A 57,671-nucleotide genomic window follows, 5' to 3' on the forward strand; every position below is an offset into this window, starting at 1 on the left:
TAGTTCAAGTTGTAGGTAGCCCCTAAAAAAGAGAGCCTCTTTTTCCTACTTGATACAAATAATACTCAAAACAATTTGTGTTGCAGCTAGGCGGCCAGAGAGGATATCTCGGGGAGCATACATAAGTATGTGACCCGAGTAGCCGAACGCAGCCAACAACGCTGCGGCGCAAAGTGTGAAGAGTATTTAGTCTTCTTTCTCTTTAAGGGGAAGCAAAGCCCTAATCGCAAACCCACCGCGCTCACTCTTATGGATTTCAATGCTCCCTTCATGGGCATCGACAATCCGGCGAATAATCGCCAAGCCTAAACCAGTCCCTTTATTGCTACGTGCTTTTTCGCCTTGTACAAAGGGTTGGAATAACCGGTGAATATCTTCTTCTTTGATACCTACACCATCATCTTCCACTTGGAACCAAACAGAATCTTCCGTTTTACCACTACTTACTTTAATCCAGCCATTACCATAACGATATGCGTTGACAATCATATTCGTGATAGCGCGTTTGATAGCTAACGGGTTACCATTTACTATCATTGAGCCCGGCTCCAGCGCTGTTTCGATTTCACCGATCACATTGCTTTCTGAATTGACCGCTTCCATAAGGATTGAATTAAGGTCGCAGAATTCCATATCCATTTCTTGCCCTGTTTTCAGGTAGGACATAAATTGACCGATGATCGCATCACACTCTTCAATATCTTTATTGATAGACTCCGCAAGGTAGCTATCTTCTGGGCTCATCATTTCTGTTGCTAAACGAATACGAGTTAATGGCGTTCTTAAATCGTGGCTAACCCCTGCCATTAAAACAGTTCGGTCGTTTTCTAGCGTTTTGATTCCAGCGGCCATATGGTTAAAGGAACGAATTGCCGCCCTTACCTCAGTCGCGCCTTTTTCTTGCATGGGCGGTAAAATAACCCCTTTTCCAACCTCACCAGCATGGTATTCCAACTCAAGCAACGGCTTGTTCTGATAACGAATATACAGCCACACTCCGGCAAAAATTGTCAGGAAAATAGTCAGTGTATAACGGAAAACGAGGGAAAATTGATTTTGACCTATCTCAGTCAAGGGGACTCGCACCCAAATATCAGGCGCGAGGTAAGATGTCAGCCACAAAATCGGATATTCACGGCCTAATTCGAGGTGAACATTTGCCTTACCGCCTAAATAATCCGACATGTGTTCGCTTAAAAAATCATACTCTTTCGCCCAATTCAACCCTTCTTCCATTGCAGCTGAATGAGCGTAAAAGGTAATACCTAATTCATTATAGATTTTTTTACGTAACGCGGGTGATACCCGCACCGAGGTCCCATCCTGTAGAACCATTTTCTCTGTCATCAACGTCCTAACTTCATAAGCCAGTACTTTGTTAAACTGTTGTAAGCTAGGCATCACAACAAAATTCAACACGACCATATAGCTGGTCACTAGGCTTGCGAATAACAACGCAACGAACAAAAATAACGAGCGAGAAAATGTACTACGTCGTGAGAACCTCAGTCGCTTCATGCTTTACTTCCATCTGGAACAAACACATAACCCAAGCCCCAAACTGTTTGAATATAGCGTGGATGGGCAGGGTCTTCTTCAACCATACGGCGTAAACGTGAAATTTGAACATCGATAGAACGTTCCATCGCACTGTATTCACGGCCTCGCGCTAAGCTCATTAACTTGTCACGAGATAATGGTTCCCTTGGATAAGAAACCAACACTTTTAATACCGCAAATTCACCACTAGTTAATGGCATATTTTCATCACCTTGGAACATTTCACGAGTTCCAAGATTTAACTTAAATTTACCAAATGTAATGACAGCATCATCTTGAGATGGCGCTCCCGGTAGTTCATTTGCTTGGCGACGAAGTACCGCACGGATACGAGCCAGTAATTCGCGTGGATTGAAAGGTTTTGGAATATAGTCATCAGCACCAATTTCTAAACCAACAATGCGGTCAACCTCTTCACCTTTCGCGGTAACCATAATAATAGGGATTGGGTTATTTTGACTGCGTAAACGACGACAAATTGATAACCCATCTTCACCCGGTAGCATTAAATCTAATACTATCAGATGAATTGATTCCCTCGTCAGGATTCTGTCCATTTGTTCAGCGTTTGCGGCACTTCTTACCTGAAAGCCTTGCTCTGTGAGGTAACGCTCTAGCAGTGCACGTAAACGCATATCATCATCGACGACAAGAACCTTATAACTTTCCTGCATTTTGTAGCCCTCAAGATGTGCATCTTTCAAATTATTTTTTTAATCAAAGTAAGCAAAAAAATATTAATGCCTACTAATTTACCACTAACATAGGATTTAATGAATCATTTTACACTTCAGATGCTTAGTGGACGATAACTTATTTCTAATATGAAATAGGTTACTTGCCCTCCTGGAGTATTTACTATTATCTCATCATCAACTCGTTTACCAATCAGGGCTCGCGCCACGGGAGAGTCGATTGAAATCCATTGTTTTGTAGGGTTAAACTCATCAGCCCCGACTATCCGGAATATTCTGATATTTTCATTTTCATCTTCAAGTTTAACCCAAGCACCAAAAAAGACACGGCCTTCTTGCCGAGGGTCAGGTTCGATTATCCTTAGTTGATCCAATCTTTTAGATAAAAACCGGATACGCCGATCAATTTCACGTAACCTTTTTTTACCGTATATGTACTCTGCGTTTTCTGAACGATCCCCTTGGGCTGCTGCTTCAGAAACAGATTGGGTTACTCTAGGCCGTTCTTCTTTCCACAGATACTTTAGCTCTTTGTCTAACGCATCCCAACCTTCGCGCGTAATTAAAAGACTTTTTGTCATAACCTTAAAATATTCGTCAATAGAGACAGTGATTATAATAATTTATAGAACATAATCTGAGACTTTCCTACCAATAGGCTTAAATTCAGTCTGGAAATTATGGCTATCACCAAGTATAACAGTGCAGTAAATTTTTTTAATTGTTCTTTCAGTAGGTATTTAAACACGACATGAATGAAACTCTAAGCCAAATCATCGCAGCAGAACTGCATGCCCAACCGAAACAGGTTTTTTCTGCCTTCACCTTATTAGATGAAGGTAATACTGTCCCGTTTATCGCTCGTTACCGTAAAGAGGTTACCGGAGGGTTGGACGATACTCAGCTTCGCCAGCTAGAAAGCCGCTTAGGGTACTTACGCGAACTGAATGACCGTAAGCAAACCATTCTGAAATCGATTGAAGAGCAAGGGAAATTAACCCCAGAGCTTGCCTCTGCGATTGATACTACCCTCAATAAAACTGAACTTGAAGACCTGTATTTACCGTATAAACCGAAACGTCGTACCCGTGGGCAAATCGCCATTGAGGCAGGGCTTGAGCCATTAGCGGATACCTTGTGGACAGACCCAAGCCAGTCCCCTGAAGAACTAGCCCAAGCTTACATCGATGCAGATAAAGGCGTAGCGGATATAAAAGCAGCCTTAGATGGCGCACGTTATATTCTTATGGAGCGTTTTGCCGAAGATGCCGCCTTATTGGCCAAAGTTCGTGACTATATTTGGAAGAATGCCCACCTTGTTTCTGTTGTTGCAGAAGGTAAGCAAGAAGAAGGCGTTAAATTTAGTGACTACTTTGAGCACCAAGAGCCTGTAGCTCAAGTCCCCTCGCACCGTGCACTTGCTATGTTCCGTGGTCGTAATGAAGGTATTTTACAGCTGTCATTAAATTGTGACCCACAATTTGATGAGCCACCAAAAGAAAGTTACTGTGAAGAGATCATCACTCGCCACTTAGATGTACATTTGAATAACGCCCCAGCTGACCAATGGCGTAAAGCGGTGATCAGCTGGACATGGCGAGTCAAAGTGCTTCTGCACTTGGAAACGGAAGTAATGAGTTCTCTGCGCGAAAAAGCAGAAGAAGAGGCTATTAACGTTTTCGCCCGTAATCTCAGTGATTTGCTGATGGCCGCCCCCGCAGGCATGCGTGCAACTATGGGGCTCGATCCTGGCCTGCGTACAGGGGTAAAAGTCGCAGTAGTTGATGCAACAGGTAAACTGATTGCAACCGATACTATTTATCCACACACTGGCCAAGCGGCTAAAGCAGCAACGATTGTTGCCGCGCTGTGTCAAAAACATCATGTGGAACTCGTGGCAATCGGTAATGGGACTGCATCGCGAGAAACTGAACGCTTCTTTGCAGAAGTCCAAAAACAATACCCTGAAGTAACAGCCCAAAAAGTCATCGTCAGTGAAGCGGGGGCTTCGGTCTATTCCGCCTCTGAGCTTGCTGCGCTTGAATTCCCAACATTGGATGTATCTTTGCGTGGTGCCGTATCTATTGCACGCCGTCTACAAGATCCTCTCGCTGAACTGGTAAAAATTGACCCTAAATCTATCGGAGTTGGTCAATATCAACACGATGTTAGCCAAACTCAGTTGGCACGTAAACTCGATGCTGTGGTTGAAGATTGCGTAAACTCCGTTGGTGTCGACCTAAATACAGCTTCAGTTGCCTTACTGACTCGCGTTGCCGGTTTAAGCAAGATGATCGCCCAAAATGTGGTGGATTGGCGTGATGAAAATGGCCAATTTAATGATAGAAAGCAGTTACTGAAAGTCACGCGCCTTGGGCCAAAAGCATTTGAACAATGTGCAGGTTTCCTACGTATCACTAATGGTAAGAACCCATTGGATGCTTCGACCGTTCACCCTGAGTCTTACCCAATTGTTGAAAAAATCCTTGAGTCTGTCCGTCAACCACTAAAAGAAATTATGGGTAACTCACAAGTGCTTAATGCCTTAAGCCCACGTGATTTCACCACAGAACAATTTGGTGTCCCAACCGTCACGGATATCATTAAAGAATTAGAAAAACCGGGTCGTGACCCTCGCCCTGAGTTTAAAACGGCCACCTTTGCCGAAGGGGTTGAGACCATGAATGACCTTGTCTCTGGGATGGTCTTAGAGGGCGCAGTTACCAATGTAACCAACTTTGGCGCGTTTGTAGATATTGGTGTTCACCAAGATGGGCTCGTTCATATTTCTTCTCTATCAAATAGTTACGTTGAAGACCCTCACAAAGTGGTAAAAGCGGGTGATATCGTAAAAGTCAAAGTGCTAGATGTCGATATCGCGCGTAAACGTATTGCGCTAACGATGCGTCTGGATGAGCAAGCTGGTGATACGAATAGCGCACCTCGTCGAGCAGCTCCAACGCAAGACAAAAACCCACGCAAAGCAGCACAACCAAGGGGTAATGCACGCCAAAACTCATCATCTTCTGGTAACAGTGCGATGAGCGATGCACTGGCTGCCGCATTTGGCAAAAAACGTTAATTACGTTAAATAGGCATCGCTATAAAATAATTGCGATGCCTATTATTTTTAATTAATTCACTTCACACTCGTTAATACACTTCAAAATACTCTTATACCCCAGCGTTTCAACAGCCCCACCGATTAAGAAAACAGGGCTAACTCAATGCTTCGTTGATCCACATCAAGTCAAATTGACGAAAAAAGAGGCTAAATAGAACAAAAGTAGATGATTATAATTCTCATTGTTAATTAGATTAATTTTTGTTGGGTTACGCTATCAAGTTATTGATACCCATATTTCTAGCAATAAGTATTGATATCATTATAAATTGAATTAATAGGAAGACACTATGGCTCTACTTCCTCAATGCAGCTATAAAATAATTGGTTTTTCACCAGAGATAAGCCCCGCTTACCGACAAAAACTTCTTTCCCTTGGTTTGCTACCGGGTTCTGTATTTAAAGTCGTGCGCTTAGCGCCATTTGGTGACCCTGTGCAGATAGAAACGCATCGCGTGAGCTTAGTATTACGTAAAAAGGATCTCGCCCTGCTTAACCTTGATGAAGCGCCTACCGCTTAAGTATTCTTTTTATATTATTGGCAAACACTATGAAACGATTGACTATCGGCTTAATTGGCAACCCCAATGCAGGCAAAACGACCCTATTTAACCAGCTAACGGGCTCGAGACAACGCGTCGGTAACTGGGCAGGTGTCACGGTTGAACGCAAAGTTGGCCGCTTCCACACAGACGACCATAAGATTGAGCTTGTTGACCTTCCAGGGACTTATTCCCTCACCACAATTTCCGAGCAAACCTCACTAGATGAACAAATTGCCTGTTACTTTATCCTAAGTGGCGAAGCTGACATGCTAATCAATGTGGTGGATGCATCAAACCTAGAGCGCAACCTTTATCTTACATTACAGTTAGTTGAACTCGGTGTTCCTTGTATTGTTGCTCTTAATATGTTGGATATCGCACAAAGCCAACATATTGATATTGATATTGCTCAATTGGAGAAACAACTGGGTTGCCCTGTCATTCCAATGGTTTCAACACGTGCGACTGGTATTAATGAATTAAAGAAAACCATTGATACTCATCCACAAAATAGCCAAAAAGCCCTTGTCGAATATCCACCTCAATTATTACAAGCGGTAGACTCACTGTCAGATCAAATATCATCACAGCAATTTAGCCACCAACAACGCCGCTGGTTAGCATTACAAATCCTCGAAGGGGATATTTACAGCCGCCAACGTGCAGAAATAACAGAAGAGCAATTACTTTCGACACGCCAACAACTTAAAGAGAGTTTGAATGAAGAACCCGAGTTACTCATTGCAGACTCTCGCTATCAGTCTATTGCGACTATTTGCCATGCCGCTATTAATAATAGTGCTGCTGAACCCAACAAATTAACGCAATCACTGGATAGATTTATTCTCAGTCGCTGGCTTGGTGTCCCGATTTTCTTATTTGTCATGTACCTGATGTTTGTATTAGCAATTAATATCGGAGGAGCACTACAACCTTTCTTCGAGGGGGCATCAGAAGCCATATTTATTCATGGTCTCCAGTGGCTGGGAGATTATTTGAGTTTCCCTGATTGGCTAACCATCTTCCTTGCCCAAGGTGTTGGTGGTGGTATTAATACCGTTTTACCACTCGTACCACAAATCGGGATGATGTACCTATTTCTTTCAATACTCGAAGACTCCGGCTATATGGCTCGTGCGGCATTTGTAATGGACAGGCTCATGCAAGCACTGGGCTTACCCGGCAAATCATTTGTGCCCTTAATTGTTGGCTTTGGCTGTAACGTTCCTTCCATTATGGGCGCACGTACTCTTGATGCACCGCGTGAAAGGCTGATTACTGTTCTAATGGCACCATTTATGTCTTGCGGCGCAAGGCTGGCAATTTTTGCAGTATTTGCCGCGGCCTTTTTCGGTAAAAACGGCGCTAGTGTTGTCTTTTCCCTGTATATTTTAGGGATTGTGGTCGCTATCCTGACAGGATTGCTACTCAAACACACTTTAATGCGCGGTGAAGCCTCCCCTTTCGTTATGGAATTACCGGTTTACCACGTTCCTCACGTCAAAACGTTACTGATCCAAACTTGGCAACGCTTGAAAGGCTTTGTGGTACGTGCTGGTAAGGTTATCGTCGTTGCCAGTATCTTTATCGGTGCATTAAACAGCTTCTCCTTCTCAGGTAAACCCGTTGATAATATTAATGATTCGGCACTGGCTTCGGTCAGTAAAGTTATCACGCCTGCATTACAGCCAATCGGCGTTCACGCGGACAACTGGCAAGCCACCGTCGGATTAATCACGGGAGCAATGGCCAAAGAAGTGGTCGTGGGTACATTAAATACCCTGTATACCGCCGAAGCGATCACCGCCGAACCATTTGATGCTGAATCTTTCAATTTGTGGGAAGAGTTAGAGGATGCGGTATCCGATACTTGGGATAGCTTAAAAGAAACCTTTACATTAAGTGCGCTATCGAACCCTATCGAAGCCAGTAAAGGGGACGGTGAGATGGAGTCAGGCTCTATGGGTACCATGGCGGCGAAATTTGGTTCTGGCATCGCGGCTTATAGTTATCTAATTTTTGTCTTGCTATATGTGCCTTGCGTATCTGTGATGGGGGCTATCGCTCGCGAAACCAATAAAAGCTGGATGAGTTTTTCCATTCTTTGGGGGCTCAATGTGGCCTATAGCCTTTCTGCGCTGTTTTACCAAATAGCGACATTTAGTGAGCACCCACAAAGTAGCTTAATAACTATTATTGCGGTAGTTGCTTTCAATCTTGTTTTATTTATGTTCTTACGCCGTGTCCGTAGTCGGGTCACATTGAATATAAAAAGTAAAACTGCGGCGCAATGCTCTGGATGTTCAGGCAATGCCTGCCACTAAGGAATAACGTGATGGTCAGCTTGTTACAAGTTCGAGATTTAATCGCCTTATATGGGCAAGCTGACATCACTTTACTGAGTGAGCGCCTCAATACCCCAATTCCGTTGGTCCAAGCCATGGCTGAAAAGCTAGTGAGTCTAGGCAAAATTGAAAAAGTCGATGTGAGTGCTTGTTTGACAGGTAGCAGTTGCAAGGGTTGCCCCGAAAGCACCGACTGTGCGCACTTTGTGTATAAGATAAAGTGAGGCACCTTGAAGGAATGTCATAAACCTGCAATTCTTTTTATCGCATAGTTGAATTCTTAAAAAACCAGACCTCTGCCGGAATATTGGGGTTTAGTTTGTGTCAATAAATCATTAACCATCATCGATTCCTTTTGAAGTAAGGGGATAACATAAAGTGCTGTAATAAAAAGCCTGCTATGGAACTATAGTTAGCAGAATATACGCTTTAAAAACCCCCCTTAATGACTGATGGTTCTATTTACTCTTCCAATCGGCTTTGAAAGTCACATAAATACTCACAAAACTCATCAGGATGTGAAATAAACGGGGCATGAGCGCTATTGCGCATAATCACAGACGGAGAGTGTGGATAAAGCTCGTCCAATACGGGCACCACTTTACGTGGGACAAGCCCGTCAAGATAACCATAAATGCGTAAGAATGGCACTGGCAGTTTTTTCAATTCCTCACGCAAATCTTCGGTACGTAATGACTCAAGCCCCGCATTTAGCGTTTCTACCGTCGGAATAGGCTGCTCGAGAACAACTGATTTTAGCAACTTTGCATCATTTCTTGCGCTTTCTGTCCCAAGCGTTTGCAGTGCTAGAAAACGTTCAACGGTGCGGTGGAAATCAGCGGCGAGCTGATGCTCAAAACCTAATAAAACCTCAGGTCTGATCCCCGCCCAGTCACTACCATCGGCTTTAAAACAAGGGGATGATGCTACTGTTATTAGCCCTGTCACTTCATAGGGATGGTCAAGAGCGATACGACTTGCCACCAGCCCCCCCAATGACCACCCTAACCAAATGGCATTTTTCGGAGCCTGTGCCCATAAAATATCCGCCATAGATTGAATACTCATTGGCGGAAAGCCTTGGCTACGACCGTAACCAGGTAAATCAACCAAGTGAATACGAAAATGCGAAGCGACCCGCGGAATAATGGTTTGCCAAACTTGCGCATTCAGCCCCCATCCGTGTAGTAACACAATATCTTGCTTTCCATCGCCAACGGTCTGCCAATATAACTTTGTCATGGTTACACTCTCTTCGTTCATTTCTTAGTCGAATATTTTTAACAGGACATTACCATGCTAACAATGGAAGGGGTCTGTTGGCTATGCCACCAATCACTAAAATTAAGTCATCAGGGCATTTGTTCATTTTGCCTCAAAGGGTTACCGAAAATGCCGGTGAGTTGCTCTCGTTGTGCTTTGCCCTGTGAGCTGCCTATTAATGAATGCGGTCGTTGCCTAAAGAGCCCCCCAGCTTGGCACCAGTTGATCACTGTAACACCGTATCAAGCCCCATTACGTAAACTCATTCATTGTTTTAAATTTAATAAACAGCCACAACTTGCCTTTTCCTTAGCCCGAATTTTTGTTTTATTTTGGCTCACTGGTTACCGCCATCATCAATGGCAAAAACCCGATTTAATCATGACTATTCCCTTACATCGCCGTCGGTTATGGTTTCGCGGCTTTGATCACATGGCCTTAATTGGTGAAATATTGTCCAGATGGTTAAATATTCCCTATTCACAAAATTCATTATTACGCAGTCATGATACACTGGCACAGATTACACTAAAAAGAGAGCATCGCCGAGCTAACCTTAAAGGTGCATTTACCTTAGAAACGTCAGTTTCAGGCCTACATGTCGCTATTATTGATGATGTTATTACCACAGGTTCTACAATGAACTCCGCAGCAAAATTGTTGATTTGTGCGGGTGCGCATACTGTTGATGCGTGGTCACTCTGTCGCACCTTGTAGGAAAGGGGTAAATGGGCGTATTATAACCAACTAAAGCAGTCAACTATTATTGAGCAAATGATTATGATTAATATTACTGAAGCAGCACAGGCTCATTTTGCCAAGTTGTTGGAAAATCAAGAGCCAGGAACCCAAATCCGTGTATTTGTCATCAACCCAGGTACACCAACAGCAGAATGCGGTGTGTCTTACTGCCCACCGGGTGCCGTTGAAGCAACAGATAAAGAACTGAAGTTCGAAAAATTATCTGCTTATGTTGATGAAATTAGTGCCCCATTCTTGGACGATGCTGAAATTGATTTCGTCACTGACCAACTGGGTTCACAACTAACGTTAAAAGCACCAAACGCAAAAATGCGTAAAGTCTCTGATGATGCGCCATTAATTGAGCGTGTTGAGTATGTTTTACAATCACAAATAAACCCTCAATTAGCCAGCCATGGCGGCCGTGTTTCTCTGATGGAAATCACCGATGATGGTTTTGCTATCCTACAATTTGGTGGTGGTTGTAATGGTTGTTCTATGGTCGATGTCACCCTCAAAGAGGGTATCGAAAAAGAATTACTAAAAATGTTTGATGGTGAGTTAAAAGGCGTTAAAGACCTAACTGAGCACCAACGTGGCGAGCACTCTTTCTACTAATTGCCATTGATGTCTGGCACCTGTTTTTCTGCTTACAGGTGCCTAATTTTATCTTTTATGGGGGTTTCCCCACTATATTCGGTATTTTATGGACCATTTCGAGACACTAACACCCGAGCAAGCCTATCAACATTGGTTAGAAGGCACTGCTATACTTGTTGATGTACGTGATCCACAAAGCTTCCGTGCAGGCCATGCAAGTGGGGCTTATCACCTTACCAACGAGTCACTCAGTCAGTTTTTGGAACAAACGGATTATGAACAACCCGTCATGGTCATGTGTTACCACGGGCATAGCAGTCAAGGTGCTGCACAATATCTGATCAACATCGGCTATGAATCTGTTTACAGCATTAATGGCGGGTTTGAAGCTTGGTTAAGGGAATATCCACAAGCCGTCACGGCGCTCTAGATGAGAAAACGTATTCATGATCCACATCACTTCTTTTGCTAACCCGAGAATGGCGCAAGCATTTGTTGATTACATGGCAAGCCAAAATATTCATTTAAAAATGCAGCCATCGCAGGAGCAACCGCTATTTGAACTTTGGTTAGAAGATGACCAACATCTTTCTCAAGTACGCAAAGAACTCGATATCTTTTTACAAGACCCTAACCACCCCCGCTATCTAGAAGCTAGTTGGCATACCGGTAGTGCAGATACCCAATTTCAGTACCGAAATTATCTCACATGGAATTACCTAAAAGAGCAATCAGGCCCTTTAACTATCGCTGTTATTGTGTTGTCGATTATTGTATATCTTTGGGTAGAAATAACAGATGCGCGTGAAGTTTTACGTTACCTAGCTTGGCCAATTGGCGACCAACAATCTGAACTTTGGCGCTGGTTTAGCCCTGCATTGGTGCATTTTTCGTTATCGCACATTGGCTTCAACCTTGCATTATGGTGGTTCCTTGCTGGGCAAGTTGAACGAAAACTGGGAACAGGGAAACTCTTCACCATTCTATTGGTCTCAGCCTTATTCAGTAATTGGGGTCAATCACTATTTAGTGAAAATAATTTTGGCGGCTTATCTGGTGTGGTATATGCCTTGGTTAGCTACGTTTGGTTAACCGGCGAACGCCGGCCAGAAAGTGGTATCAGCATCCCACGGGGGCTAATGATATTTTCAATTATCTGGCTCTTTTTCGGTTACTTCGATATTTTAGGGATGCATATTGCCAATGCCGCACATACTTCAGGGTTAATTATCGGCTTATTGATGGGAGTATGGGATAATAGGCAAAGTTTCAAACACCAGAGCTCCAGATAAAACATTTTAATAATTAGAGGCCAACGCTGTGAAACAAACCCAGAGACATGATGCAATCGTTGAACTTGTGCGTCTTCAGGGATATGTCAGTACTGAAGAACTTGTCGAACATTTTGAGGTTAGCCCTCAAACCATCCGACGAGACCTCAATGACCTCGCTGAACAAAATAAAATTCAGCGGCACCATGGCGGCGCGGCACTACCTTCAAGTTCCGTAAATGCCGCTTATAACGACCGTAAAATTATGTGGTCAGATGAAAAAGCGCGTATTGCACAACATGTCGCTAGTCAAATCCCTGATGGCGCCACATTATTTATTGATATTGGTACGACGCCTGAAGCGGTCGCCCATGCGTTAGTGAATCATAAAAATTTGCGAGTAGTAACCAATAACTTGAACGTTGCTACTCTATTGATGCCAAAAGAAGACTTTCGCTTAATTTTAGCGGGAGGTGAAGTCCGTTCCCGTGATGGCGGAATTGTTGGTGAAGCCACGTTGGATTTTATCTCTCAATTTAGGTTGGATTATGGCATTCTTGGTATTAGTGGTATTGATATGGACGGCTCCTTGCTTGAGTTTGACTACCACGAAGTTCGTACCAAACGCGCAATTATTGAGAATTCACGCTGTGTCATGTTAGTCACCGACCACTCTAAGTTTGGCCGTAATGCGATGGTTAATCTCGGTAACATGAACTTAATCGATTACCTATTCACCGACAAACAACCACCTGATAGCATTCTCAAAGTGATTGAACAACATAACGTCCAGCTCGAACTTTGCTAATCAAATCATTATGTTCATGATGGCAGCGCACCAGCCTGCCATCATGCTTCTGAATATCTGCCCCTCGCTTTAATTTTTTATATCCTCCGTTCCTTGTTCTTTTTCGCTCGAAACTCAAATTTCCCTTTGTAAATAACATTATTTTAAATGTGGGTATTGAAAAAAGTTTGTTACCAATATCACGCACTTGTTATTTTTTCTTCATTATTAGTTGGCATACTAATGGAATTTGATTACAATCAAATGAGCGAAAACGAACATTATTGAAAGTGTTTCGAACATCTCAGGGGGATGCATGGAAACTAAAGACTTGATTGTCATCGGCGGCGGGATCAACGGCGCTGGTATTGCAGCAGACGCTGCGGGTCGTGGATTATCGGTATTACTGCTCGAAGCTCAAGACTTAGCGAGTGCAACTTCATCTGCGAGTTCAAAACTGATCCACGGTGGCTTACGCTACCTTGAACATTACGAATTTAGGTTGGTAAGTGAAGCATTAGCAGAGCGTGAAGTGCTGCTACGCTTGGCTCCGCATATTGCTTTTCCAATGCGTTTCCGTTTACCTCACCAACCCCATTTACGCCCAGCTTGGATGATCCGTATTGGTTTATTTCTATATGACCATTTGGGAAAACGCGTCAGTTTACCAAGCAGTAAAAGTTTAAAATTCAACCAAAACTCCGTATTAAAATCTGAATTAACCAAAGGTTTTGAATATTCGGACTGTTGGGTTGATGATGCGCGTTTAGTTGTATTAAACGCTCAAGAAGTAGTACGTAAGAATGGTGAAGTTCGTACTCGCACAAAAGTAACTCGGGCTTATCGCGAAAATGGCCTATGGGTGGTTGAAGCTCAAGACTTACGTACTGGTGAGACCCACACATGGAAAGCTAAAGGGTTAGTAAACGCGACAGGACCTTGGGTAAAAGAGTTCTTCGATGATGGCTTGAAACTGAAATCACCCTACGGTATTCGTTTAATCAAGGGTAGCCACATTGTGGTTCCTCGTGCACACGACGAACCACAGGCATATATTTTACAAAACGAAGATAACCGTATTGTATTTGTGATCCCTTGGATGGATGAATTCTCAATCATTGGTACCACTGATGTGGAATACAAAGGTGATCCGAAAGATGTCAAAATCGATGAAAACGAAGTTAACTATTTACTGAAAGTATATAATGACCACTTCAAAAAACAGCTAACGGTTAGCGATATCGTTTGGGATTACTCAGGTGTTCGTCCACTATGTGATGACGAATCTGATTCACCACAAGCCATCACTCGTGACTACACATTAGATATTCACGATGAACAAGGTAAAGCCCCATTACTGTCTGTATTTGGTGGTAAATTAACGACTTATCGAAAATTAGCCGAAGCCGCTGTCAATAAGCTCGCCACCTACTACCCGAATGCAGGTAGCCCTTGGACTAAAAATGGTCAATTACCTGGCGGGGATATTGAAGGTTGCGACCGTGACGGCTATGCACGTGTACTGCGCCAACATTATCAATGGCTACCTGAAGGCTTAGCCCTGCGTTTTGCCAGAACTTACGGTAGCAACAGTAAATTAATCCTTGAAGGTGCGAATTCACTCAGTGATCTCGGTGAAGCCTTTGGTGCCAATGTTTACGAGGCTGAATTACGTTATTTAGTTAAACATGAATGGGTAACTGAATTAGATGATGCTATCTGGCGCCGTACTAAGCTCGGTATGTGGCTAAATGATGAAGAAAAACAACGTATTGCACAGTGGTTATCAGAGCATTCGCTATCTGAGCGTGCTTCTGTATAACGGCAAAATATCATGACTCGCTAAACAATGTTTCCCTAGATTAGGGGCTTTTAGTTAAGTGACTTGTAAGGCCTGATTTTACTGTTCAACAGGGGTCAGGCCTTTTAATTTGGCGCTATATCACTGACAAGGTAACTTTGATGATACCTTACTACCTTAGTTCCCTCTCATTTATGCCATGTCATCCGTTTTTTTGAAACCTAATCCTAATAAAGTACATATCCCTATTGAATCAAAATACCCCTTAAATTTTACTCGTCACATCTAGGCCTAACGTCATCTTACGGGACGCGCACGCATGCTGTTAGTTTAGTGCGTAAGCAACCGTGAGTTCACTTTGACCTCAACCCCATATCTGATAATCTGTGCTTATAAATATCTATTGATAGTTAAATATAATGATAAATAAGTTTAAAAACCTAAAGTTCTTTGAAAACGAACCACTAGTTCATCATTTAAACTACACACTGACAGAAACCGAGGTGAAGAACATACTGAATGGTTGGCTACCCTTATGTATGGAAGATAAATGGCTCTCTTATAGTGAAGAGGGTTATGTTTATGTTCATCGAAGCTGGACTGGGCATTTGATGTATAAGTTTGCCATCCGCAATAATGTTATCAATAGTGTGGAAATTGCGATGGATGATTTTGTCGATATGACCAACGAAAGAAAAATAGAGGTTTTCTTATCGCTCTTACCCCATTTATCAAAAGAGCATTCAAATGACTGGTCGTAGTATGAGGTTTCTGTAAAGGCGCTGCGGCTCTATCTTAGCCCCTAGAAAGAGGGAGTGGTGAGAAATCAACGCGCCTAAAGTCGCCAACAAAATTGGACACTTTATCGCTAAACAGCTTATAATACCCATTCACCTTACCAAATTACTCAACTTAGTAGGTACGCCCCACGATGAATTAAGCACTGCCAGAAAATATTTTCCAATACCAATTTGGTATTCATTTTTCTGTTCCTGGCAGGCAACCACTTTCATCGACGCTTATTGATAAGTCAACAACGTTGTCTGTCCTCGCAATTTTGGAGGTGCATATGACTGTTGCTTGTCACTTTTCACAACTTAATATTGAATTTAACCAAACCGCCCTATTTCCCCCACTGAGCGGGACTTTATCTTGCCAAAAAAACGCCTTAATCGGGAATAATGGCACTGGTAAGTCGGTTTTAATGCGACTTCTTGCACAAACTCTCCCCCCTACACAAGGTAACGTACACTGGAATATTCCCTTTCTCCACGTCGATCAGTTAACTCGATTAGCGGGTGATACATTGGTTGATGCTTTAGGCATCTCTGAGATTTATTATGCATTTGCCCGCATTGAATCAGGAAATGGCACCTTTGATGATTTCGAACAGGTTGAAGATAAATGGCATTTGCCATCTCAATGGGAAAATCTATTGGACTCAGCCAGACTACCCGTTTCCATGGAAACCCCTATTGCATCTTTAAGTGGTGGCGAACGCACACGTCTCGCCCTTTGCCGTGCTTTTTTGCAGAAAAATAGTTTTCTATTACTTGATGAACCCGATAATCACTTAGATGCGCAGAGTCGACAATGGCTAAGTGAAAAGTTATCTGAACATACCGCTGGGTGCTTAGTTATATCGCATAATCGGGCATTGCTCGGGGAGATGGACGCCACCTTTGAGCTAACCGCTAAAGGGTTGTATGAATATGGAGGGAATTATGACTTATACGACACTCAGAAAAACTTCGAAATAGCGGCAATTGATGCACAAGCCGAACGTTTAGAAAAACAAATTAATCAAGAGAAAAAACAACAACAGATCACATTGAAAAAAGCGGCTCAACGTAAAAAACAAGGAGAGAAGATTCGTTATGGTGGTTCTCAATCCTTGTTACTACTTGATATGCAGAAAAATCGTGCCGAAAAAAGGCAGTCAAAAGTTGCCGACCGCCATCAGCGCGTAATGGATAACTTACAAAATCAGCAACAAGAAAACCATGAAAAAATTCGCCATATCAAACCGCAAAAAATGGCGATTAACTACCAAAGTGAGGGAAGAAAAGTAACCGTTTTCGCTTCTGAATTAATGTTACCTTATGGCCATTCATCACCACTTTCATTCACTATATACAGTGGAGAACACTGGCATATTCAGGGCAACAATGGTTGCGGGAAATCCACGTTACTCAAAGTATTAATGGGGTATCTTCCGGCGGTCTCAGGAGAATATCGTTTAAGTGGCACAGTGTGTTATTTAGATCAGCATTTGAGTTTACTGGATAAATCCTTGCCGGTTGGGGAAGCACTTCATCAATACCAACCATTATTCTCCGTTGAACAATGGCGCACACAGCTTGGTATGCTACGCATTCGAGGGGAGAAATCATTACAGCCACTAACACAACTTAGTGGCGGTGAACAATTGAAAGCCACCTTGTTAGCGCTCACTCATAGCCCTAACCCGCCGGCTATTTTGTTACTTGATGAACCCGATAACCATCTGGACTTGGACTCAAAACAGTTACTTGAGGACTTACTCAACGATTATCAAGGTAGTTTATTACTGGTTTCTCATGATGAAGCATTCATTGAACGGTGCAATATCACCAACACGTTAACTCTCTCTGATGATTAACACTATTGGCCACCATAACCCACGGTGGCCAATTTTTAACGAATAAAGGTGTTTTTTACTCGGCTAGACACCAAAAAATAGGGGACCCATAAGGCGCAGTAGAAACTCCCATTAATCGCTGTAATCACATTCGAATAATTAACTTCAATACCGAATGTATAGGGGAAAACAAAGCGAGCCACAATAATCATCACGGTATACAGTAACATGGTAATGATAAATAACCATTTCGCGCTTTTTTTCCATTTTGCTGCAGCAATAAATGTCCACAGAAACAAGGCTATCAAAACCCCATAGCCTGTTTGTAACAGGTAAAACCCTGTCGAAAAACCAGCAACATAAAAGTCAGAATCAGCTTGTGTCGCTAATGGCCAAACGGTTTTTACTTGTGCAATATCTAGCAATAACATCATGACCGTTTTGTATAACATGTAAAATAACCCTATAACGGGTAAAATCAACCATCCACTGACCCCTTGTAGTGGTTTTTTCGCAACCGTCTGAGAAACACCTTGTACTATTGGCTGCCCTATTTGAGTGGTTGATTGGTGCGTATCCATTCCGATAACCTTTATGAGTTTTGCATTTTTTGTTCAATAAATGCTTTGAGTATAATAGCCTGATTATGTTGCGTGTCTTTTGCACTGTATAATAACGTTAAACTCCCCTGCTTTGCTTGTGAAACTAACGGCTGCCATGCCGTTGTATGGTTTAATTCTTGCAGGTAGTGCTCGGTAAATTGTACAAATTGATCAGTGTGTTGATGAAACCATTTTCGCAATTCATTTGTTGGTGCGACATCTTTATTCCATTCATCATGCTGTAAGTCGGTTTTTTTGATCCCCCTTGGCCATAGCCGGTCAACGAGTACCCGGTAACCATCGTCATCTGCAACAGGGTCATAGACTCTTTTACACTTAATCATCATGCCTCCTGCTTAATAAATTATCGTTGAAACAACACAAACTAGTTCACAAACGTATTTTTAACGCGTCTTGATACTAAGAAATAGGGTATCCAAATAGCGCAACCAATTAAACCTCTGAATATATCCTTAATATCTGAGGCATCCACCGCTATACCTAACAAACTACTCGCTAATAGAATATCCGTGATGGTCAAAGCTAAGGAAAAAAGCTGGAAAAAAATATACACTTTAATCGTCAACATTTTCTTAGTAAAAAAGACGTAGCAAAGAAAAAGTAAGACAGCATATAAAATAACGTTACCTAGCACTTCGAAGTAAATCAGCTCTTTAAATAACGGAATAAATGAATCGGATTGTGGGTTAGTTAGTTCATGCCAATATTCGATCACTTGGGCATTTTGGCTATAAATTACAAAAGGGAGCACAATAAGAGACAGCACGATCCCTAACATAGGCAAAATTAGCCACCCACCAATCCCTTTTAGTTCAGGGGTAGGTTTTGGCGGTGGTGTCGAAGTACTATCTGGTAAACTCCCATTTTCAATTTTCATCTACACGTCCTTATTAGAGATAACCATCATGTCATTACAAAAATAATAGACTTAAGTAAGATAGCATATTTAATTAATAAAAAATGAGTAACTAAATGCGCTTAATCACAATATATAGTGAACAAAGAAAAATCCTATAAGGTCTTAATAATGAAAACATTTTTAGTTAAACTCCCCCTACCCTCACATTATCTTTCTAGTGATTTCTTCGCCTTTCATCTTAGAGACCAACAAAATGTCGCAGAAATTGTTGAAGGAAATACCTTGCACAAAGGATTAATCTGGCAACAACAAGCTGCAAAATTAAATTTAATGATTAAAAATCAGCAAGCAACGCTATCACTGGAAATTGACTCTCCAACCGTTATACCTCAAGAGTCTGAGCTTCATTCTCTCGCAAAACATTTATTAGGATTAAACCAACCAGTTGAACAGTTTGAAGCGCAATACATGACAGACCCAATAATTGGAAAACTGATTAAAAAACAACAGGGATTAAGAATTTATCAATCAGCTAATGCCTTTGAAGCCTTAGTTTGGGCTATTATTGGTCAACAAATCAGTGTTCATGCCGCAATTGCAATTCGCCGAAGATTTATCCAAGCAGTTGGGCTTCAACATACCTCAGGAATTTGGTGTTTTCCGGATGTACTGCAAGTTTCTCGAGTTAGTGACGATACCCTTCGCCAAGCAGGGTTTTCAATTGGTAAAGTCGTTGCTCTGAGAGCGCTTTGTGACGCAATAGAGAACCAACAAATTGACTTATCACAGCAAATAAACCATGAGAACGTAAATTTCATCACTGAACAACTATTACAAATTAAAGGTATTGGTCCTTGGACGGTTAGCTATGCACTCCTTCGTGGATTTAATTACTTAAATGGCTCTTTACATGGCGATGTTGCGGTCAGGCGTAATTTGCAAACGTTGCTGACTAAACAAGAGCCACCAACGGCTAAGGAAACGGAAAAATGGCTAACACAGTTTTCTCCTTGGCGAGCCCTTGTTGCCGCCCATTTGTGGCGTAGTCAATCTGCTGCGGGTTATTAACCCTCAGCTAAAAGTTAAGGTAATGACCTGATTTAATTCATTTTGGCCTTATGTTTTATTATCTGAATCGCTTAAATTTTATCAGGTAATAATTATGGATAATTTCAATGTGGGTGCAAACCATTTACATCATGTTCAAGGTGACAGGCTTTTTGACGATGAACTACCTAACGAAGCCGACGAAATATGGGGCCATATAAGAGAATGGTTCTCTCCCAAATTAGAACCCCTTGCATATGAATGCCTTAATGATTTTTATCATGTTGATCTATTAGTCACACCGCCTGAGCAACTTGAAAGCTTTTTGACATTAAAATCATTAGCTTCACAAGGGCATCAAAACAATTTTACGACAGAATATGTAAGGGGAATGGAGGCCGCTGAGTGCACTATAATAAACGCCACTCATGGTCTAGCTGAGTCTGTCCTCATACCATTAAGTGAACCTGAATATTTGGGGAGTTTGGCAGACTTTACAGCAAGAAGGTAATTCCTTTTCACTTATTAAATATTTTTCTTGGAAGGCCATACCGCTTTAAATTTAAGGTCATCCCCTGATTTGATTTCTTATAACTTTATATTTATATCGCCCAGAAATAACCAGTATTTATAAGGGGGTAACATTGAATAATTTTAGCATTGGTCATAATAACAACCAAATTAATAGTATTAACAATCATATAGGTACATTCCAATTAAATACTCTATGGCAAGCGATAGAAGAATGTTTTCCACCAGAAACTCATGAACGAGCAAATGAACACTTTAATAATCTTTTTTCGAATGCTAGGTTACAACCGAATGAGCAACTAGCAATTTTTTTGACATTACAATCATTAGCTTCACCCAGTACCCAAAGTAATTTTAGAACTGGCTATTATTCAGGAACAAATACCGCTACCTGCACCATAGATACTTTTCGTCAAAATGGTTCCATGTGCATGGATATACCATTAATTGAACGCGATTATCATGCTGAACATCTTAATTTTGCTTTAAATAGCTGGGTAAATAACGCGCCGATAGGAGAGAACCGAAATGAGGCTGCCGATATAATACAACGATGTTTTGCGCAAAATAGCGATAATATTGATTTATCAAACCAGAATATTAGTAGTTTACCCACTTTTCTACCACCTAATTTGCGTTCGCTTAATGTGGCTAATAATCAGTTAACCTCCCTGCCCATATTTTCAGACTCACTAATAACATTAAATCTTTCTCATAACCAGCTAACGAGTTTGTCGAGTCTTCCTGAAGATTTAGAACGATTAAATATCGCTAATAACCAGTTAACCAACTTACCAAGACTTCCACTTTATATGGTTAGCTTACAGGCCAATAATAATCAATTAACCAACATGCCAATGCTGCCATACGCTTTATCTGATTTAAACGTATCGAATAATCAGCTGACTTACCTACAAACAAGCCAAACACCGCTAATAACCTTAGATATTTCTCATAACCAGTTTACTCAGCTTCCCTATCTACCCCCTACCCTAAGGGAACTGTATGCATCCCATAACCCATTAGTTAACAGCCCTATCATTCCTGCTGGTTTAGATTCTGATTTATAACGCAGTACCAGAAACAACAGATTTGCTGAGCTATAAAGTCGATATCTGAAGGGGAAATTTAATCCTAAAGCCACGTTACTCTGACTGACTCGTAAACAGTCACGGTGCCACAAACACAGAAGCCCAACTCAGGCGAATTGGGCTTCTGATGACTAACAATAACGTTTTAGCGTAACCAGTTAGTTTTCACTAATTGTACAACTTCGTCACCACGACCAGTCATAATCGCTTTTAACATATACAAACTAAAACCTTTTGCTTCTTGAGCTTCAATTTCTGGCGGCATTGACAGTTCCTGCTTAGCAGTCAGTACATCAACTACCACCGGACCATCATGAGCAAATGCGTCTTTCAAGGCTCCCTCTAGGTCTTCGCTTTTTTCAACACGGATCCCTTTGATACCGGCAGCATTGGCAATAGCGGCAAAATTAGGGTTATGTAGATCAGTCCCTGCGGTTAAGAAACCTGCAACCTTCATCTCCATCGCGACAAACCCAAGCACCCCATTATTATGGATAATAATCTTCACTGGCAGTTGCATTTGTGAAAGGGAAATAAAGTCCCCCATTAACATACTAAAACCACCATCGCCACACATCGCAACGACTTGGCGTTTCTTATCAACCGCCTGTGCACCAATAGCCTGTGGCATCGCATTCGCCATTGAACCATGGTTAAATGAGCCGATAAGACGACGCTTGCCATTCATTTTCAAATAACGCGCAGCCCAAACGGTTGGAGTGCCAACATCACAAGTGAAAATAGCATCTTCCGCAGCAAGCTCACTGATTTTTGTTGCCAAATATTGTGGGTGGATCAACCCCTCATGCCCCGGTTTAGCAAGGTCATCCAACCCTTTACGTGCCTCTGCATAATGTTTTAAAGCACCGTCGAGGTGTTTTGTTTCCTGCTTGATCTGTAAATGAGGCTGTAACGCATCAAGTGTCGCTTTAATATCACCAATTAACCCCATATCAATATGGCAGTGTGACCCTAAGCTACCTGCATTAATATCAATTTGAATGATTTTTGCTTCATTGGGGTAGAAAGGACGGTAAGGGAATTGAGTTCCTAATAATACAACAGTATCCGCATTCATCATGGCGTGGTAACCTGATGAAAAGCCAATTAACCCAGTCATACCAACGCTATACGGGTTATTCCATTCAATATGTTCTTTACCTCGTAAAGCATGTACAACAGGAGCTTTCAGTGTTTCAGCTAACTTAACCACTTCATCATGAGCACCCGCGCAACCATTCCCACAAAACAGGGTCACATTCTTAGATTGATTAAGTACCTGAGCTAATTTTTCAATTTCACTACGCTGAGGCATGATTAACGGAGCTTGAGGCTGATACCATGTTTCTTTTGCGGTTTCAGGTGCATCTTTTAATGCTACATCACCGGGTATCACAACAACAGACACCCCTTTATTCAAAATCGCTTTACGCAGGGCAATCCCTAAAACCTGTGGAATTTGTTCTGGATTAGACACCATTTCACAGTAGTGGCTACATTCGCGGAACAGTTCTGTAGGATGCGTTTCTTGGAAATAATTACTGCCGATTTCACTTGATGGAATATGCGCTGCAATCGCCAATACTGGCACTCGATTACGATGACAGTCATACAACCCATTGATAAGGTGCATGTTACCTGGTCCACAGGAACCTGCACACACTGCCAAGTTTCCTGTCAACTGGGCCTCTGCCCCAGCGGCAAAAGCAGCAACCTCTTCATGGCGGGTTCCTAACCATTCGATAGCACCTTGACGGCGTAAGCTATCGGTTAAGCCATTCAATGAGTCTCCAGTAACGCCCCAAATACGTTTAACACCTGCATTATCAAGTACTTTTGCAATATAGGATGCAACACTCTGTTTTTTCATATTGGCACTCTTTTAAATCGCATGTTATACACAGCATATTTTTTCCTAAAATAAACTGCATATTATTGAGGTAAGCAACAAAGTCCTTCTTTATATTCTGCCACTCTCGTTTATAACTAAGCATACAAATGACTGACTATTTAATTGATTGTAACTAAGTCAATTCTGCATTCCTACTTGTCTAGCTGATTATAAAAAAGAACAACATAATCCACCGTTATTATCAAAAGAAGAAGGTACTGACAGCACAAATTAATTAGCGAAGGGTTACAATACACTTTCAAATAAATAATTCTTAGAGAGTATTATTTGCTTTTTTGCTACCCATCTATATATGACTATCAACAATAAAATAATGATTCAATTATTTAATATTAGCCACCGAAACTTACCCGTGAAAATAATGATTCTGATCAAAATAGTGCCATTTATCCGCTAGGCTTACGCTTAAACGACCCTCTATTTTTTCTAAAATAATAGCTGTAGCTGTATTTCTGAATAATTTTGAACCTAATAATTTATTGGAGTTTACAGGTGATGAAAGGTGGTCAGAAAAAACAACAAGCGCTTTACGATAAGCGGATTTTGACTTAAGTAGCATTATCGCTTGCTCAATAACTCCTTGTATTTCTAAGCAATATGTATTCACATCAATACATAAACAATTATTTTTAATATTCAATTTATTATGAATGACAGTTGCTTGAGTCGATGAAAAAGACTTAATCATTGTAGAGGCAAGGATAAGAACATCAATATCATCATCCTTGATAATTGGTTTTGCCGCATTAATTAACATCGTTAACGCGTTTTTATTTGATGAAAACATAATGTGAGATTTCTTTGAATGAAGATTTATCCGTCTCTGATTGTCTCTTCTTGCACTCAGGCATTCCTCTACAATGCAATTATTTTTACTTATCAAGAATGGTCGATAGATATTAATTGCTGAAATTCTTATTGTACAATTCATGATACCCTCCTATGATGCACTAATATTTATCATAGACGGCTTTTCTTATTTTAAAATACAACACATTGATTAATATGATTTTAATAGTATCACTAAGAGGCTATTTAGCCAGTAAACTATGACAATACAACAGTAACAATCATAAAATACACTTTATGAAATTAGCGCTTAGCCTCCCCTTAATAACTAGCATAAAATACCTATATTTTACATTTAAGCGATATTAATGTAATATTACCCTCGGATTTTATAACTTAAGGTGATCTTCTTGCTGTATTTACAGGACAAACTCTCTCATTACTCTACCCACAAATTCCCTGCTTTAGGCCTGTTATTCAGCGCTACATTAAAATATTAAAAACTTATCTATTACTTAAACAACGACTATTCTAAATAATAAGGTTTTGCATTTTATTCAGATATGAAAATCCACATCTTAAATGCAGTTGTTTTGGTTGTTCACATTCAAATAAGAGGATGGTTTCATGAAATTCAAGAAGAAAAAAGAAAAACCGTTAAATATTAGTGATATTACAATAATTGATGACGGGAAACTTAAAAAAGCAATTACCGCCGCTTCGCTGGGTAATGCGATGGAATGGTTTGACTTTGGTGTTTACGGCTTCTTAGCCTATGTCTTAGGTCAGGTTTTCTTTCCGGACGCATCACCGAGCGTTCAGATGATTGCAGCATTAGCGACTTTCTCAGTACCTTTCTTAGTTAGGCCTTTAGGTGGGGTCGTATTCGGGATACTTGGCGACAAATACGGTCGTCAGAAAGTGCTTTCAATGACCATTATTATTATGGCTGTAAGTACCTTCTGTATTGGTTTAATTCCCGCTTATGAAACGATTGGTATCTGGGCACCCATACTGCTATTAATTGCTAAATTAGCTCAAGGTTTCTCTGTGGGTGGCGAATACTCCGGTGCCGCTATATTTGTTGCTGAATACTCACCCGACCGTAAACGTGGGTTTATGGGAAGCTGGTTAGATTTCGGTTCTATTGCTGGCTTCGTATTGGGTGCCGGTGTTGTGGTGCTTATTTCCAGTATCGTTGGTGAGGCTAACTTCCATGATTGGGGGTGGAGAATTCCATTCTTCTTAGCATTACCATTAGGGATCATCGGCCTTTATCTGCGCCATTCCCTTGAGGAAACGCCTGCATTCCAACAACATATCGAATCATTAGAGCAACAAGATAAAGCTAATATTCAAGATCCACCAAAAGTCTCCGTGCGTGAAGTTGCATCTAAGTACTGGAAAAGCTTACTTATTTGTGTTGGATTAGTGATAGCAACTAATGTAACTTATTATATGTTGCTTACCTACATGCCAAGTTATTTATCACATAACTTAAATTACTCGACTGACCATGGTGTACTCATCATCATTGCAATTATGATTGGTATGCTATTTGTTCAACCGATTATCGGTTTAACCAGTGATAAAATTGGCCGTCGCCCATTTGTTATCACTGGTAGCGTAGGGTTAATTCTTTTAGCCTATCCAGCATTTATGTTAATAAATAGCGGTTCAGTTGGCTTAATTTTCCTTGGCTTATTAATTCTAGCTGTTTTACTGAACTGTTTTACTGGGGTTATGGCATCAATTTTACCGGCGATTTTCCCAACGCATATTCGTTACAGTGCCCTTGCCATCGCATTTAATATTTCCGTGTTAATTGCGGGTGCCACTCCAACTGTTGCGGCTTGGTTAGTTGAATCAACTACCGACTTGTATATGCCTGCTTATTACCTGATTGTAATCGCACTAATTGGCTTATACACCGGTATTCGAATGCCAGAAACAGCCAATAAACCATTGCGAGGGGCAACACCTGCGGCATCAGATAAAGCAGAAGCAAAAGAAATTTTAAGTGAGCACTTTGACAATATTGAGCAAAGAGTTGAAGATATTGATCAAGAAATTGCTGAGCTTGAGAAAAAACGCCAATCTTTAATCAACCAGCACCCTAAATTAGATTAAACACTGTAGGGCCTGAAATATGGCCCTTCTGCTTTTTAAACACAACGAATAAAACTGAATATCCCAAGGAGGGAGGCGATGGCAGCCAAACAAGTTTGTCATCTTATCTGGTTCCGCAATGATTTACGGGTCACTGATAACAAAGCACTATCCTCTGCTTGTGCGGACCCCCAAGCCAATGTTATCGCCCTCTTCACCGCCACGCCGGAACAATGGCAACAACACGATGTATCGCCAAGGCAAATTTCGTTTATCCACCAGCATCTCATTGAATTACAACGTTCTCTTGCCAAATTAGGTATCCCATTAGTTTGCCAAACGGTGGCGAATTTTATGGATGCGGCCGAGTGGGTATTAAACTATGCTAAAACTCAGCAAGCTGATGCCTTGTTCTTTAATCGCCAATATGAATGGAATGAAAAACAAAGGGATGACTGGCTGGTAAAAAATGCTCATGGAATGCATATTCATGCTTTTGATGATTTTTTGTTATTGCCGCCGGGTTCTGTGACCAACCAAAAGGGGGAAATGTACCAAGTGTATACCCCTTTTCGTCGTGCCTTTCTCACCCAATTAACCGCCACAGACTGCCGTTCATTGCGTGTACCAAACAAAAGAGCCGACTCTTTAAATATCAAAGAAACCGCCCCTTTATTCCCACATGAGCACATAGCGGTTTCCCAGCAATTCCCTATTGGTGAACAAGCCGCCTTAAAACAGCTAAGGCAGTTCTGTACTCAACACGTCACACGCTACCAGCAAGATAGAGATATCCCCTCTATTCACGGGACCAGCCAATTATCGCCATATCTTGCCATTGGTGTACTGTCACCTCGGCAGTGTTTTAACCGGTTACAAGCAGAAAACCCAGATGTTTTAGATTACCCTGATAGCGGTGCATTCACTTGGTTAAATGAATTGATCTGGCGTGAATTTTATAGCCATTTACTCGTCGCATTTCCACGTCTTTGTCGCTATCAGCCATTTATTCAATGGACTCAACATATTCATTGGAATAATTCATCAACTGATTTCGACGCATGGAAAACCGGAAAAACAGGTTATCCTATTGTTGACGCCGCCATGCGACAACTTAATGAAACTGGTTGGATGCATAATCGCTTGCGTATGATTGTCGCAAGCTTCTTAGTAAAGGATTTGCTTATCGACTGGCGCAAAGGTGAAAAATATTTCATCAGCCAACTGATTGATGGCAGCCTAGCCGCAAATAATGGTGGTTGGCAGTGGTCTGCATCAACGGGGGTCGACGCTTGCCCGTGGTTTCGTATTTTCAACCCAACAACCCAAGGGAAAAAGTTCGATGCCCAAGGGAAATTTATACGCCGCTGGCTGCCAGAGCTAAATAACGTACCCGATAAATATATTCATACCCCCCATGAATGGTCTCTAATCAACAATACACCTCTCGATTACCCAGAACCGATTGTTGACCATAAGCAAGCCCGTTTAGCCACTTTAGAAGCTTTTGAAGCAGGGAAACGTAATAGTCTAAAACAGTAGGCTGTTTAAAATACGATAAATCGCAAAGTTATTATTTGCGTTAGGGGATATCATACGGCGCTAACAATAAGGAGTATATATGAACGTTATCTTACAAGTTGATTTCCCCTACCAAGGGCCTTGGGGCGCAGAAATGACCATAGCAATGGATGAATTAGCCAATTCGATTAACCAAGAACCTGGCTTTGTATGGAAAATTTGGACAGAAAACCAGCAAACCCAACAAGCCGGTGGGGTTTATCTGTTTACTTCTGAGGCTGATGCCAAAGCTTACCTACAAAAACACAGCGCACGCTTGAAATCATTTGGTATTCCTGAAGTTCGTGGTGAAATTTTTGCAGTAAATACTGCGCTTAGCCAATTGAACCAAGCACAGTTTATAAGCGAGTAATTATTTACTGGCGCTGAAATTCGAATAGCATCACATCTGAGGTAAATGAGCCATCTTCCTGAACCGCAAAATGGCTTTTTACCTCATGACTTAATGTTTTTTGATATTGACGGATCGCATTAACCAAAAGCTCTGGAGTTCGCATCCGCTCAACCCAACTGGTAAACTCCAGCGGCAAACGAAAACTTTTGACCCCACTGACGAACAACCCTGCGTTATTGAGCATACCAGACCATTCACCCGCCGAATAATCTCGAATATGTGAAGTATCACGGAGAACTTCAACCGTTTGCAGATAAATGTCTAACAACGGGTGCCCCGGAGAAACAACATCAATAAAAATGCCTTTTCCTGCAGGCTGTAAAACACGATGCACCTCACGCAGCGCTTTTTCTACGTCATGCCAATGGTGCGCTGAATAACGGCTAATCACCATATCAAACGAATTATCTTCAAATGGTAATGACTCCGCAGTCCCTTTGCATGTCGTAATATTGTTGAGCCCGCGTTCCTGTGCATTTTTAGCGACCACATTGAGCATCGAATCCGATAAGTCATAGGCAACCACTGACTTTACTAACTGAGCCGCATGAAAGCTGGCATGACCCGCACCACAACCTAGGTCAAGCACATGTGCCTGCTGACTCGCTTGCAGCAATTGCTGTAAAATCTGTAAGTCTTCACCCTGCGCATGAACTTGGCTGGTTAAATACGAATTAGCCTGCTCGTCAAATTGTTGGTAAACCGCTTGGTGGTGCGTTTTCATTTCACTTTCCCTAGGTCAAATTAACAATAACTCAATAAAAGCAGAAAATGATTGAAAAAGCACCTATTTATTCAACCAATAGTTTGGCAACAAGTAATGACTAAAAATCCCCTTCCCGTCGTTCCACTAAGGTTAAAATACTGTATAACGCCACCACTGTGTTGTCCTGATTAAAGACTTGCACATCCCATTCAACCACGCCATTTGGTGTATCTTCAGCAAGTTTTTGCGCTTTTTTAATCTTTTTCTTGCATGTTAGGCGAACTTGGATCGTATCACCAATTTTAACAGGTTCAATAAAACGTAGGTTTTCCATTCCATAATTAGCGATGACAGGCCCAACACCCGCATCTACAAATAACCCTGCCGCAGCCGAAACAACAAAATACCCATGAGCGATGCGTTCACCAAATAAGGATTGCGCCGCACCAATTTTGTCGACGTGTACATAGAAATGGTCACCACTCAGGCAAGCAAAATGAGTAATATCCGCTTCTGTCACTGTGCGTCTTGCTGTTAGCAGCGTATCGCCAATCACGAGGTCCTCAAAGTGTTTGCGGAATGGATGCACTACGTCAGCAACGGTATCTGCGCCCCTAATCCATTGTTTTGTAATAGAAGTTAACATCGATGGGCTGCCCTGAATGGCTGTACGCTGCATATAGTGTTTCACTGCCCGAAGCCCGCCAAGCTCCTCACCACCACCCGCACGCCCAGGCCCACCATGTACCAATAAGGGGAGTGGAGAACCATGCCCTGTTGACTCCAACGCTGAAGCTTCATTTAAAATCAGCATCCGGCCGTGAGCCCTTGCGCTCATACGGATTACCGATTGAGCTACTTGCGGGTCTGCGGTCACTAATGTCCCCGCTAAGCTTCCTCCCCCTAAAATGGCTAATTGTACAGCCTGCTGAATATCATCATTGTCATAGCACATTAAGGTTGCGACTGGCCCAAAAGCCTCGGTTTCATGTACCGCATGGTGTTTAAAAGGTTCCGCACAATAGAGTAAAGTTGGTGGATAAAATGCCCCATTCTTGGGGTCTCCCCCCACAATATCCAGTTGATTAAACTGCCCACCACACAAGACTTCACAGCCGTTTTGACGCAAATAGTCGACTTTGTCTTGCACATCTTGGCGCTGTTCTAAGTTAATCAATGCCCCCATACGAACCCCTTCAACCGCAGGGTCACCCATCGTCGTGCTCGATAAACGCTTAAGTAGCGCTTGCTTGACATTTTCAAGCTGATTTTTGGGCACAATAACCCGACGAATAGCGGTGCATTTCTGCCCTGCTTTTGCCGTCATTTCACGAACTACTTCCTTAATAAATAAAGCAAATTCAGGTTGTTCCGGATGTACGTCATTCCCTAATACCGCGCAGTTTAGTGAGTCTGCCTCCATGGTGAATGGAACCGATTTCGCAATAATTGTGGGATGTGATTTTAGCTTCTGCCCTGTCGCCGCAGAACCGGTAAATGTCACGACATCTTCAAAATCAAGGTAGTCAAACATATTACCCACACCACCACAAACCAACTGGATCGCCCCTTCGGGAACCAGACCACTCTCAACCATTAGCTTCACCATCGCTTGAGTCACCTGCGCGGATGCTGTTGCAGGCTTGATAATCGCAGGCATACCAGCCAACCACGTTGGAGCCAGCTTTTCCAGCATCCCCCAGCAAGGGAAATTAAACGCATTGATATGCAAAGCAACTCCACGACGAGATGTCAAAATATGACGACCAATAAATTGCCCTTGTTTCGATAGCGGGATCATTTCATCTTCTGGCCAAATAGTATCATCTGGTAATTCACGGTTTGCTAACCCTGAATAGGAGAATAAAGTGGCAATCCCCCCTTCAATATCAACCCAACTATCCGCTTTCGTCGCCCCGGTTTGTGCTGAAATAGCATAGAGGTGTGCTTTATGTTCTAGCAGGTACTTCGCCAATGATTTGAGCATTTGACCACGTTGCTGAAATGTGAGTGCAGACAAGGTTTCACCACCCACTTTTCGACCATATTCTAAGCTATCCGCTAATGGCAGCCCCTCGGTCGTTACCGTATATAAGGTTTCATTCGTCAGAGCATGGTAAATTTTCCGCCCTTCCCCCTCACCTTGTACCCACTTCCCCATAATATAACTTGTTAAATGTGACATATTCCTCTCCAGAAATAAAAACACTAAATAATATTTGATTGCAAATATGTATCATAAATATAAGCATAGATGCCAATTTAAATTTAACAAATTAAAAACATTTCCGCATAAAAACCATCTTTCATATTAAAACCACATCAAACACACCGAATATAACTAACTGTTTATATTGATTTAATAATTATTAATTGTGAGGCGCATCGCAAAAGCAGGTTAATAAACATTGACCTTTTTGTTAACCATTCCTAGCATTAATGTTAAATAAATATGATTCATCATTCTAAAATTATATTTAATTTTCGAATCACTTAATGGAAAAATCAATGAGCGAGCAAAATCAGGCTAACTTCGAAGCCAAAATCGAAGCCGATATTTCCATCGAGCCCAAGGACTGGATGCCCGATGCTTATCGGCAGAACCTTATCCGCCAAATAGGCCAACATGCTCATTCGGAAGTGATTGGCATGTTACCGGAAGCAAATTGGTTAACACGCGCACCAACACTGCGCCGCAAAGCTATCTTACTGGCCAAAATTCAAGATGAAGCAGGGCATGGTCTATATCTGTATAGCGCAGCAGAAACCCTCGGTTGCTCTCGCCAAGACATTTACCAAAAACTACTTGATGAAAAAATGAAGTATTCCTCCATTTTCAATTACCCCACATTAAGCTGGGCTGACATTGGTGTAATTGGTTGGTTAGTCGATGGGGCAGCCATTGTGAACCAAGTGGCTCTGTGCCGCGCATCATATGGGCCATATGCACGCGCCATGGTGAAAATCTGTAAAGAAGAAAGTTTCCATCAACGTCAAGGTTATGAAGCAGTTATGGCGCTTGCACAAGGAAGTGAAGAACAAAAAGCAATGCTGCAAGATGCAATAAACCGCTTTTGGTGGCCTGTACTGACCATGTTTGGCCCAAATGACTCAGACTCACCGCATAGCGCACAAAGTATGGCTTGGAAAATCAAGCGCTTCAGTAATGATGAATTACGCCAAAAATTTGTGGATAACACAGTTCCGCAGGTTGAAGCACTCGGCATGACTATTCCTGACCCTGATTTGGTTTGGGATGAAGAACTTGGTCACTACCGATTTGGCGAAATTGACTGGGAAGAATTTTATCAAGTCATTAAAGGTAATGGCATTTGTAATCACGAACGTGTTGGTGCGAAACGCAAAGGATGGGAAGACGGTGCTTGGGTACGTGAAGGCGCAATGGCACATAGTCGCAAACAAAAAGCCGTTAAATCTGCCGCTTAACTCATTTAACCACTTACTGAAAAGGAAAACCCCATGAGCAATCAAGATTGGCCACTGTATGAAGTTTTTGTCCGTAGCAAACAAGGGCTTGCTCATCGCCACGTTGGTAGCTTACACGCGGCCGATGACCAAATGGCGCTGGAAAATGCCCGCGACGCCTACACAAGGCGCAGCGAGGGCTGTTCGATTTGGGTGGTAAAAGCTGCACATTTAATCGCCTCACAGCCCGAAGACAAGAGCACATTTTTTGACCCTGCAGATACCAAAGTCTATCGCCACCCAACTTTCTATACCATCCCTGATGGTATCAAAAACATGTAAGGAGCTTACGATGGATCAACAACAACAGCTCCACCACTACACATTAAGGCTCGGTGATACCCCATTAATTCTTGCACAGCGCCTATGCGAATGGTGTGGCCATGCCCCTGAAATTGAAATTGACCTTGCACTGTCTAATATCGGCTTAGACTTATTGGGGCAAGCTCGTCATTTTTTAAGTTATGCAGCGCAATTAAAAGGGGCCGGATATGATGAGGACACCCTCGCTTTTTTGCGTGATGAAAGGGAATTTAGCAACCTATTACTCGTCGAACAACCGAATAATGACTTTGCCGATACCCTAGTGCGCCAATTCTTTATGGATGCTTATCACGTTCCATTATATGAATCACTGATTCATAGCCACGATAAACAACTCTCAGCGATAGCTGAAAAATCCTTAAAAGAAGCCCTTTATCATTTACGTTTTAGCCGTAATTGGATGATCCGCTTAGGGGATGGTAGCGAAGAGAGTCACAGGAGAATTCAGCGCTCCGTTGATGAATTATGGCGCTTTACCGGTGAACTCTTCCATGCAGACGCTATTGAAGTTGCACTCAGCGAGGTGGGCATAGCCGTTGACCCACGCAGCCTAAAAGAAACTTGGCTAAATACGGTCAATGAAACATTTGCCGAGGCGACACTCAACATACCTGAAAAAGAGGACTATCGCATCGGTGGTAAGCAAGGTAGCCACACTGAACACTTAGGCCTGTTATTAACACAGCTGCAATTTATGCAACGTGCTTACCCAAATAGCCAGTGGTGACGTGATGGAACAGAGACTGCAACCTAACCAGCTTCAATCCCCCCAAGTTCATGTGATCTGGCAACAGCTTCAGCAAATTCCTGATCCTGAGCTGCCAGCACTCTCTATTACTGATCTTGGCATGATCCGCAATGTGGTACCTAACAAACAAGGGTGGAAAGTTATTTTTACACCTACCTATTCTGGTTGCCCAGCAACTGAATTTTTAATCAATGAAATCAAAACGGTTCTTGGTAAAGCAGGGTTCCAAAATATCGATATTGAAGTGATGCTGACCCCAGCTTGGACAACTGACTGGATGAACCAAGACGCCAAAAGGCGCTTACGGGAATTCGGTATCGCCCCCCCGCAAGGAACATCCTGTGAACACCCTGAACACAAAGGTGCTGTCTGTTGTCCACGCTGTGATAGCCAACAAACAGAAAAAATTAGTGAGTTTGGTTCAACAGCCTGCAAAGCATTGTATCGCTGCACTGAATGTTTAGAACCGTTTGATTACTTTAAATGTATTTAGGGGCACCCTCATGACTGTATTCCATCGTTTAAATATTGCCGCTATTGAACGTGACACCCCTGATGCTGTCGCAGTGACATTCAGTGTTCCTGATGCGTTACGCGAGCAATATCATTATCGACCAGGGCAACACCTGACTTTAAAAGCCTCCATTCAGGGGGAAAATTTACGCCGTTGTTATTCTATTTGTAGCTCACCCGATGAAAACACACTGAAAATTGGCGTTAAAGCGATCTACGAAGGTCGGTTTTCCAATTTTATCAACCAACATCTAACTGTCGGTGATAGCCTTGAGGTGATGATCCCTCAAGGGCAATTTGGCTATCAACCTGAGCCGAATACTCAGGCGCACTATCTTGCTATCGCTGCCGGTTCAGGGATCACCCCCCTACTTTCGATTATTAAAGCCACATTACAGACGGAAACCAAAAGTCACTTTGTGTTGATTTATGGTAACCGCAATAGCCGTTCGGTGATGTTTAAAGAAAGCATTGCAGACCTCAAAAACCGGTTTGCACAGCGTTTTCAAGTACTTTACCTATTTAGCCAAGAGCAACAAGATAGCGAGTTATTAAGTGGACGCATCAGCCAACAGCAGCTAAATGCATTAGGTAAAACGTTATTGAATTTTCAACAATTTGACCGCGCTTTTATTTGTGGTCCAGAAAGTATGATGGATGAAGTACACGACACATTAATCAATTATGGTATGCCAAAAGAGTTTGTTCATACCGAGCGCTTTAATACATCCGGTATCAAATTCAAGCCGACCTCCGCCCTCGCCACCGAAACTCGTCAAGTCAGTATCCACCTTGATGGTCGCACAATGAACATCAGTATGGATAGCCAAGATGACAGCATTCTTGATGCCGCTTTACGCCAAGGAGCCGACTTGCCCTATGCCTGTAAAGGTGGGGTTTGCGCAACTTGTAAATGTAAATTGCGTGCAGGAGAAGTCGAAATGGGCGTCAATTATAGCTTAGAGCCCGACCAAATTTCTGATGGTTATATTCTTAGCTGCCAGTCTTGGCCTAAAGGAGATGGCGTCGTTCTGGATTTTGATGTGTAGGAGCCACAATGGAAAACCCTTGGATTTTATCTCACCAAAACAACCGGGTACTGACACTGACACTCAATCGGCCAGAAGTACGCAATGCATTAAGTACCGATTGTTTAGAACTCTTAGTGCAAAACTTAGAGCAAGCAGCTGCCAATGATGAGATTGGCGCGATCGTTATCACTGGGAATTCACGTTTTTTTGCTGCTGGCGCTGATCTTAAAGAATTACAGCAACAAACCGTTGCTAACGCTATCACTGATAGACGACCCCAAGTATGGCAGCGGCTCTCAATGATATCAAAACCTATCATTACCGCTGCTAATGGTTACGCCTTAGGCGCTGGGTTTGAACTACTGCTTGCTAGCGACATCATTATTGCGGGGGAGTCCGCACGTTTCGGCTTGCCTGAAATAACACTCGGTCTAATACCCGGTGCGGGGGGGACACAACGGCTGATCCGCTCCGTTGGTAAGTCTCTTGCCATGCAAATGGTACTCACAGGGGAGCCTATCAATGCAAAACACGCTCTTCAGGCAGGGCTAATTAGCGAAATTTGTGTGGATGAATTAGTTGTTGAACGAGCTCAGAAAATTGCGCAACGCATTGCAATACATGCACCTTTAGCGGTTCGGGCGGCAAAAGCTTCGCTAATTCATTCCCAAGAAAATCATTTGGCTGAAGGTTTACAACTTGAGCGTCAGTACTTTGTCGCCTTAGCCGGCACCGAAGATCGACGCGAAGGGATCGATGCATTCTTTGAAAAACGAAAACCTCAGTTTACAGGGAAATAATTATGACAAACCAAGCGATGATCCTCGCAACGCAAGAGAATGGGGTCCTCACTATTACATTAAACCGCCCCGATCGACTTAATAGCTTTAACGATGAAATGCATCGTCAGCTTAGTGATGCTATCAAGCTTGCGGAACGAGATGAAACGATACGCTGTTTAGTGATCACCGGAGCTGGTAGAGGGTTTTGTGCTGGTCAAGACCTTAACGACCGGAACGTCAGCGTAGGTAACGAAACGCCTGACCTTGGTTTCTCCGTTGAAACCTACTATAACCCGTTAATCCGCCGTTTAACCTCTTTGCCAAAACCAATCATCTGCGCCGTTAACGGTGTTGCTGCGGGCGCAGGCGCTGCCATTGCCCTTGCAGGGGATATCGTAATTGCAGCAAAAAGTGCGAGTTTTATTCAATCATTCTGCCGCTTGGGGCTAGTTCCCGATTCTGGTGGAAGCTGGTTTTTGCCCCAACTTGCAGGCCATGCAAGAGCCATGGGAATGGCATTATTAGGCGATAAAATTAGTGCAGAGCAAGCCTTGCAGTGGGGAATGATTTGGCAAGTCACGGAAAACGAAGAGCTATCCGATACCGTAAACCAGTTGGCTATGCATTTAGCTACTCAACCGACTTACGGTTTAGGGTTAATCAAAAAAGCGATTTACGCCGCGGCAACCAATACCCTTGATGAACAACTTGACCTTGAGCGTGATTTACAACGCTTAGGGGGGCGTAGTGAAGACTACCGCGAAGGGGTCAGTGCCTTTTTAAATAAACGCGAACCGCAATTCAAAGGGAGATAACCATGACTTTACCTTTGAATACTCGCATCCAGACTGTAGCCGTAATTGGCGCAGGCACCATGGGCATTGGTATTGCGCAAGTGGCAGCTACAGCAGGCTTAACTGTTTTACTGTTTGATGTTAATCAACAGGTATTAACCCAATCAGTATCAGCAATGACCCAACGTTTACGCAAACGGGTTACCCAAGGGAAAGCTGAAGCCAAAGCGACAGAAAGCATCATCGAAAACATTACTGTGGTGCAAAATTTATCTCAATTAGCGAATGCGCAACTGGTCATTGAAGCTATCGCAGAAAAATTAGAGATAAAACAAGCTATTTTTAACGATTTAGAAGCTATTTGTAGCGAAAAAACTATATTTGCAAGTAATACCTCATCGCTCTCAATTACTGCCATTGCCAGTCAATTAAAACACCCTGAACGCCTTGCTGGGCTGCATTTTTTTAACCCCGCCCCCGTGATGAAGTTAGTCGAAGTAGTTCGTGGGTTAGAAACATCAGACCACGTTATTTCACAATTAAAAATATTGACCAAGTCATTCGGTAAAGTCCCTGTTATTTGCCGTTCTACCCCTGGTTTTATTGTTAACCGAGTGGCAAGACCATTTTACGCAGAAACATTACGAGCCCTTGAAGAGCAAATTGGCAGCCCCGCAACGTTAGATTGCGCAATACGCGATGCAGGTGGATTTGCCATGGGGCCATTACAACTTACTGACTTAATCGGCCATGACATCAACTATGCGGTGACTGAATCGGTGTTTAAAGCCTTCGGCTATGACCCACGATTTCAAACCTCATTAATGCAGTTAGAATTAGTTCAGGCTGGGCATTTCGGTCGTAAATCAAAACAAGGTTTCTATCATTACGATGATAACAAACCGCAACCTAAGCCATTATTTGCAGCAAAAGCCCTTCTTGACCAACCACAACAGGTCAAAGTATGTGGGAATTGGCAAATATTTCCTGAATTTGTGCAGCTTTTATCTGAAAGTGGGATCTCACTCGAAGGATCAACACAACAGCAAGAACAATCCCCAACACTCATTGTTAATGACGTTATTATTATGTTAACAAATGGTGAATCAACATCATCTCATGCGCAAAAGTTGGGGCAAGCTGTCGTGCAATTTGATTTATCTGCTAATTACCTTGCCGCAACGGCAGTCACTCTCAGCTGTGCTGCACAAAATAACGTGCAACAAAACCAGCAAGCAATTGCATTTTTTCAATCGCTTGGGAAAAACGTGATTGTACTACCTGACTACCCTGCACTCTTAGCAATGAGAACTGTTGCGATGTTATGTAATGAAGCGCTGGATGTCGTCAATAAAGGGATAGCAACCACACTGGATACAGATAACGCCATGCGTTTTGGTGTGAATTACCCCAAAGGCCCTTTAGCTTGGGGAGCGCAACTTGGCTGGCAACGAGTATTAACAGTACTTGAGCACTTAACACAGTTTTATGGGGATAGCCGCTATCGGCCCAACCCATTATTAAGGCAGTTAGCTGTAGGCCATCAATCTTTATCTTTCAAGGAGTTGCTATGATTTCCGTACCAAATGTTACCCTTGCTCAACAATCAGCCCACATGATGTACAAAGATGACGCATGCGCAAAAGCTATGGGCATGTCTATTGAAAAAGTAGAGGAAGGTTTTGCGCAACTAAAAATGCCGATTACAGCACAAATGCTAAATGGCCATAAAACCTGTCACGGGGGGCAACTCTTTAGCCTTGCAGATACCGCCTTCGCCTATGCCTGCAACAGCCAAGGGCACGCTGCTGTTGCCTCTATGTGCTCTATCGATTTCATTCGCCCTGGTTTTGAAGGTGATTTACTCACTGCAATAGCGCAAATGAAACATCAAGGTAAACAAAATGGCCTATATGAAGTTGAAATAGTCAACCAAGACGGCAAAACATTAGCCTTATTTCATGGTCGTTCACATCGGCTGGGGCACCGTCTAGTAGGAGAACCATCATGATTGACGCCTATATTTGCGACGGTGTTCGCACACCTATTGGCCGCTATGGTGGTGCGCTTGCATCATTACGCCCCGATGACCTCGCCACTGTGCCTCTCAAAGCATTAATGGCGCGGCACCCACAGCTAGATTGGTCACTAGTCGATGACATTATTTTAGGTTGCGCAAACCAAGCAGGGGAAGATAACCGCAATGTCGCGCGTATGGCCAGTTTACTGTCGGGCTTACCAGTTTCTGTTTCCGGTACCACCATTAACCGATTATGTGGTTCAGGCCTTGATGCTATTGCGTTTGCGGCAAGAAGTATCAAAGCGGGAGAGTCTGGTTTGATGATTGCAGGTGGCGTAGAGTCAATGAGCCGCGCCCCTTTCGTAATGGGAAAACACGAATCGGCTTTCTCACGACAAGCTCAAGTCTTTGATACGACAATTGGCTGGCGGTTTATTAACCCGTTAATGGAACAACAGTTTTCAACTGACTCTATGCCAGAAACAGCTGAAAACGTTGCTGAAACATATCAGATCAGCCGTGAGGACCAAGATGCTTTCGCCCTGCGCAGCCAACAACGTACTGAAGCCGCAAGAATCAAAGGTTTTTTTGCGCAAGAAATAACCCCTGTCACCGTTAAACAACGCAAAAATGAGTTACTTGTCACTGAAGACGAGCACCCTCGTGCGGAAACAACTTTTGAACAACTACAAAAACTAAAAACCCCTTTTCGTGAAAACGGAACGGTCACCGCGGGTAATGCTTCAGGGGTCAATGATGGTGCTGCTGCATTAATCATTGCATCCGAAAGCATTGCTAAGCAGCAAGGGCTTACCCCACGAGCACGCGTTATCGCGACAGCGACTTGTGGTGTTGAACCAAGGTTGATGGGAATTGGCCCACTTCCTGCTGCATTAAAAGCCCTAGAGGTTGCCGGTCTAAGTATAGAGCAAATGGATGTTATTGAATTAAACGAAGCCTTTGCAGCACAAGCACTGGCTGTCTTAAGGGGGTTAGGTTTACCTGACGATGCCCCACATGTTAACCCCAACGGTGGAGCAATATCCTTGGGTCACCCATTAGGTATGAGTGGTGCAAGGCTGGCCATTGCCGCTGTCAACGAACTCCATCGCAAACAAGGTCGCTACGGGTTGTGCACCATGTGCATTGGTGTTGGTCAAGGGATAGCTATGGTTATTGAACGAGTTTAAACAACGTCTTAATACCAATAAAAACAGCCTGAACCCTACACCTGCTCAGGCTAAAACCAGAAACAACATCAATGTGAACTGGTAAATATAATAATTATGAGGACTGGCAATTATGAGCATGATACAAGACAACATCGACCCAATCGAATTTGCCTCACGCGATGAAATCGAGTCATTACAGTATTCTCGGATGAAGTGGACACTCACTCACGCATATGAAAATGTGCCTATGTACCGTAAGAAATTCGACGATGCAGGGGTACATCCTGACGACTTTAAACAACTTAGTGATATCGAAAAATTCCCTTATACAACAAAGCAAGATTTACGTGAAAACTACCCATTTAGTACTTTCGCAGTGCCAATGGACCAAATTATTCGTATTCATGCATCCTCTGGCACGACAGGCCGCCCGACAGTTGTTGGCTATACCCAACGGGATATCGATAATTGGGCTGATTTAATTGCCCGTAGCCTACGCTCAGCGGGGACTGTTCGCGGTGATAAAGTTCATGTCGCCTATGGTTATGGTTTATTTACCGGTGGTCTAGGTGCTCACTATGGTGCAGAGCGCCTTGGTGCTGCGGTGATCCCAATGTCTGGTGGCCAAACAGAAAAGCAAGCGCAACTAATCGCCGATTTTAAGCCTGATGTCATTATGGTAACCCCATCGTATTGCTTAAGTATCATCGATGAGCTTGAAAAAATCATGGGTGGAGATGCTAGTAAGTGCTCACTTAGATTAGGTGTATTTGGTGCGGAACCTTGGACTGAATCACTACGCTCAGAAATTGAAACTCGCCTTGGGATCAAAGCATTAGATATTTATGGTTTATCAGAGGTCATGGGGCCAGGCGTAGCTATGGAGTGTGCTGACGCAGGCGCTAGCGGCCCAACCATCTGGGAAGACCATTTTTACCCAGAAATCATTTCCCCTGATACACTTAAAACACTGGGGGATGGTGAACATGGTGAGTTAGTGTTTACTACCCTGACAAAAGAGGCTATGCCTGTTATTCGCTATAGGACTCGTGACCTGACTCACTTAATGAGCGGGGTAAATCGTAATATGCGCCGTATTGGTAAAATTACTGGTCGCTCTGACGATATGATGATTATACGTGGCGTAAATGTCTTCCCTTCCCAAATTGAAGAACAAATTATGCAATTCAAAGAGCTATCTCCACATTACCAATTAGAAATTGGTCGCCAAGGTAATATGGATAATTTGTCAGTCCGCGTGGAGCTCAAGCACCCTGAGCAACTTACCTATGATGAGCGCTGCAATATTTGCCATCATTTAAAACATCGTATCAAATCGATGGTAGGGATTAGCACCCGGATCAGTATTGTCAATTGCGGTGATATCCCCCGCTCCCAAGGTAAAGCGGAGCGTGTTATTGATACTCGAATTGCGATTTAATTCAACTCATTAAGGCATATTGAAGTTAGCTTATTTGGTATGCCTTAATGCCAAAAAATAGCACTAATTAAAGGTAATGGAAGACAACTTTTAAATTTATGTCTACTATTCAGTAAGCCTTCTGATACATAAATTTTATAGATGAAATATAAATGGATAATAAACTCAGCCAATTTATACAACATGCCATAGAAAGCCAGCCCATTAGCGGGACCTCTCTGATTAGCTCACTCTACGGTGATGCTTTACATCACCGCGGAGGCGAGGTGTGGTTAGGCAGTTTAACCAAACTATTAGAGCCGATGGGGTTTAGCGATCGCTTTGTTCGCACTTCTGTGTTTCGTTTACAAAAAGAAGGCTGGCTAGATGTTGAGAAAATTGGTCGCCGTAGCTACTACCGCATTTCTGAACGCGGGCAAAGCCGATTCCGCCGAGCAGAAAGTAAAATCTACCTTGCTGAACAGCCTGATTGGGATGGGAAATGGGAACTACTATTATTGGAAGCGGCTGATAAAGATGAAAAAACCAGGCTAAAAAAAGAACTTAGCTGGCTAGGGTTTGGCCAATTTAATACCTCTCTCATGGCAGCACCGAGCTGCGCACAAGCTGATGTTCCTTCTCTATTAAATGAGCTCAATGCCACTGAGCACGCCATCTATTTTCATGCAGATTACCCTTATAGCCGTTCAGAAAAAAACTTGAAAGAGTTAGTATCACAAGCTTGGTCTTTGCAAGAAATATCAGAGCATTACCACCAATTTATTTCATTATTTAGGCCCTTGGCACTACTCCTTAAAGAGAATACTGAGCCACAAATATCCCCAGAACATTGCTTCCAATTACGTTTGTTGTTAATTCACTTCTATCGCCGAGTCACACTAAAAGACCCTTTGTTGCCTGATGAACTGCTTCCAGCACAATGGGAGGGCCATATTGCTCGCCACCTTTGTACCAATATTTACCAACGAATTGACCAAGCCGCAACACAATATGTTTCAGAACGATGTGAAACCACGGTAGGGGAACTTCCTCAACCTTCGAGCGCCTACTATCGGCGTTTTGGCGGAGTTTTAAGAGATATCGCCGCCTAAACTTACATTAAAGGAGCCTATATGCCTTTTTATCAAATTGATGGTATTACACCTGTCGTCAGCACTGAAAGCTTTGTTCACCCTACCGCGGTTGTCATTGGTGACGTAATCATTGGCAAAAATGTCTATATCGGCCCCAATGCCAGCTTACGAGGTGATTTTGGCCGCTTGATCATTAAAGATGGTGCCAATATTCAAGATAATTGCATCATGCATGGGTTTCCACAGTACGAAACCATCGTCGAAGAAGAAGGGCACATCGGTCATGGTGCGGTTTTGCATGGTTGCCATATCAAACGTAACGCTTTAATCGGTATGAATAGCGTGATTATGGATGGAGCAGTAATTGGTGAAAACTCAATTGTGGGCGCCTGTGCCTTTGTAAAAGCTGAGGCCATATTTCCAGAAAATAGCTTGATTGTTGGAACGCCTGCCAAAGTGTTACGTGCGTTATCAGACAAAGAAATTGCTTGGAAAAGCAGTGGGACAAAAGATTACCAAAATTTAGTGATCCGCTGCCTAAGTACCTTTAAAGAAGTTGCCCCTTTACAGGAAGTTGAAACCAACCGTCCTAAACTTAGCTTTGAGAACATCATTCCCAAATCTCAGCTATAGAATGAAAAAGGAGCAAACCTATTTGCTCCCTCTTTTGGGCCAAAACCAGATAACATCACTTCGCTTTATTACCAAATGGGGGTTTAGCGAACCACACTGTAATAATCAATGCGATAAATACCCAGCCACATAACCAGAAAATTTCATTAGCCGCGATAATCAGCCCTTGGTTGGTAATTTCCTTCGCAATAAAACCAGATGTTTGTTCTGTACTGAGCCCATGAGCGGCCATACCTTGGTACATATCTAAAGATTCAGGGTTGTAATCCGTAATATGCTCTGTCAGTTGACTATGATGAAGGGCTTCTCTATCGCTCCACATAGTCGTCGTAATTGAAGTCCCAATCGACCCTGCTAAGGTACGGAAAAAGTTGGCTAAACTAGAGGCAGAGGCAAGTTTTTCCGGAGGTAACCCTGATAACGTCAATGTCGTCAACGGCATAAAGAAACAAGCTACGGCCATGCCTTGCACTAACTGCGGCCATACTACCGCAGAAAACCCCATGCTCGGTTCAAAAGTATACGCCCGCCAAAAAAAGCAAATCGCATAAAACACAAAACTAAAGGTGACTATCCAGCGAATATCGAGGAAATCGGAGAGTTTTGCGACTGGTGCCGAAAAAAGTACAGGAAGCAAGCCTATCGGTGCTAAAGCAAGCCCAGCCCATGTGGCGGTATAACCATAAACTTCCTGTAAAAGTTGCGGCAACAATACAATCGCCCCAAAATATGCCATATAGGCCAAGCTAACTGACACCGTCCCTATCGTAAAATTACGCGACTTAAAGAGAGATAGTTCAACAATTGGGTTTTTATCTGTTAGCTCCCAAATCACTAAGAACACCAGTGCAATGGCTGAAATCACGCCTAATATGACAATTTCATTTGAAGCTAACCAACCTAGCTCCTTGCCTTTATCTAACAACACCTGTAAACAGCCTACACCTACCGATAACAATGCTAAGCCAATCACATTAAACGGCACTTTCACTATGGTTGATTCCATTCCTCTTAAGATGATAGAACCGACAATAATCACAAAAATACCGAGTGGTATATTCATGAAAAAGATCCAACTCCAGTGGAAATTATCACTGATATAGCCACCAAAAATAGGGCCGAATACCGGCGCTAAAATAATCGTCATTGACCAAAATGCCAATGCCATATTTTGCATTTTAGGTGGATAACAACGCATGATCAGGCTTTGTGACAGTGGGATAACCGGCCCAGCAACTGCACCTTGTAAAACACGATACAGAATCAGCATTCCTAAACTATCAGAGAAACCACAAAGCAATGAAAATAAAGTAAAAAGTGCGGTTGCCCATAAGAAAACCCGTATTTCTCCAAAACGCTTGGCAAGGTAACCGGAGATAGCGATAGAGATTGCATTCGATACCCCAAAAGAAGTGATGACCCATGTCCCTTGAGACACGGAAACACCAAGATTACCGGCAATCGTTGGGATAGCGACGTTAGCAATTGTTGAGTCGAGAACCTGCATAAAAGTCGCAAGGGATAACGCAATGGTTGCCCATACCAGCTTCGCCCCCTTCAGCGGTTGAATATCTGCCACAATAGCTCCTTTCAGGCTAATCTGCGTTATTCGTAATAATGGTGTCGATTATCTGGTCAACATCATTAAGTTTTAAGACCAGCGCATCACTTTCAAATGCAGGTGTTGTGCGCTGAACTTCCGCTAAAACTGGGCCACTTTGGTCTTTAATATCAATAGTTACATTCATTGATAAGCCAATACGAAGTGGGTATTTTGCTACTTGTTCAGGGTCTAATTCGATACGTACGGGCAAACGTTGAACAACTTTGATCCAGTTACCCGTCGCATTTTGTGCAGGTAATAAAGAAAATGCACTCCCTGTCCCCATGTCTAGCCCCACAACGGTGCCACTGTACACAATATCTTCGCCATAAAAGTCACTATTAATAGTCGCAGATTGACCAATACGCACTTTCTCTAACTGGGTTTCTTTAAAGTTGGCATCTACCCACACTGGCTGAACAGGGACAATTGCCATTAATGAGCTTTGTGGGCTAACTTGGGAACCCACTTGGACATTACGCCGCGAAACGTACCCTGTCATTGGGCTTTTAATTTCTGTCCGCTGCAAATTAATCCATGCACTGCGCACGCTATCAGCCGCTTGTAAAATTGCAGGTTGCTTTTTCAACTCGGTGTTGCGTAACAAAGCGCGATTTGCATTATATTGTTGAATGGAAATATCGAGCGCGGCTTGCGCAAGCTGTACGGCTTCTTGGGAGTGTTGTAAATCTTCTTTTGAGATCGTCCCACTACGCCCTAACGCTGCTCTGCGCTGATAGTCTTGTTGGGCTTGCGCAAGTGTCACCCGATTTTTTTGGATTTGTGCCTGATATTCATCGCCATTGATATATAATTCTTTGGTTTTGCGCACAGTAGTGGCAAGGTCATGTTTCGCTTGTTCGTAGGATAGTTGTGCATTGGTTTTGTCTAACACCACCAATACATCCCCAGCTTTAACTAAGTCGGTATTTTCGAAATTAACTTGGGTAACATTCCCTGTTGTTTGCGCAACAATGGGGATTTGTAGGCCTGAAACATAAGCATCATCGGTATATTCTTGAAAACGTAAAATGAGAAACCAATAAATACCATAAGCAACAAATAATAGAATGATAATAATTGTAGCAATAACCATCCATATTTTTCTGCGCTTTTCATTTGTCGTTTTTTGATTATTTATTTCTGTCTGTGGCGATTGGCTCATAATAAGTCTCAAATTCCAAATTCAATATTATGTTTTACTCTATATTTACGGAGTATATATAATAAAGCAATAGACAACACGTGCATTAAAATTAAAACCATTCCAAAATAAAAGTTAACATCATGATATTTAAACATAAAAAACACAACCCCATAGTATATGAGATTAATTAAAAACTATAAATCAATCTAATTAAACTAATCTTAATTAGATTGATTAATTTTATAAACATACCTGCACCAACTATTTTATATAAAAATAAAGTTAATTGCACCGACAAATAAAATAACTTAACCTATAATTAATCTTCTTTTTTAGATTAGATAAATACTCAATAGTAAAAATATATTGTGGTTACATTGAATAATAATCGTTTAATCACGACTTAGCCTCTGTAATATCCTCTTGCCCTTACAGATTCGTATATTCTGTTTTTCCCTTCCGTCAAGAACCATAAAGCGCTCACCCTTTGCTGCGGTACTCGTGAAATCATTGTTCTCTTTTTTCGTCACAAACACTCCGTCTACTGTACATTTACTTATCACAAATTTCCCTAACCCAATGTTAAATATTGATTTTATGTTAAGGCTGAAACATCAATGAGCTGTACAAGTTAAGAGTAAGTAAAAAACCTTATTCGAGATCAAATATTGACTATAAATTAGCTAGGCAATTATTTATTTTTGATATGTTTTAGTGATAGTATTCGCAAACAATATAATTATCATTCTCATTTATATTTACAGGGATAATCATGACTTCGAACTATCACTACTCTTTTATTGCCGCAGGGGTTTGTGCGGCATTAGCCACGTTTAATGCTACAGCAGCAGATAACAATTCAGATACCATGGTCGTCAGTGCTTCAGGCTACTCACAACAATTACGTGATGCCCCTGCCAGTGTGACCGTAATCAGCGCAAAACAATTGCAAAATAAACCGGTACGTGATTTAGCTGACGCCGTAAAAGATGTTGAAGGTGTCAGTGTAGTTGGTGCCGCTAATAAACAAGATATTAATATTCGAGGCTTACCCGGCGAGTATACGTTGATCCTTGTGGATGGTCGTCGCCAAAATAGCCGTGAATCGCGTCCAAATGGTAGCGGTGGTTTTGAAGCTGGCTTTATGCCACCAGTGGAAGCGATTGAGCGTATCGAAGTCATCCGCGGACCAATGTCCTCTCTGTATGGCTCCGATGCAATGGGTGGTGTGATTAATATCATCACCAAAAAAGTGACCAATGAGTGGCACGGTAGCGTCACCGCAGGTACCATTATCCAAGAAAATAGTGATAGTGGTAATTCGACTGACGGTAACTTCTACCTGTCGGGGCCATTAATTCAAGATAAATTAGGCTTGCAGTTATATGGTGGTGGTGATTATCGACAGGAAGATAAAATTACTGACGGTCACTACAAAAAAGATAATAAAAGCCTTACTGCTAAGTTAAGCTTTACACCAACTGAGAATCAAACATTCCTTTTAGAAGCTGGTAGAAGCACACAGGAAAGAGAGGAGAATCCGGGTAAGTCCCTTGCTGAGTATGAAATGCGAGGAAAATCAAAACAAGACAACAAGAAGACCCAAATCTACAATAACCGAAATCATGCGGCACTCACATACAAAGGTGAATGGGATACTTTTAATACTGAATTTAGTGTCTATCAAGAACAAACTAAAAGAAAAACCAAAACCGAGATTGAGATCGCAAATACAGTTCCAAAACTTTTTGAATACCGTTATGAAGACCGCGTACCTGAAATTACCAACACCGTCGTGGATGGTAAAGTTGTCGCATTCTTACCTGACAACATCTTAACAATCGGTGGTCAATACCAATACTCAAAACTCAAAGACAGTTCACTAGTTTCAAAAGGGAAATTTGAAAATAACAACATGAGTGTCGACCAATCGGCACTATTCATCGAAAATGAATTTACCGCAACTGATGACCTCATTTTAACCGGTGGATTACGTTTAGATCACCATGAAACTTATGGTAACCACTGGAACCCTCGGGGTTATGCGATTTATTATTTAACAGATGAAATTACCATCAAAGGTGGGGTTTCCTCCGCATTCCGTGCGCCAACATTACGTGAAATCAGCAAAGGTTATGGCACATCTACAGAAGGCGGAAATGGAATCATCTACGGTAACCCTGACCTAAAACCTGAAAAAAGTATCAGTGAAGAAATCAGTATTGCGTATAACCATGAGTCTGGCTTTGATGCCAGCTTAACGCTGTTTAATACGGACTTTAAAAATAAATTAACTAGTTATGATACTGGAGTAAAAGATACCGTTAAAGAACTCTCTATTTATAAATACGATAACGTTGGTAAAGCCAATATTAAAGGGGTTGAAGTTGCAACAGGTATTCCAATTGCTCAAGATTGGAAACTCAGTATGAACTACACCTATACGGATTCAGAACGTAAAAGTGATGATGAAAAGCTAAACAAAACTTTATCACTCAAAGGCTATCCATTGGATAAAACACCAAAACATATGGCAAATGCGAAATTAGATTGGCAGTTTAACGAAGACCTCAATCTGTATACCCGCGCACAATATACGGGTAAACAAGTGTGGGCCGCACAGCGCAATGGTGCAAAAGTACCTCGTTATCGTAGTGGCTATACCACTATGGATGTCGGCGCAACTTACCAATTGTTTAAAAATACCAAGCTTAACTTCGCCGTGTTAAATATTGGTAATGAAAAAGGTCCTAAAATTGACAAAGTGGATGGCAACTGGGACGTCGAAGACGGACGCCGTTATTGGGCAAACGTCAACGTCAGTTTCTAAGCGCTTATCTTGTTAATTTTTGACGGCTACCTTAATTGAGGTAGCCTCTTTAGCTTAAAAAACCATGAATAAACTGTTAATTTCCAGCTTACTACTGTGTATGACAAGTTCCGCATTAGCACGCCCTAGCCAAACTATCCCTAGTATGGATGAGCGAGTCAGCCAGTTTTACGATATTCAACAAACGGATATGGCATATGGTGACCGCGCATTACGTATCTATAGCGCTGTACCTTATCACTCCACGGTCAAGCGCCCTGTACTGTACATGCTTGATGGCAATGGCCTATACCCCAAAGCGGTTAATCGCGCAGTTGAAAAGCTGCCAGCGGATAAACTACCGATTATTATAGGCCTTGGCTACCCTGTCGACGAAGCATTTCCCAAAGCGTGGCGAACTCTCGACTACACCCCACCCGTTTCAGGTGACGATTTTAAACAAGGTGGCGGTTCCCCTGCGCTATACCAATTTTTAACTCACACAATCCGTCCATGGGTTGAGCAACAGTTTCCTATTGATAAAAGCAAGCAAACTCTATTTGGCCATTCATTTGGTGGGTTATTTACCTTAATGGCTTATCAGCAGCAGCCCAATGATTTTCAATTCTACATCACGGCTAGCCCGTCTCTTTGGTGGGGCAAAGGGGAAATGGTCGATTTAGCAAAACTGACGCACCCACAAGCCGCTGCGCCGCTTTTCGTCACATTAGGAGGATTGGAAGAAAGCCCTGATTTATCTAAGCTCAGTCAAGAGCAAATACAGAATTATCAAGAACGTAAAAGCTGGATCAACGCTCGCCAAGTGTGTGAGGAAATACAAAACCAGCAAAGAACCTGTGAATTTACCTTATTTGATGGAAAAACCCACGGTTCGGTGATCCCCGATGCTATTGATAAAGCACTCGAAGTTGCTAGCCAATAGCCGTTAATTAATGGGTTTTAGTAAGTCACTGTATAATTCTGTTAAAACCCCTTTTTCTGCGAATTCCTTACGGATCCATTGAGTCACAAGCCCAGTCGCTGAGTGCTGTGTCGCTAATAACATATGTGAATCCTGCCGCGGGTTTTGTATGTTTTTAGTGACTAACCGGCCAGTCTTTACATGTTCTTTCACCATATAATCAGGCAAAAAGCCAATCCCTTCCCCTAATATCTGACATTGGCATTTAGTATTGAAATCAGGAACTTGTATGGCTTCTTGCCCATGAAGCAGCCACCCTACACGTTTATTAATGGTATGCGCGGTGTCTTCGACCATAATATTGGGATACAAACGCAACTGGCTTTCAGCAATCGGTTCAGGCATTAATGCCAAAGGGTGCGTGGCAGCGATAGCGAATTGCCAATGGATGGCGCCAATTTCAGTGTAATCAATCCCCCCGCCATCCATCAGTGTTCCCGGAGCCCCAATCGCAATATCGGCATGGTTATTAATAATCGCATCCCACACACCATTATACACTTCGGTTGTCACCGTAATATGGCAAGTAGCAAACTGTTTTTTTAATATTTGCAGTAACTTAGCGGTATGGTAAGGCGTATATAATAACTGGTTAATACAAATACGAACTCGCGCTTCAATCCCCTGCTCAATGGAATAAATACTTTTTTGAATTAAATGAAAGTTATTCAGTAGGTCAGTTGCTTTACGATAAAAGTAATAGCCAGCTTCTGTCAGCTCAATATTCCGCGTATTACGAATAAATAACGCGACATCCAAATAGGTTTCAATACGTTTAATCGTGTAACTCACCGCAGAGGTTGTCACCCCTAACTCCTCTGCCGCCTTACTAAAACTGGCAAATTTTGCTGCTGTCGTGTAAGTCAGTAAATTTTCTTCAGTGAAAATTGAGTTCATCGTTGTATTCCCAAATTGAACAAAAATAAACCAAACTGTTTTTTTTTAACTCTTAGCACTCAAAATATGACGACTATCTGTGAATAAAATTCAACAGGCTGAATAATAGACTATTTTTCGACCATATATTTATAGCTTAACAGAATTATTCATAACGAGAAGAGGTTTAATTCTATTTAGCTTTTTTAAATACAAAAACACATTTTTAAATGTGGCTATTAATATTCAAAATACTTAATATTATTGAATTAAATACTCAAACCAAGTATTAACATTCAATGTTAAAATGATCAAACAATTCACAATCTTAACAAATTTAATACTTTCAAGTTGATGTCCATCACAGAACTGATCAAATCATTATTAGCCTGTTTAATTAACAAAAAAAATCACACTATTTTGGCTATAAAACACCCAAAACACATCAAAAAACGATGAAAAATAATGCTTACACGCACAAAAAAGGCTTATTGTTGAATTGAATTCAATAATCGAGTGCTTAATTGATGAATTAAATTTAAACGGATTCTTTTTATTAATGACAATTGCTATGCTTTGGACATCATAAATAATCTTTAAATTGTCTTTATCTATGTTGGTGATAACAATAAACCAACCTAAGGGGAAAATGATGACCTCCAATACTCTCGCTCACGAATTTTTAACTGCAGCTGAACAAGGACAATTAGAATTATTAAAAAATTGCCTTGAAAAAGGTGTGGATATTAACACCACCAACCGTCAAGGCCGCACTGCTATCGTCAATGCTAGCCTGAATAAACATTATGAATGTGTTTCTTTTCTGATTAGTGCAGGTGCTGACATTAATAAACAGGACCAAACTTGTTTTAACCCTTTTTTATTAAGCTGTTTAAATGATGATTTAACATTATTGCGCCTTGTATTACCTGCAAAACCAAATTTAGATTTATTGACCCGCTTTGGTGGCGTTGGAATTACCCCAGCAAGCGAAAAAGGGCATGTAGATATTGTTCGTGAGTTACTCGAAAAAACTGATATCAATGTAAACCATACCAACTTCGTCGGTTGGACACCATTACTTGAAGCAATCGTTTTAAATGATGGTGGCGAAAAGCAACAACAAATTGTCAAATTACTATTAGACCACGGCGCAAACCCGCATATGACCGATAAATATGGTAAAAAGCCGTTAGAGTTGGCTCGTGAAAAAGGCTATAACGAAATAGCTGAATTATTGATTGCCGCGGGGGCATAATCGAACCGTCCCGATCAGGAGGCATGTGAACGCATCCATATCTCATCGGCAAAGGTTATACGGGCTTACGGCTGATACACATTTTCTTCAGGTTTTACATCAGCCGCAGCTTACAGGAAAAGTAGAGCAGGTTTTCAATAAAGCGATAAATATCTCAATAGGCAATATTCTTTATACTTTATTAAGCTCTCAGTTAGACAATGCACCAAATAGTTGCCGATTAATAAATAAAGACTTTTCTCTTTTAACCTTAAAAGTAGGAGACCCAATTTATTTTTCAGATAATGAAATGGTTATTGGTGAAAATTATTTAATTTCATTTTCGTTATGTAAAAAATGGCAATTACCCATTATTATTTTTGATTATAAAAAATTAACTAACCCAGATTATTTATTATATATAGCAAACCAAATAAAAAGTTTGGACATAATTTTAAATCATAATGTGGATTCCCTATTTAATTATCAGGGAGATAACGTCTTTTATCTATCAATAGCTAAACAACTGGCTCAGTTACGGTTAAAACTGATTGATTTATTGATTAATAAAGACCAACAAAAATTACCCCATATCATTCGCCAATTTGTTGGCTTAGGTATCGGGTTAACACCATCCGGTGATGACTATTTAGTTGGGTTAATGGCATTTTTATTGTTAAAGGAGCACCCTGCTTTTGCTTTTTATCCTGAGTTTTATCAAGGAATTATTCAAAGCAAAAGCCAAACAACGCCTATAAGTGCCATAACCCTAGAGAAAGCCTTAAACCAAGAATATCGCGAAAATATGCAGCAATTAATTCAAATGTTAGTTGATGCGAAAGAGACAAATATTTATCCACAATTTTTAGAGATTTTAAATATCGGGTCAAGTTCTGGCAGCGACATGCTATTTGGCTTACGTGATGCCCTGTATCTCACCCATTATTTCGGAGAAAACTATGTCGACTAAAGTTGTCATAAAAAAGAATACTTATTTTGATTCCGTGTCACTGATGTCTATTTCAACAAAGGCCAATCAACTTGATAATGTTGAACAAGCCTTTGTTGCGATGGCAACAGAAATGAATAAAGGCGTACTCAGAAATTTAGGGCTATTAACCCCTGAATTGGAAGAGGCTAAAAATGGCGATTTAATGATTGTCATTAAAGGGCCAAGCGATGATGCTAACGATGCCACATTAATTGCCATTGAAGACTTATTTAATAAAAAAAACCAAGGTGGTGGCCAACACGAAGCCAAATATGCCACGGTTAATTCTGCGAAAACCCACATCCCCGATGCTAACCTTGCGGTAATCTCTGTGAATGGCCAATTTGCCGCCCGTGAAGCCCGCATTGCATTAGAAAACGACCTCAACGTGATGTTATTTTCTGACAACGTTTCAATTGAAGATGAATTAGCACTCAAACAACTCGCTAGCAAGAAAGGTCTACTCATGATGGGCCCAGATTGCGGAACCGCAATTATCAATGGCACTGCATTGTGTTTTGGTAATAGCGTTCGCCGTGGCAGCATTGGGATCATCGGTGCATCCGGTACTGGCAGCCAAGAGCTTAGCGTTCGTATTCATGAATTTGGTGCAGGTGTTTCTCAACTAATTGGTACCGGTGGCCGCGATTTAAGTGAGAAAATTGGCGGGATCATGATGATTGATGCCCTAAAGATGTTAGATGCCGATGATGAAACCCAAGTTATTGCCCTCATTTCTAAGCCACCAGCCGCCGCTGTTGCAAAGAAAGTACTAGAACAAGCTGAAAAATGCCACAAACCAGTCGTTGTTTGTTTCTTAGGTAGCCAGCCTCTACCAGAAGATAAACCTGGGCTAACGTTTGCACAAAGCACCAAAGAGGCGGCACTAAAAGCAGTGCTATTAACGGGTATTCGTAAAGAAGATTTAGATTTACATTCTCTAAACTGGCCTTTAATTGAAGAAGTCAGAGCGAAGCTCAAACCTGAGCAAAAATATATACGTGGCTTATTCTGTGGCGGAACGCTATGCGATGAAGCGATGTTTGCCGCTTTGGAAAAATACGATGATGTTTACAGCAATATTCAACCAAACCCTGACTACCGCCTGAAAGACTTAAATCAAAGTATCGCTCACACTTTCCTCGACTTTGGTGATGATGATTTCACTAATGGTAAACCTCACCCAATGATCGACCCGACCAACCGTATCGAACGCTTATTACAAGAAGCTCGCGACCCTGAGGTCGGCGTGATTATGATGGACTTTGTTTTAGGCTTCGGTTCTCACGAAGACCCCGTTGGCGTCATGATTGATGCTATCAAAGAAGCTAAAAACATCGCTAAACAAGATGGTCGTGAACTTGAAATTTTAGGCTATGTACTCGGTACGGACCAAGATACTCCATCCATGGATGCACAAGTCAAAATGCTGACAGATGCAGGGGTCATCTGGGCAAGTAGCAGCACCAATACGGGTTTATTAGGACGTGAGTTTGTGTGGAAAGGGGAGAACGCATAATGACTTCATTATTTAAACAACCGCTAAATGTTATCAACGTTGGCATCGAGATGTTCAGTGATGACCTGAAAAAACAACATGTTCCAGTCACTCACCTAAATTGGACACCTCCAGGACAAGGGAACGTGGCAGTGATCCGCGCCCTCGACCAAATTGAAGGTAATGCGGCATTACAAGAAAAAATTGCAGCGGCTAACGCACAAGCCCTTGAGCGCATTATTCAATCCCAACCAGTATTAGTTGGCTATGACCAAGCGATTAATGTGGTACCGGGCATGACTAAAAACACCATCCTACACGCCGGTCCACCCGTTGCTTGGAAAGACATGTGTGGAGCTATGAAAGGGGCAGTTACTGGTGCGCTGGTCTTTGAAGGGCTCGCGAAAGATTTAGCCGATGCAGAGCGCGTAGCGGCATCTGGTGAGGTTATTTTCTCCCCTTGCCATGAACACGACTGTGTTGGGTCAATGGCTGGGGTAACGTCTGCATCTATGTTTATGCATATCGTTGAAAACAAAACCTATGGCAACCGCGCATTCACCAACCTCAGTGAACAAATGGCGAAAATCCTACGCATGGGTGCCAATGACCAAAGCGTTATTGACCGTTTAAATTGGATGCGTGATGTATTAGGGCCAATGCTACGCGACGCAATGAAAATTGTAGGTGAAATTGACCTGCGTTTAATGCTAGCCCAAGCCTTACACATGGGGGATGAGTGCCATAACCGTAATAACGCTGGTACCACCTTACTGATCCAAGCATTAACGACAGGAATTATTCAAACTGATTTCTCTGTCGCACAACAAAAAGAAGTGTTTGATTTTGTGGCAAGTAGTGATTACTTCTCCGGCCCAACTTGGATGGCAATGTGTAAAGCGTCAATGGATGCAGCACATGGTATTGAATACAGTACCGTTGTCACCACCATGGCTCGTAATGGTTATGAATTTGGTTTACGTATCAGCGGATTACCGGGTCAGTGGTTTACAGGGCCTTCACAGCAAGTTATCGGCCCAATGTTTGCAGGTTATAAGCCTGAGGATTCTGGCTTAGATATTGGTGACTCGGCAATCACAGAAACCTACGGTATTGGGGGCTTTGCAATGGCAACCGCACCTGCCATCGTTGCGCTGGTTGGTGGTACGGTAGAAGAGGCGGTAGATTTCTCACGTCAAATGCGCGAAATCACACTCGGTGAAAACCCGAATGTGACTATCCCATTACTCGGCTTTATGGGTATCCCGACAGCCATCGATATTACCAAAGTTTCAGCCAGCGGTATTTTACCTGTTATCAACACAGCAATTGCCCACAAAGATGCAGGTATCGGTATGATTGGAGCAGGTATTGTTCACCCGCCATTTGATTGCTTTGAAAAAGCCATGTTGGCCTACGCACAGAAATATGCTTAGTTTTCAATCATAAAAAAGACGCCCAACTTCGGTTGGGCAATAAAAATAAAACAAATACCCTGAATATTCAGCAACACAGATAAACTGCAACTTTGAATATCATGATATACACCCTCTAGCGTGTATACCCTAAATAATTTGAGTTGCAGCAAGGCGGCAAACGAAGATATCCCAAGGAGCATACTTATGTATGTGACTTAGATAGCTAAGAGCAGCCAACACAGCTGTGGCTCAAAGTATGACGGGTATACAGGGGAATACTATATGAGTATATTTAATATAAAGTGGAAACGTGGGGACTTGGCTGCCTATTTTGGCTTAATGACCAATAACTTAACTAATCTACTCACCATGATGGGCTTATTAATTTTCGTTGTTGGTATCCCATCTGAACTTGTTTATGGTCGCATTGCACCCGCTTTTGGTCTCGCCGTTTTACTTGCCAGTATTAGCTATGCTTACTTTGGCCAGCAAATGATCAAACAAACAGGGCGCAGCGATGTAACCGCTCTGCCATCAGGGCCAAGTGCACCTTCTATCTTTACCGTGACCTTCTTAGTCATTATGCCGGTGTACCAAACCACGCAGAATGCTGAGTTTGCTATCCAAATCGCATTGGTTTGGTGTTTCGTTGAATCAATGATCCTCGTTGGTGGCTCATTCTTAGGCGAAACTATCCGTAAAATGATCCCTCGTACGGTGCTGTTATCTTGTCTTTCTGGGCTTGGGCTATTATTGCTAGCAATGAACCCAATGCTGCAAGCCTTTGAAGCACCAACCGTTTCATTTATTGTTTTATTATTAATTTTCATTAACTGGTTTGGTAAAAAGCCTATCTTTGCACGTATTCCTACCGGTTTATTATTGCTTATCGCGGGAACAGTACTTGCGTGGGCTTCTGGGCTGCAAAGTGCAGAGGCAATAAAAGACTCTATGGCGTCATTCGGCTTTAACCCTCCAGGGATTCATATTGACAGCTTCTTCCAAGGCTTACCGCATGCACTTCCATATTTAGCTTCTGCGGTACCATTGGGCTTAGCAAACTATATCTTTGACCTTGAAAACATTGAAAGTGCTCACGCTGCAGGTGATGAATACAATACCCGTAAGGTTATGTTAGCTAACGGCTTATCTTCAACTGTTGGCTGCTTCATGGGTAACCCATTCCCAGTCACTGTTTATGTTGGGCATGCTGGCTGGAAAGCAATGGGGGCCAGTGTTGGTTATACGCTAGCATCAGGTATCACCATGTTTATTGTCCCATTGTTTGGTATCGGTGCATTCATGCTCGCTATCATTCCAATGACAGCTATCGTACCAATATTGGTGTTTATCGGTGTTGTCACTGCCAACCAAGTGGTACGAGAAACACCGAAGATTGAAGTGCCTGTTATCTTTATCTGTCTATTCCCATGGATTGCTAACTGGGCGCTCACTATGGTCAACAGTGTGATGGGGGCCGCAGGGACGTCAGCAAGTGCAATAGGCGTTGAAACATTACTACACAAAGGTGTTTATTATCAAGGCCTTGTACACTTAGGTAACGGTGCGCCATTGGCAAGTATGCTATGGGGTTGTATCGCTATCTTCGCTATCCTCAACCAACCACTACGTGGGGCAATTGCTGCGGCAGCTGGCGCAATATTAGTATTCTTTGGAATTATTCACTCCCCAGCAGTAGGAATTGCAACCGGTTCAACCTTGATGTTTGTTTACGCTTACCTCATGATGGCAGCTTTATTTGTACTCAAATATTTTTTAGATAGCCGTAAATCGGTGGAAGAACAACAAGCTGAACAATCTGAGAAACTCAGTAAGTCAGTGTAATCAAACCAACCTTTTATAGCCGGTGTCTACAGTACACCGGCTGTGAGCTAAATCTCTGTATCAGGAAACATTAACAATGAAAGAACTCGTGGTTGTTGCCATCGGGGGCAACAGTATTATCAAAGATAACAACAGCCAGTCTATCGAAGCTCAAGAAAAAGCCGTTCAAGAAGTGGCACTGCATATTAGTGACATGCTTGAGGGCAACTACAACATTGTTTTGACCCATGGAAATGGACCCCAAGTTGGATTAG

53 protein-coding genes (1 of these 53 only partly in view) are annotated in these 57,671 nt (G+C 42.2%); 39 read left to right on the forward strand and 14 right to left on the reverse strand.

The window, feature by feature from the left end; all coding sequences use genetic code 11:
• Positions 1-186: 186 nt before the first annotated feature.
• The 3 genes from envZ to greB all read right to left on the reverse strand — a co-directional run bounded on the left by envZ (position 187) and on the right by greB (position 2,836).
• Positions 187-1,518, reverse strand: coding sequence for a two-component system sensor histidine kinase EnvZ (gene envZ / locus ACPEH5_RS09455; RefSeq protein ID WP_042847749.1), 1,332 nt, complete (start codon positions 1,516-1,518; stop codon positions 187-189).
• The gene (gene ompR / locus ACPEH5_RS09460; RefSeq protein WP_042847751.1) at positions 1,515-2,234 is read right to left on the reverse strand and encodes a two-component system response regulator OmpR; all 720 of its coding nucleotides are present in this window, start codon (positions 2,232-2,234) and stop codon (positions 1,515-1,517) included. The genes envZ and ompR overlap by 4 nt, the downstream gene beginning before the upstream one ends.
• A 116-nt stretch (positions 2,235-2,350) precedes the next feature.
• Complete coding sequence (gene greB, locus ACPEH5_RS09465) at positions 2,351-2,836, reverse strand: transcription elongation factor GreB (protein ID WP_042847754.1); 486 nt, start codon at positions 2,834-2,836, stop codon at positions 2,351-2,353.
• A gap of 170 nt (positions 2,837-3,006) precedes the next feature.
• Here greB and ACPEH5_RS09470 point away from each other — a divergent pair, with 170 nt between their 5' ends.
• From ACPEH5_RS09470 to ACPEH5_RS09485, 4 genes are all read left to right on the forward strand, one after another.
• Positions 3,007-5,337 carry a Tex family protein gene (locus ACPEH5_RS09470; RefSeq protein WP_281110824.1) on the forward strand — a complete coding sequence of 777 codons (2,331 nt, stop codon included), beginning with the start codon at positions 3,007-3,009 and terminating at the stop codon, positions 5,335-5,337.
• 332 nt (positions 5,338-5,669) lie between these two features.
• On the forward strand, positions 5,670-5,900 hold the full coding sequence (gene feoA, locus ACPEH5_RS09475) for a ferrous iron transporter A (protein WP_042847759.1): 231 nt from the start codon (positions 5,670-5,672) through the stop codon (positions 5,898-5,900).
• 29 nt (positions 5,901-5,929) lie between these two features.
• Positions 5,930-8,248, forward strand: coding sequence for a Fe(2+) transporter permease subunit FeoB (gene feoB, locus ACPEH5_RS09480; protein WP_129466936.1), 2,319 nt, complete (start codon positions 5,930-5,932; stop codon positions 8,246-8,248).
• An 11-nt stretch (positions 8,249-8,259) separates the two neighbouring features.
• Positions 8,260-8,493 (forward strand): FeoC-like transcriptional regulator, encoded by a 234-nt coding sequence (locus tag ACPEH5_RS09485; RefSeq protein ID WP_042847763.1) that lies wholly within the window; start codon positions 8,260-8,262, stop codon positions 8,491-8,493.
• 238 nt (positions 8,494-8,731) lie between these two features.
• Here the strand turns inward: ACPEH5_RS09485 and bioH are convergent, their stop codons facing one another.
• On the reverse strand, positions 8,732-9,511 hold the full coding sequence (gene bioH / locus ACPEH5_RS09490; protein WP_042847766.1) for a pimeloyl-ACP methyl ester esterase BioH: 780 nt from the start codon (positions 9,509-9,511) through the stop codon (positions 8,732-8,734).
• Positions 9,512-9,565: 54 nt separating this feature from the next.
• Here bioH and ACPEH5_RS09495 point away from each other — a divergent pair, with 54 nt between their 5' ends.
• The 8 genes from ACPEH5_RS09495 to ACPEH5_RS09530 all read left to right on the forward strand — a co-directional run bounded on the left by ACPEH5_RS09495 (position 9,566) and on the right by ACPEH5_RS09530 (position 17,373).
• Complete coding sequence (locus ACPEH5_RS09495; protein ID WP_042847768.1) at positions 9,566-10,249, forward strand: phosphoribosyltransferase family protein; 684 nt, start codon at positions 9,566-9,568, stop codon at positions 10,247-10,249.
• 63 nt (positions 10,250-10,312) lie between these two features.
• Positions 10,313-10,891: a Fe-S biogenesis protein NfuA gene (gene nfuA, locus ACPEH5_RS09500; protein WP_042847770.1), complete on the forward strand. Its 579-nt coding sequence runs from the start codon at positions 10,313-10,315 to the stop codon at positions 10,889-10,891.
• 88 nt (positions 10,892-10,979) lie between these two features.
• Entirely contained in the window at positions 10,980-11,303 is a 324-nt protein-coding gene (glpE, locus tag ACPEH5_RS09505; RefSeq protein ID WP_042847772.1) for a thiosulfate sulfurtransferase GlpE, read from the forward strand.
• Positions 11,304-11,319: 16 nt separating this feature from the next.
• On the forward strand, positions 11,320-12,165 hold the full coding sequence (glpG, locus tag ACPEH5_RS09510) for a rhomboid family intramembrane serine protease GlpG (RefSeq protein ID WP_042847773.1): 846 nt from the start codon (positions 11,320-11,322) through the stop codon (positions 12,163-12,165).
• Between the two features lie 28 nt (positions 12,166-12,193).
• On the forward strand, positions 12,194-12,952 hold the full coding sequence (locus ACPEH5_RS09515; protein ID WP_004262881.1) for a DeoR/GlpR family transcriptional regulator: 759 nt from the start codon (positions 12,194-12,196) through the stop codon (positions 12,950-12,952).
• A gap of 295 nt (positions 12,953-13,247) precedes the next feature.
• Positions 13,248-14,753: a glycerol-3-phosphate dehydrogenase gene (gene glpD / locus ACPEH5_RS09520; protein ID WP_131680895.1), complete on the forward strand. Its 1,506-nt coding sequence runs from the start codon at positions 13,248-13,250 to the stop codon at positions 14,751-14,753.
• A gap of 398 nt (positions 14,754-15,151) precedes the next feature.
• Positions 15,152-15,493 (forward strand): hypothetical protein, encoded by a 342-nt coding sequence (locus tag ACPEH5_RS09525; protein ID WP_196299261.1) that lies wholly within the window; start codon positions 15,152-15,154, stop codon positions 15,491-15,493.
• A 308-nt stretch (positions 15,494-15,801) separates the two neighbouring features.
• Positions 15,802-17,373, forward strand: coding sequence for an ATP-binding cassette domain-containing protein (locus ACPEH5_RS09530; protein WP_210814124.1), 1,572 nt, complete (start codon positions 15,802-15,804; stop codon positions 17,371-17,373).
• A gap of 35 nt (positions 17,374-17,408) precedes the next feature.
• On the opposite strand, the gene ACPEH5_RS09535 is transcribed toward ACPEH5_RS09530, so the two are convergent.
• The 3 genes from ACPEH5_RS09535 to ACPEH5_RS09545 are packed head-to-tail and all read right to left on the reverse strand — an operon-like array spanning position 17,409 to position 18,852.
• A complete protein-coding gene (locus tag ACPEH5_RS09535; RefSeq protein ID WP_080750921.1) occupies positions 17,409-17,933 on the reverse strand; it encodes a DUF2569 family protein in 525 nt (174 codons plus the stop codon).
• Between the two features lie 11 nt (positions 17,934-17,944).
• Positions 17,945-18,298 (reverse strand): DUF488 domain-containing protein, encoded by a 354-nt coding sequence (locus ACPEH5_RS09540; protein WP_042847782.1) that lies wholly within the window; start codon positions 18,296-18,298, stop codon positions 17,945-17,947.
• A 41-nt stretch (positions 18,299-18,339) separates the two neighbouring features.
• On the reverse strand, positions 18,340-18,852 hold the full coding sequence (locus tag ACPEH5_RS09545) for a DUF2569 domain-containing protein (RefSeq protein WP_048605477.1): 513 nt from the start codon (positions 18,850-18,852) through the stop codon (positions 18,340-18,342).
• A gap of 150 nt (positions 18,853-19,002) precedes the next feature.
• Between ACPEH5_RS09545 and ACPEH5_RS09550 the strand changes: the two genes are divergently transcribed.
• The 3 genes from ACPEH5_RS09550 to ACPEH5_RS09560 all read left to right on the forward strand — a co-directional run bounded on the left by ACPEH5_RS09550 (position 19,003) and on the right by ACPEH5_RS09560 (position 21,482).
• Entirely contained in the window at positions 19,003-19,902 is a 900-nt protein-coding gene (locus ACPEH5_RS09550) for a DNA-3-methyladenine glycosylase family protein (RefSeq protein WP_042847786.1), read from the forward strand.
• A gap of 94 nt (positions 19,903-19,996) precedes the next feature.
• Entirely contained in the window at positions 19,997-20,392 is a 396-nt protein-coding gene (locus ACPEH5_RS09555; RefSeq protein WP_071547605.1) for a hypothetical protein, read from the forward strand.
• A gap of 133 nt (positions 20,393-20,525) precedes the next feature.
• Positions 20,526-21,482, forward strand: a complete 957-nt coding sequence (locus ACPEH5_RS09560) for a leucine-rich repeat domain-containing protein (RefSeq protein WP_281110825.1) — start codon at positions 20,526-20,528, stop codon at positions 21,480-21,482.
• A 166-nt stretch (positions 21,483-21,648) separates the two neighbouring features.
• Here ACPEH5_RS09560 and poxB read toward each other — a convergent pair whose 3' ends face one another.
• On the reverse strand, positions 21,649-23,373 hold the full coding sequence (poxB, locus tag ACPEH5_RS09565; RefSeq protein ID WP_217008016.1) for a ubiquinone-dependent pyruvate dehydrogenase: 1,725 nt from the start codon (positions 23,371-23,373) through the stop codon (positions 21,649-21,651).
• A 388-nt stretch (positions 23,374-23,761) separates the two neighbouring features.
• A complete protein-coding gene (locus ACPEH5_RS09570; RefSeq protein WP_166687024.1) occupies positions 23,762-24,346 on the reverse strand; it encodes a hypothetical protein in 585 nt (194 codons plus the stop codon).
• 485 nt (positions 24,347-24,831) lie between these two features.
• Between ACPEH5_RS09570 and proP the strand changes: the two genes are divergently transcribed.
• The 3 genes from proP to ACPEH5_RS09585 all read left to right on the forward strand — a co-directional run bounded on the left by proP (position 24,832) and on the right by ACPEH5_RS09585 (position 28,246).
• Positions 24,832-26,334 (forward strand): glycine betaine/L-proline transporter ProP, encoded by a 1,503-nt coding sequence (gene proP, locus ACPEH5_RS09575; protein ID WP_129466929.1) that lies wholly within the window; start codon positions 24,832-24,834, stop codon positions 26,332-26,334.
• Between the two features lie 78 nt (positions 26,335-26,412).
• Entirely contained in the window at positions 26,413-27,855 is a 1,443-nt protein-coding gene (gene phrB, locus ACPEH5_RS09580) for a deoxyribodipyrimidine photo-lyase (protein WP_187550786.1), read from the forward strand.
• Between the two features lie 79 nt (positions 27,856-27,934).
• Positions 27,935-28,246 carry a monooxygenase gene (locus ACPEH5_RS09585; RefSeq protein ID WP_042847792.1) on the forward strand — a complete coding sequence of 104 codons (312 nt, stop codon included), beginning with the start codon at positions 27,935-27,937 and terminating at the stop codon, positions 28,244-28,246.
• A 4-nt stretch (positions 28,247-28,250) separates the two neighbouring features.
• Here the strand turns inward: ACPEH5_RS09585 and ACPEH5_RS09590 are convergent, their stop codons facing one another.
• Positions 28,251-29,012: a class I SAM-dependent methyltransferase gene (locus ACPEH5_RS09590; RefSeq protein WP_048605480.1), complete on the reverse strand. Its 762-nt coding sequence runs from the start codon at positions 29,010-29,012 to the stop codon at positions 28,251-28,253.
• 100 nt (positions 29,013-29,112) lie between these two features.
• Positions 29,113-31,179, reverse strand: a complete 2,067-nt coding sequence (gene paaZ, locus ACPEH5_RS09595) for a phenylacetic acid degradation bifunctional protein PaaZ (RefSeq protein ID WP_131680900.1) — start codon at positions 31,177-31,179, stop codon at positions 29,113-29,115.
• A 323-nt stretch (positions 31,180-31,502) separates the two neighbouring features.
• Here paaZ and paaA point away from each other — a divergent pair, with 323 nt between their 5' ends.
• The 13 genes from paaA (at position 31,503) to paaY (ending at position 43,011) form a co-directional block, all read left to right on the forward strand.
• Positions 31,503-32,441 (forward strand): 1,2-phenylacetyl-CoA epoxidase subunit PaaA, encoded by a 939-nt coding sequence (paaA, locus tag ACPEH5_RS09600; protein WP_042843391.1) that lies wholly within the window; start codon positions 31,503-31,505, stop codon positions 32,439-32,441.
• 33 nt (positions 32,442-32,474) lie between these two features.
• On the forward strand, positions 32,475-32,762 hold the full coding sequence (gene paaB, locus ACPEH5_RS09605) for a 1,2-phenylacetyl-CoA epoxidase subunit PaaB (protein WP_004262911.1): 288 nt from the start codon (positions 32,475-32,477) through the stop codon (positions 32,760-32,762).
• 10 nt (positions 32,763-32,772) lie between these two features.
• On the forward strand, positions 32,773-33,531 hold the full coding sequence (gene paaC, locus ACPEH5_RS09610) for a 1,2-phenylacetyl-CoA epoxidase subunit PaaC (protein ID WP_281110826.1): 759 nt from the start codon (positions 32,773-32,775) through the stop codon (positions 33,529-33,531).
• Positions 33,532-33,535: 4 nt separating this feature from the next.
• On the forward strand, positions 33,536-34,045 hold the full coding sequence (gene paaD, locus ACPEH5_RS09615) for a 1,2-phenylacetyl-CoA epoxidase subunit PaaD (protein WP_042843389.1): 510 nt from the start codon (positions 33,536-33,538) through the stop codon (positions 34,043-34,045).
• Positions 34,046-34,055: 10 nt separating this feature from the next.
• Entirely contained in the window at positions 34,056-35,114 is a 1,059-nt protein-coding gene (paaE, locus tag ACPEH5_RS09620) for a 1,2-phenylacetyl-CoA epoxidase subunit PaaE (protein ID WP_042843388.1), read from the forward strand.
• A gap of 8 nt (positions 35,115-35,122) precedes the next feature.
• Positions 35,123-35,896 (forward strand): 2,3-dehydroadipyl-CoA hydratase PaaF, encoded by a 774-nt coding sequence (gene paaF, locus ACPEH5_RS09625; RefSeq protein WP_048605483.1) that lies wholly within the window; start codon positions 35,123-35,125, stop codon positions 35,894-35,896.
• Positions 35,897-35,898: 2 nt separating this feature from the next.
• Complete coding sequence (gene paaG / locus ACPEH5_RS09630; protein WP_042843386.1) at positions 35,899-36,693, forward strand: 2-(1,2-epoxy-1,2-dihydrophenyl)acetyl-CoA isomerase PaaG; 795 nt, start codon at positions 35,899-35,901, stop codon at positions 36,691-36,693.
• 2 nt (positions 36,694-36,695) lie between these two features.
• Positions 36,696-38,246, forward strand: coding sequence for a 3-hydroxyacyl-CoA dehydrogenase (locus tag ACPEH5_RS09635; RefSeq protein WP_166696987.1), 1,551 nt, complete (start codon positions 36,696-36,698; stop codon positions 38,244-38,246).
• Complete coding sequence (gene paaI, locus ACPEH5_RS09640) at positions 38,243-38,683, forward strand: hydroxyphenylacetyl-CoA thioesterase PaaI (protein ID WP_042843383.1); 441 nt, start codon at positions 38,243-38,245, stop codon at positions 38,681-38,683. The genes ACPEH5_RS09635 and paaI overlap by 4 nt, the downstream gene beginning before the upstream one ends.
• Positions 38,680-39,882: a 3-oxoadipyl-CoA thiolase gene (gene pcaF, locus ACPEH5_RS09645; RefSeq protein ID WP_042843382.1), complete on the forward strand. Its 1,203-nt coding sequence runs from the start codon at positions 38,680-38,682 to the stop codon at positions 39,880-39,882. Before paaI ends, pcaF begins: the two co-directional genes overlap by 4 nt.
• A 112-nt stretch (positions 39,883-39,994) precedes the next feature.
• Positions 39,995-41,305, forward strand: a complete 1,311-nt coding sequence (gene paaK, locus ACPEH5_RS09650) for a phenylacetate--CoA ligase PaaK (RefSeq protein WP_042843380.1) — start codon at positions 39,995-39,997, stop codon at positions 41,303-41,305.
• A 152-nt stretch (positions 41,306-41,457) separates the two neighbouring features.
• Positions 41,458-42,396 (forward strand): phenylacetic acid degradation operon negative regulatory protein PaaX, encoded by a 939-nt coding sequence (gene paaX / locus ACPEH5_RS09655; RefSeq protein WP_042843379.1) that lies wholly within the window; start codon positions 41,458-41,460, stop codon positions 42,394-42,396.
• Between the two features lie 21 nt (positions 42,397-42,417).
• Positions 42,418-43,011 (forward strand): phenylacetic acid degradation protein PaaY, encoded by a 594-nt coding sequence (gene paaY / locus ACPEH5_RS09660; RefSeq protein ID WP_042843378.1) that lies wholly within the window; start codon positions 42,418-42,420, stop codon positions 43,009-43,011.
• Between the two features lie 55 nt (positions 43,012-43,066).
• Here the strand turns inward: paaY and ACPEH5_RS09665 are convergent, their stop codons facing one another.
• Positions 43,067-44,590 carry a DHA2 family efflux MFS transporter permease subunit gene (locus ACPEH5_RS09665; RefSeq protein ID WP_129466924.1) on the reverse strand — a complete coding sequence of 508 codons (1,524 nt, stop codon included), beginning with the start codon at positions 44,588-44,590 and terminating at the stop codon, positions 43,067-43,069.
• Between the two features lie 16 nt (positions 44,591-44,606).
• The gene (emrA, locus tag ACPEH5_RS09670) at positions 44,607-45,779 is read right to left on the reverse strand and encodes a multidrug efflux MFS transporter periplasmic adaptor subunit EmrA (RefSeq protein ID WP_042843376.1); all 1,173 of its coding nucleotides are present in this window, start codon (positions 45,777-45,779) and stop codon (positions 44,607-44,609) included.
• A gap of 754 nt (positions 45,780-46,533) precedes the next feature.
• On the opposite strand from emrA, the gene ACPEH5_RS09675 reads away from it, so the two are divergent.
• Together ACPEH5_RS09675 and ACPEH5_RS09680 are read left to right on the forward strand one after the other, a co-directional pair.
• Positions 46,534-48,591, forward strand: a complete 2,058-nt coding sequence (locus ACPEH5_RS09675; RefSeq protein WP_166687017.1) for a TonB-dependent receptor domain-containing protein — start codon at positions 46,534-46,536, stop codon at positions 48,589-48,591.
• Between the two features lie 64 nt (positions 48,592-48,655).
• Entirely contained in the window at positions 48,656-49,513 is an 858-nt protein-coding gene (locus ACPEH5_RS09680; RefSeq protein WP_129466922.1) for an alpha/beta hydrolase, read from the forward strand.
• A gap of 3 nt (positions 49,514-49,516) precedes the next feature.
• Here the strand turns inward: ACPEH5_RS09680 and ACPEH5_RS09685 are convergent, their stop codons facing one another.
• On the reverse strand, positions 49,517-50,449 hold the full coding sequence (locus ACPEH5_RS09685; protein ID WP_042843373.1) for a LysR substrate-binding domain-containing protein: 933 nt from the start codon (positions 50,447-50,449) through the stop codon (positions 49,517-49,519).
• Positions 50,450-51,080: 631 nt separating this feature from the next.
• On the opposite strand from ACPEH5_RS09685, the gene ACPEH5_RS09690 reads away from it, so the two are divergent.
• The 6 genes from ACPEH5_RS09690 to ACPEH5_RS09715 form a co-directional block, all read left to right on the forward strand.
• Positions 51,081-51,686: an ankyrin repeat domain-containing protein gene (locus ACPEH5_RS09690; protein ID WP_048605491.1), complete on the forward strand. Its 606-nt coding sequence runs from the start codon at positions 51,081-51,083 to the stop codon at positions 51,684-51,686.
• Positions 51,687-51,711: 25 nt separating this feature from the next.
• Entirely contained in the window at positions 51,712-52,635 is a 924-nt protein-coding gene (locus tag ACPEH5_RS09695; protein WP_187550791.1) for a DUF2877 domain-containing protein, read from the forward strand.
• A complete protein-coding gene (gene fdrA / locus ACPEH5_RS09700; RefSeq protein ID WP_129466920.1) occupies positions 52,625-54,175 on the forward strand; it encodes an acyl-CoA synthetase FdrA in 1,551 nt (516 codons plus the stop codon). The genes ACPEH5_RS09695 and fdrA overlap by 11 nt, the downstream gene beginning before the upstream one ends.
• Positions 54,175-55,590 (forward strand): DUF1116 domain-containing protein, encoded by a 1,416-nt coding sequence (locus ACPEH5_RS09705; RefSeq protein ID WP_042843366.1) that lies wholly within the window; start codon positions 54,175-54,177, stop codon positions 55,588-55,590. The genes fdrA and ACPEH5_RS09705 overlap by 1 nt, the downstream gene beginning before the upstream one ends.
• Before the next feature lie 264 nt (positions 55,591-55,854).
• Entirely contained in the window at positions 55,855-57,417 is a 1,563-nt protein-coding gene (locus ACPEH5_RS09710) for a xanthine permease (RefSeq protein WP_042843365.1), read from the forward strand.
• A 76-nt stretch (positions 57,418-57,493) separates the two neighbouring features.
• A protein-coding gene (locus tag ACPEH5_RS09715; RefSeq protein ID WP_281110827.1) for a carbamate kinase family protein crosses the window boundary here: on the forward strand, positions 57,494-57,671 show its 5' portion. The gene runs 773 nt beyond the window's last position; the window shows 178 of its 951 coding nt (coding positions 1-178); it begins with the start codon at positions 57,494-57,496; its stop codon lies beyond the right edge, outside the window.

It is taken from the genome of Providencia sp. NPDC089933 (assembly GCF_049545585.1).
Classification (GTDB): Bacteria; Pseudomonadota; Gammaproteobacteria; order Enterobacterales; family Enterobacteriaceae; genus Providencia; species Providencia huashanensis.

Coding starts and splice junctions, on each gene's coding strand:
- ACPEH5_RS09555 (WP_071547605.1), top strand. CDS start 19,997: ATGGATAATTTCAATGTGGGTGCAAACCATTTACATCATGTTCAAGGT.
- feoA (WP_042847759.1), top strand. CDS start 5,670: ATGGCTCTACTTCCTCAATGCAGCTATAAAATAATTGGTTTTTCACCA.
- paaZ (WP_131680900.1), bottom strand. CDS start 31,179: ATGTCACATTTAACAAGTTATATTATGGGGAAGTGGGTACAAGGTGAG.
- ACPEH5_RS09685 (WP_042843373.1), bottom strand. CDS start 50,449: ATGAACTCAATTTTCACTGAAGAAAATTTACTGACTTACACGACAGCA.
- ACPEH5_RS09680 (WP_129466922.1), top strand. CDS start 48,656: ATGAATAAACTGTTAATTTCCAGCTTACTACTGTGTATGACAAGTTCC.
- paaF (WP_048605483.1), top strand. CDS start 35,123: ATGGAAAACCCTTGGATTTTATCTCACCAAAACAACCGGGTACTGACA.
- fdrA (WP_129466920.1), top strand. CDS start 52,625: ATGTCGACTAAAGTTGTCATAAAAAAGAATACTTATTTTGATTCCGTG.
- paaA (WP_042843391.1), top strand. CDS start 31,503: ATGAGCGAGCAAAATCAGGCTAACTTCGAAGCCAAAATCGAAGCCGAT.
- ACPEH5_RS09525 (WP_196299261.1), top strand. CDS start 15,152: ATGATAAATAAGTTTAAAAACCTAAAGTTCTTTGAAAACGAACCACTA.
- paaG (WP_042843386.1), top strand. CDS start 35,899: ATGACAAACCAAGCGATGATCCTCGCAACGCAAGAGAATGGGGTCCTC.
- ACPEH5_RS09705 (WP_042843366.1), top strand. CDS start 54,175: ATGACTTCATTATTTAAACAACCGCTAAATGTTATCAACGTTGGCATC.
- emrA (WP_042843376.1), bottom strand. CDS start 45,779: ATGAGCCAATCGCCACAGACAGAAATAAATAATCAAAAAACGACAAAT.
- ACPEH5_RS09470 (WP_281110824.1), top strand. CDS start 3,007: ATGAATGAAACTCTAAGCCAAATCATCGCAGCAGAACTGCATGCCCAA.
- paaC (WP_281110826.1), top strand. CDS start 32,773: ATGGATCAACAACAACAGCTCCACCACTACACATTAAGGCTCGGTGAT.
- paaX (WP_042843379.1), top strand. CDS start 41,458: ATGGATAATAAACTCAGCCAATTTATACAACATGCCATAGAAAGCCAG.
- proP (WP_129466929.1), top strand. CDS start 24,832: ATGAAATTCAAGAAGAAAAAAGAAAAACCGTTAAATATTAGTGATATT.
- phrB (WP_187550786.1), top strand. CDS start 26,413: ATGGCAGCCAAACAAGTTTGTCATCTTATCTGGTTCCGCAATGATTTA.
- paaI (WP_042843383.1), top strand. CDS start 38,243: ATGATTTCCGTACCAAATGTTACCCTTGCTCAACAATCAGCCCACATG.
- ACPEH5_RS09550 (WP_042847786.1), top strand. CDS start 19,003: ATGAAAACATTTTTAGTTAAACTCCCCCTACCCTCACATTATCTTTCT.
- greB (WP_042847754.1), bottom strand. CDS start 2,836: ATGACAAAAAGTCTTTTAATTACGCGCGAAGGTTGGGATGCGTTAGAC.
- ACPEH5_RS09570 (WP_166687024.1), bottom strand. CDS start 24,346: ATGAATTGTACAATAAGAATTTCAGCAATTAATATCTATCGACCATTC.
- ACPEH5_RS09530 (WP_210814124.1), top strand. CDS start 15,802: ATGACTGTTGCTTGTCACTTTTCACAACTTAATATTGAATTTAACCAA.
- ACPEH5_RS09535 (WP_080750921.1), bottom strand. CDS start 17,933: ATGGATACGCACCAATCAACCACTCAAATAGGGCAGCCAATAGTACAA.
- feoB (WP_129466936.1), top strand. CDS start 5,930: ATGAAACGATTGACTATCGGCTTAATTGGCAACCCCAATGCAGGCAAA.
- bioH (WP_042847766.1), bottom strand. CDS start 9,511: ATGACAAAGTTATATTGGCAGACCGTTGGCGATGGAAAGCAAGATATT.
- pcaF (WP_042843382.1), top strand. CDS start 38,680: ATGATTGACGCCTATATTTGCGACGGTGTTCGCACACCTATTGGCCGC.
- glpE (WP_042847772.1), top strand. CDS start 10,980: ATGGACCATTTCGAGACACTAACACCCGAGCAAGCCTATCAACATTGG.
- ompR (WP_042847751.1), bottom strand. CDS start 2,234: ATGCAGGAAAGTTATAAGGTTCTTGTCGTCGATGATGATATGCGTTTA.
- ACPEH5_RS09590 (WP_048605480.1), bottom strand. CDS start 29,012: ATGAAAACGCACCACCAAGCGGTTTACCAACAATTTGACGAGCAGGCT.
- paaE (WP_042843388.1), top strand. CDS start 34,056: ATGACTGTATTCCATCGTTTAAATATTGCCGCTATTGAACGTGACACC.
- glpD (WP_131680895.1), top strand. CDS start 13,248: ATGGAAACTAAAGACTTGATTGTCATCGGCGGCGGGATCAACGGCGCT.
- ACPEH5_RS09635 (WP_166696987.1), top strand. CDS start 36,696: ATGACTTTACCTTTGAATACTCGCATCCAGACTGTAGCCGTAATTGGC.
- ACPEH5_RS09545 (WP_048605477.1), bottom strand. CDS start 18,852: ATGAAAATTGAAAATGGGAGTTTACCAGATAGTACTTCGACACCACCG.
- paaD (WP_042843389.1), top strand. CDS start 33,536: ATGGAACAGAGACTGCAACCTAACCAGCTTCAATCCCCCCAAGTTCAT.
- ACPEH5_RS09495 (WP_042847768.1), top strand. CDS start 9,566: ATGCTAACAATGGAAGGGGTCTGTTGGCTATGCCACCAATCACTAAAA.
- glpG (WP_042847773.1), top strand. CDS start 11,320: ATGATCCACATCACTTCTTTTGCTAACCCGAGAATGGCGCAAGCATTT.
- ACPEH5_RS09585 (WP_042847792.1), top strand. CDS start 27,935: ATGAACGTTATCTTACAAGTTGATTTCCCCTACCAAGGGCCTTGGGGC.
- paaK (WP_042843380.1), top strand. CDS start 39,995: ATGAGCATGATACAAGACAACATCGACCCAATCGAATTTGCCTCACGC.
- ACPEH5_RS09690 (WP_048605491.1), top strand. CDS start 51,081: ATGACCTCCAATACTCTCGCTCACGAATTTTTAACTGCAGCTGAACAA.
- paaY (WP_042843378.1), top strand. CDS start 42,418: ATGCCTTTTTATCAAATTGATGGTATTACACCTGTCGTCAGCACTGAA.
- ACPEH5_RS09710 (WP_042843365.1), top strand. CDS start 55,855: ATGAGTATATTTAATATAAAGTGGAAACGTGGGGACTTGGCTGCCTAT.
- poxB (WP_217008016.1), bottom strand. CDS start 23,373: ATGAAAAAACAGAGTGTTGCATCCTATATTGCAAAAGTACTTGATAAT.
- paaB (WP_004262911.1), top strand. CDS start 32,475: ATGAGCAATCAAGATTGGCCACTGTATGAAGTTTTTGTCCGTAGCAAA.
- nfuA (WP_042847770.1), top strand. CDS start 10,313: ATGATTAATATTACTGAAGCAGCACAGGCTCATTTTGCCAAGTTGTTG.
- ACPEH5_RS09675 (WP_166687017.1), top strand. CDS start 46,534: ATGACTTCGAACTATCACTACTCTTTTATTGCCGCAGGGGTTTGTGCG.
- ACPEH5_RS09485 (WP_042847763.1), top strand. CDS start 8,260: ATGGTCAGCTTGTTACAAGTTCGAGATTTAATCGCCTTATATGGGCAA.
- ACPEH5_RS09540 (WP_042847782.1), bottom strand. CDS start 18,298: ATGATTAAGTGTAAAAGAGTCTATGACCCTGTTGCAGATGACGATGGT.
- envZ (WP_042847749.1), bottom strand. CDS start 1,518: ATGAAGCGACTGAGGTTCTCACGACGTAGTACATTTTCTCGCTCGTTA.